At 58.5% G+C, this 57,671-nt stretch carries 50 protein-coding genes and 3 tRNA genes (1 of these 53 running past the window's edge); 9 read left to right on the forward strand and 44 right to left on the reverse strand.

Annotated features, from left to right (window positions below; translation table 11 throughout):
* The coding region (locus HMPREF1628_RS01620) for a phosphotransferase (protein WP_156956819.1) at nt 1-1,299 on the reverse strand (1,299 nt) is incomplete at its 3' end.
* Nucleotides 1,300-1,356: 57 nt separating this feature from the next.
* On the opposite strand from HMPREF1628_RS01620, the gene HMPREF1628_RS01625 reads away from it, so the two are divergent.
* Together HMPREF1628_RS01625 and HMPREF1628_RS08570 are read left to right on the forward strand one after the other, a co-directional pair.
* Nucleotides 1,357-2,421, forward strand: coding sequence for an adenosine deaminase (locus tag HMPREF1628_RS01625; RefSeq protein ID WP_034507087.1), 1,065 nt, complete (start codon nt 1,357-1,359; stop codon nt 2,419-2,421).
* 9 nt (nt 2,422-2,430) lie between these two features.
* Nucleotides 2,431-4,053 carry an alpha/beta fold hydrolase gene (locus tag HMPREF1628_RS08570; RefSeq protein ID WP_052038756.1) on the forward strand — a complete coding sequence of 541 codons (1,623 nt, stop codon included), beginning with the start codon at nt 2,431-2,433 and terminating at the stop codon, nt 4,051-4,053.
* A gap of 7 nt (nt 4,054-4,060) precedes the next feature.
* Here HMPREF1628_RS08570 and HMPREF1628_RS01635 read toward each other — a convergent pair whose 3' ends face one another.
* From HMPREF1628_RS01635 to HMPREF1628_RS01755, 25 genes are all read right to left on the reverse strand, one after another.
* Nucleotides 4,061-5,302, reverse strand: coding sequence for a UDP-N-acetylmuramate dehydrogenase (locus HMPREF1628_RS01635; protein ID WP_232219349.1), 1,242 nt, complete (start codon nt 5,300-5,302; stop codon nt 4,061-4,063).
* Between the two features lie 46 nt (nt 5,303-5,348).
* Nucleotides 5,349-6,542: an MFS transporter gene (locus HMPREF1628_RS01640; protein ID WP_052038757.1), complete on the reverse strand. Its 1,194-nt coding sequence runs from the start codon at nt 6,540-6,542 to the stop codon at nt 5,349-5,351.
* Nucleotides 6,543-6,647: 105 nt separating this feature from the next.
* Nucleotides 6,648-6,818, reverse strand: a complete 171-nt coding sequence (gene rpmG, locus HMPREF1628_RS01645) for a 50S ribosomal protein L33 (RefSeq protein ID WP_016444173.1) — start codon at nt 6,816-6,818, stop codon at nt 6,648-6,650.
* Between the two features lie 49 nt (nt 6,819-6,867).
* Nucleotides 6,868-6,941 (reverse strand) — tRNA-Met (locus HMPREF1628_RS01650).
* Between the two features lie 39 nt (nt 6,942-6,980).
* Nucleotides 6,981-7,053: transfer RNA gene (locus HMPREF1628_RS01655), tRNA-Thr, on the reverse strand.
* An 81-nt stretch (nt 7,054-7,134) separates the two neighbouring features.
* Nucleotides 7,135-7,216: transfer RNA gene (locus HMPREF1628_RS01660), tRNA-Tyr, on the reverse strand.
* 136 nt (nt 7,217-7,352) lie between these two features.
* Nucleotides 7,353-8,210: a zinc metalloprotease HtpX gene (gene htpX, locus HMPREF1628_RS01665; protein WP_034507092.1), complete on the reverse strand. Its 858-nt coding sequence runs from the start codon at nt 8,208-8,210 to the stop codon at nt 7,353-7,355.
* 148 nt (nt 8,211-8,358) lie between these two features.
* Nucleotides 8,359-9,789 carry an FAD-dependent oxidoreductase gene (locus HMPREF1628_RS01670; protein ID WP_034507094.1) on the reverse strand — a complete coding sequence of 477 codons (1,431 nt, stop codon included), beginning with the start codon at nt 9,787-9,789 and terminating at the stop codon, nt 8,359-8,361.
* 159 nt (nt 9,790-9,948) lie between these two features.
* A complete protein-coding gene (locus tag HMPREF1628_RS01675) occupies nt 9,949-10,956 on the reverse strand; it encodes a polyprenyl synthetase family protein (RefSeq protein ID WP_034507098.1) in 1,008 nt (335 codons plus the stop codon).
* The gene (gene nuoN, locus HMPREF1628_RS01680) at nt 10,953-12,509 is read right to left on the reverse strand and encodes an NADH-quinone oxidoreductase subunit NuoN (protein ID WP_034507100.1); all 1,557 of its coding nucleotides are present in this window, start codon (nt 12,507-12,509) and stop codon (nt 10,953-10,955) included. Before nuoN ends, HMPREF1628_RS01675 begins: the two co-directional genes overlap by 4 nt.
* Nucleotides 12,509-14,086: an NADH-quinone oxidoreductase subunit M gene (locus HMPREF1628_RS01685; protein ID WP_052038758.1), complete on the reverse strand. Its 1,578-nt coding sequence runs from the start codon at nt 14,084-14,086 to the stop codon at nt 12,509-12,511. Before HMPREF1628_RS01685 ends, nuoN begins: the two co-directional genes overlap by 1 nt.
* A gap of 15 nt (nt 14,087-14,101) precedes the next feature.
* Nucleotides 14,102-16,063: an NADH-quinone oxidoreductase subunit L gene (nuoL, locus tag HMPREF1628_RS01690; protein ID WP_034507316.1), complete on the reverse strand. Its 1,962-nt coding sequence runs from the start codon at nt 16,061-16,063 to the stop codon at nt 14,102-14,104.
* Between the two features lie 22 nt (nt 16,064-16,085).
* Nucleotides 16,086-16,385, reverse strand: coding sequence for an NADH-quinone oxidoreductase subunit NuoK (nuoK, locus tag HMPREF1628_RS01695; RefSeq protein ID WP_034507104.1), 300 nt, complete (start codon nt 16,383-16,385; stop codon nt 16,086-16,088).
* The gene (locus HMPREF1628_RS01700; protein WP_084703152.1) at nt 16,382-17,350 is read right to left on the reverse strand and encodes an NADH-quinone oxidoreductase subunit J; all 969 of its coding nucleotides are present in this window, start codon (nt 17,348-17,350) and stop codon (nt 16,382-16,384) included. Before HMPREF1628_RS01700 ends, nuoK begins: the two co-directional genes overlap by 4 nt.
* Nucleotides 17,347-18,039 carry an NADH-quinone oxidoreductase subunit NuoI gene (gene nuoI, locus HMPREF1628_RS01705; protein ID WP_034507107.1) on the reverse strand — a complete coding sequence of 231 codons (693 nt, stop codon included), beginning with the start codon at nt 18,037-18,039 and terminating at the stop codon, nt 17,347-17,349. Before nuoI ends, HMPREF1628_RS01700 begins: the two co-directional genes overlap by 4 nt.
* Nucleotides 18,032-19,360, reverse strand: a complete 1,329-nt coding sequence (gene nuoH, locus HMPREF1628_RS01710) for an NADH-quinone oxidoreductase subunit NuoH (RefSeq protein WP_034507110.1) — start codon at nt 19,358-19,360, stop codon at nt 18,032-18,034. The genes nuoI and nuoH overlap by 8 nt, the downstream gene beginning before the upstream one ends.
* On the reverse strand, nt 19,357-21,921 hold the full coding sequence (locus HMPREF1628_RS01715; RefSeq protein ID WP_034507112.1) for an NADH-quinone oxidoreductase subunit G: 2,565 nt from the start codon (nt 21,919-21,921) through the stop codon (nt 19,357-19,359). The genes nuoH and HMPREF1628_RS01715 overlap by 4 nt, the downstream gene beginning before the upstream one ends.
* A complete protein-coding gene (gene nuoF, locus HMPREF1628_RS01720; protein ID WP_034507115.1) occupies nt 21,918-23,252 on the reverse strand; it encodes an NADH-quinone oxidoreductase subunit NuoF in 1,335 nt (444 codons plus the stop codon). The genes HMPREF1628_RS01715 and nuoF overlap by 4 nt, the downstream gene beginning before the upstream one ends.
* The gene (nuoE, locus tag HMPREF1628_RS01725) at nt 23,252-23,944 is read right to left on the reverse strand and encodes an NADH-quinone oxidoreductase subunit NuoE (RefSeq protein WP_034507117.1); all 693 of its coding nucleotides are present in this window, start codon (nt 23,942-23,944) and stop codon (nt 23,252-23,254) included. The genes nuoF and nuoE overlap by 1 nt, the downstream gene beginning before the upstream one ends.
* Nucleotides 23,944-25,293 (reverse strand): NADH-quinone oxidoreductase subunit D, encoded by a 1,350-nt coding sequence (locus HMPREF1628_RS01730; RefSeq protein WP_034507120.1) that lies wholly within the window; start codon nt 25,291-25,293, stop codon nt 23,944-23,946. The genes nuoE and HMPREF1628_RS01730 overlap by 1 nt, the downstream gene beginning before the upstream one ends.
* Nucleotides 25,293-26,030, reverse strand: a complete 738-nt coding sequence (locus HMPREF1628_RS01735) for an NADH-quinone oxidoreductase subunit C (protein WP_034507122.1) — start codon at nt 26,028-26,030, stop codon at nt 25,293-25,295. The genes HMPREF1628_RS01730 and HMPREF1628_RS01735 overlap by 1 nt, the downstream gene beginning before the upstream one ends.
* Nucleotides 26,027-26,581 carry an NADH-quinone oxidoreductase subunit B gene (locus HMPREF1628_RS01740; protein ID WP_034507127.1) on the reverse strand — a complete coding sequence of 185 codons (555 nt, stop codon included), beginning with the start codon at nt 26,579-26,581 and terminating at the stop codon, nt 26,027-26,029. The genes HMPREF1628_RS01735 and HMPREF1628_RS01740 overlap by 4 nt, the downstream gene beginning before the upstream one ends.
* A 16-nt stretch (nt 26,582-26,597) precedes the next feature.
* Nucleotides 26,598-26,960: an NADH-quinone oxidoreductase subunit A gene (locus HMPREF1628_RS01745; protein ID WP_034507130.1), complete on the reverse strand. Its 363-nt coding sequence runs from the start codon at nt 26,958-26,960 to the stop codon at nt 26,598-26,600.
* Nucleotides 26,961-27,027: 67 nt separating this feature from the next.
* Complete coding sequence (locus HMPREF1628_RS01750) at nt 27,028-28,335, reverse strand: geranylgeranyl reductase family protein (protein WP_052038759.1); 1,308 nt, start codon at nt 28,333-28,335, stop codon at nt 27,028-27,030.
* Nucleotides 28,336-28,554: 219 nt separating this feature from the next.
* Complete coding sequence (locus HMPREF1628_RS01755; RefSeq protein WP_034507135.1) at nt 28,555-29,277, reverse strand: demethylmenaquinone methyltransferase; 723 nt, start codon at nt 29,275-29,277, stop codon at nt 28,555-28,557.
* A 162-nt stretch (nt 29,278-29,439) separates the two neighbouring features.
* Here HMPREF1628_RS01755 and HMPREF1628_RS08575 point away from each other — a divergent pair, with 162 nt between their 5' ends.
* Nucleotides 29,440-30,876 (forward strand): isochorismate synthase, encoded by a 1,437-nt coding sequence (locus HMPREF1628_RS08575; RefSeq protein ID WP_052038760.1) that lies wholly within the window; start codon nt 29,440-29,442, stop codon nt 30,874-30,876.
* A gap of 43 nt (nt 30,877-30,919) precedes the next feature.
* On the opposite strand, the gene HMPREF1628_RS01765 is transcribed toward HMPREF1628_RS08575, so the two are convergent.
* The 4 genes from HMPREF1628_RS01765 to HMPREF1628_RS01780 form a co-directional block, all read right to left on the reverse strand.
* Complete coding sequence (locus HMPREF1628_RS01765; protein WP_034507138.1) at nt 30,920-31,309, reverse strand: hypothetical protein; 390 nt, start codon at nt 31,307-31,309, stop codon at nt 30,920-30,922.
* A 100-nt stretch (nt 31,310-31,409) separates the two neighbouring features.
* Nucleotides 31,410-33,002 carry a S1C family serine protease gene (locus HMPREF1628_RS01770; protein ID WP_232219350.1) on the reverse strand — a complete coding sequence of 531 codons (1,593 nt, stop codon included), beginning with the start codon at nt 33,000-33,002 and terminating at the stop codon, nt 31,410-31,412.
* Between the two features lie 73 nt (nt 33,003-33,075).
* The gene (gene menD, locus HMPREF1628_RS01775; RefSeq protein ID WP_052038761.1) at nt 33,076-34,914 is read right to left on the reverse strand and encodes a 2-succinyl-5-enolpyruvyl-6-hydroxy-3-cyclohexene-1-carboxylic-acid synthase; all 1,839 of its coding nucleotides are present in this window, start codon (nt 34,912-34,914) and stop codon (nt 33,076-33,078) included.
* Between the two features lie 15 nt (nt 34,915-34,929).
* Nucleotides 34,930-35,991 (reverse strand): o-succinylbenzoate synthase, encoded by a 1,062-nt coding sequence (locus HMPREF1628_RS01780; protein ID WP_034507140.1) that lies wholly within the window; start codon nt 35,989-35,991, stop codon nt 34,930-34,932.
* 132 nt (nt 35,992-36,123) lie between these two features.
* On the opposite strand from HMPREF1628_RS01780, the gene HMPREF1628_RS01785 reads away from it, so the two are divergent.
* Nucleotides 36,124-36,468 carry a hypothetical protein gene (locus HMPREF1628_RS01785; RefSeq protein WP_034507142.1) on the forward strand — a complete coding sequence of 115 codons (345 nt, stop codon included), beginning with the start codon at nt 36,124-36,126 and terminating at the stop codon, nt 36,466-36,468.
* 91 nt (nt 36,469-36,559) lie between these two features.
* Here the strand turns inward: HMPREF1628_RS01785 and HMPREF1628_RS01790 are convergent, their stop codons facing one another.
* The 6 genes from HMPREF1628_RS01790 to HMPREF1628_RS01815 all read right to left on the reverse strand — a co-directional run bounded on the left by HMPREF1628_RS01790 (nt 36,560) and on the right by HMPREF1628_RS01815 (nt 43,651).
* Nucleotides 36,560-38,722 carry a beta-galactosidase gene (locus HMPREF1628_RS01790; RefSeq protein ID WP_034507144.1) on the reverse strand — a complete coding sequence of 721 codons (2,163 nt, stop codon included), beginning with the start codon at nt 38,720-38,722 and terminating at the stop codon, nt 36,560-36,562.
* Nucleotides 38,723-38,746: 24 nt separating this feature from the next.
* Nucleotides 38,747-39,745 (reverse strand): ornithine carbamoyltransferase, encoded by a 999-nt coding sequence (gene argF, locus HMPREF1628_RS01795; RefSeq protein WP_034507146.1) that lies wholly within the window; start codon nt 39,743-39,745, stop codon nt 38,747-38,749.
* Between the two features lie 111 nt (nt 39,746-39,856).
* A complete protein-coding gene (locus tag HMPREF1628_RS01800; RefSeq protein WP_034507148.1) occupies nt 39,857-40,615 on the reverse strand; it encodes an iron ABC transporter ATP-binding protein in 759 nt (252 codons plus the stop codon).
* Complete coding sequence (locus HMPREF1628_RS01805; protein WP_052038762.1) at nt 40,612-41,652, reverse strand: iron chelate uptake ABC transporter family permease subunit; 1,041 nt, start codon at nt 41,650-41,652, stop codon at nt 40,612-40,614. Before HMPREF1628_RS01805 ends, HMPREF1628_RS01800 begins: the two co-directional genes overlap by 4 nt.
* Nucleotides 41,649-42,659, reverse strand: coding sequence for an ABC transporter permease (locus HMPREF1628_RS01810; protein ID WP_198030380.1), 1,011 nt, complete (start codon nt 42,657-42,659; stop codon nt 41,649-41,651). The genes HMPREF1628_RS01805 and HMPREF1628_RS01810 overlap by 4 nt, the downstream gene beginning before the upstream one ends.
* Nucleotides 42,656-43,651, reverse strand: a complete 996-nt coding sequence (locus HMPREF1628_RS01815) for a siderophore ABC transporter substrate-binding protein (protein ID WP_034507152.1) — start codon at nt 43,649-43,651, stop codon at nt 42,656-42,658. The genes HMPREF1628_RS01810 and HMPREF1628_RS01815 overlap by 4 nt, the downstream gene beginning before the upstream one ends.
* 219 nt (nt 43,652-43,870) lie before the next feature.
* Here HMPREF1628_RS01815 and HMPREF1628_RS01820 point away from each other — a divergent pair, with 219 nt between their 5' ends.
* The 5 genes from HMPREF1628_RS01820 to HMPREF1628_RS01840 all read left to right on the forward strand — a co-directional run bounded on the left by HMPREF1628_RS01820 (nt 43,871) and on the right by HMPREF1628_RS01840 (nt 48,820).
* A complete protein-coding gene (locus HMPREF1628_RS01820; RefSeq protein ID WP_034507332.1) occupies nt 43,871-44,848 on the forward strand; it encodes a 1,4-dihydroxy-2-naphthoyl-CoA synthase in 978 nt (325 codons plus the stop codon).
* 38 nt (nt 44,849-44,886) lie between these two features.
* Entirely contained in the window at nt 44,887-46,269 is a 1,383-nt protein-coding gene (locus HMPREF1628_RS01825; RefSeq protein ID WP_052038763.1) for an AMP-binding protein, read from the forward strand.
* A 4-nt stretch (nt 46,270-46,273) separates the two neighbouring features.
* Nucleotides 46,274-47,155, forward strand: coding sequence for a 1,4-dihydroxy-2-naphthoate polyprenyltransferase (locus HMPREF1628_RS01830; RefSeq protein WP_034507336.1), 882 nt, complete (start codon nt 46,274-46,276; stop codon nt 47,153-47,155).
* A 62-nt stretch (nt 47,156-47,217) separates the two neighbouring features.
* On the forward strand, nt 47,218-47,802 hold the full coding sequence (locus HMPREF1628_RS08580; RefSeq protein ID WP_052038764.1) for a PLDc N-terminal domain-containing protein: 585 nt from the start codon (nt 47,218-47,220) through the stop codon (nt 47,800-47,802).
* A gap of 214 nt (nt 47,803-48,016) precedes the next feature.
* On the forward strand, nt 48,017-48,820 hold the full coding sequence (locus HMPREF1628_RS01840; protein WP_052038765.1) for an NYN domain-containing protein: 804 nt from the start codon (nt 48,017-48,019) through the stop codon (nt 48,818-48,820).
* A 115-nt stretch (nt 48,821-48,935) separates the two neighbouring features.
* On the opposite strand, the gene HMPREF1628_RS01845 is transcribed toward HMPREF1628_RS01840, so the two are convergent.
* From HMPREF1628_RS01845 to HMPREF1628_RS01880, 8 genes are all read right to left on the reverse strand, one after another.
* Nucleotides 48,936-49,637, reverse strand: coding sequence for an L-ribulose-5-phosphate 4-epimerase (locus HMPREF1628_RS01845; protein ID WP_034507154.1), 702 nt, complete (start codon nt 49,635-49,637; stop codon nt 48,936-48,938).
* A gap of 18 nt (nt 49,638-49,655) precedes the next feature.
* Nucleotides 49,656-51,332, reverse strand: coding sequence for a ribulokinase (locus tag HMPREF1628_RS01850; RefSeq protein WP_034507157.1), 1,677 nt, complete (start codon nt 51,330-51,332; stop codon nt 49,656-49,658).
* A 140-nt stretch (nt 51,333-51,472) separates the two neighbouring features.
* Nucleotides 51,473-52,843: a sn-glycerol-1-phosphate dehydrogenase gene (locus HMPREF1628_RS01855; RefSeq protein ID WP_034507159.1), complete on the reverse strand. Its 1,371-nt coding sequence runs from the start codon at nt 52,841-52,843 to the stop codon at nt 51,473-51,475.
* A gap of 15 nt (nt 52,844-52,858) precedes the next feature.
* On the reverse strand, nt 52,859-54,430 hold the full coding sequence (locus tag HMPREF1628_RS01860; protein ID WP_034507161.1) for an FGGY-family carbohydrate kinase: 1,572 nt from the start codon (nt 54,428-54,430) through the stop codon (nt 52,859-52,861).
* 150 nt (nt 54,431-54,580) lie between these two features.
* Complete coding sequence (locus HMPREF1628_RS01865) at nt 54,581-55,444, reverse strand: HAD-IIA family hydrolase (RefSeq protein WP_034507163.1); 864 nt, start codon at nt 55,442-55,444, stop codon at nt 54,581-54,583.
* 110 nt (nt 55,445-55,554) lie between these two features.
* The gene (locus HMPREF1628_RS01870) at nt 55,555-56,529 is read right to left on the reverse strand and encodes a hypothetical protein (protein ID WP_034507165.1); all 975 of its coding nucleotides are present in this window, start codon (nt 56,527-56,529) and stop codon (nt 55,555-55,557) included.
* A gap of 204 nt (nt 56,530-56,733) precedes the next feature.
* Entirely contained in the window at nt 56,734-57,189 is a 456-nt protein-coding gene (locus HMPREF1628_RS01875) for a ribose-5-phosphate isomerase (protein WP_034499725.1), read from the reverse strand.
* Between the two features lie 206 nt (nt 57,190-57,395).
* On the reverse strand, nt 57,396-57,671 hold the final stretch of the coding sequence (locus HMPREF1628_RS01880; RefSeq protein ID WP_156956821.1) for a DeoR/GlpR family DNA-binding transcription regulator. It continues 537 nt past the right edge of the window; the window shows 276 of its 813 coding nt (coding positions 538-813); the start codon falls outside the window, past its right edge; the stop codon is at nt 57,396-57,398.

Below are 57,671 nucleotides of genomic sequence, written 5' to 3' on the forward strand. Positions count from 1 at the left end.
TTGCGCTCTCTTGAAGCGTGCTCGTGCCTCGGCCTCGCCAAAACGTAGCGAGGCCGAAGCTGCAAGCGACAGCGTGACCGCCGCGCACCGGGCGTACAGGTCGGTAGCTGGAACCTCTCGCTGTGCGCTGATGCGCCACGCTTCAAGCACAGTTTCTGACTCGGGATAGGAGCGGCACCGTCTGCCGGGCAAGAACTGGTCTAAGCGAGCCCGCCACGGCTCGGTTGCAGACGCATACACCCACGAGCTTGGAGATAGGAAGGGCAACACCGACACGTGCGCCAACAGGCACGCATAATCGTCCGCGCGCGTTCCCGGCCCCAGCGAATCTAAATCCAACACCGTGGAAATGCGTCCGTCTGCAGTCAACAGGTTCGCCTCGAAAAAATCACCGTGCGCGGGCACCAACTGCGGGGTGGGAGTCAACATCGAATCGATTTGCTCCACTAAACGCGCGGCGGGTGCCTCCAAATCTGCTATTGACTGCCCAATCGCCTTCGCATGGTGGCGCCGCCTATCCGTCCACGACTTCTGGCGCGGCAAATCCGCCACCGCCGGTGGAAGCGCGTCCAAAACCTCTTTTATCTGACCGAACATGCGCGCCGCCTGCAACGGCTTTTGCGAAATCAGATTCGCAAGCGGCGCCCCCTGCCCGTGCGCCTGCACAATCACGCCCTCACTAGGAGTGCCGAGCACGGGTGCAAACGGAAAGTCAGAACCCTCCAAAGTAGAAATTGCCTGCAACAGGGGCTGTTCCAAACCCGGCCGCAACACCTTTGCCCACGCGCGCGGCTGGGCCCCATCGCTCACGCGCACCATCGCCCTGCGGGTCGGGCGGTAAACCACCCTCTTCAAATGTGGATCAGCGATGTCAGTAAACGCGCGCACCTTCGCCGGATCGCTCGCCCAAACCAGGCCCGGTAACTCCGGATCCCGCGGTAGCGTCCACACACTAACCTGCACCGGCGCGAGCTCTGGATCCGCGCCGAGGATTTTCGGGTCCACCCGCAACGACGCAGCAGATCCGTGGCGTACCCGCTCCGTTGAGGCCACCGTCCAAACCACCATCGCCTGCCCAGCACTTGCCAAATGCACCTCGAACACGATGGAGGCACCCGCATTGGGCCGCGCATGGGTTGAAACCACCTGCCACGAAGCGACTTCGTAATCGCTCAAATAACGCAAACCATGCAAGACCTGCCCAGGTGGCAACGGGGGCGCCGAACGCAAAGCCGCGCCAATCAACTCCCGCGCGCCCTCGCCGGCCATGAACTCCAGCAATCTCCGATGCGAAATCACAATCCAATCCCATCACACAGGTGGTTAATTAGCTGTGTTTCGTGGAAGACTTTAGGCATGAAAGACCTAGCTGCCCTTCCCAAAGCCCACCTGCACCTGCACTTCACCGGTGCGATGCGGCCCGCAACTATGGTTCAGCTAGCGCAGCAAATGCGGATCCGCCTGCCCCACCACCTCCTCGAAAACGACCCCATGCGCGTGCCCGCAAACGCACGCGGATGGTTCAGATTCCAACGCTCCTACGACTCCGCCAGAGCGCTCGTGCGCACCGAAGAAGTCATGCGCCGCATTGTCCGCGAGGCCGCCGAGGATGACGCCGCCGAGGGCTCGCGCCGCCTCGAAATTCAGGTGGACCCCACCTCCTATGCCCCGTGGGTTGGCGGCCTCACCCCCGCCCTCGAAATAGTCTTGGACGAAGCCAAAATCGCCAGCCGCGAGACCGGGGTGGACATCGGCGTAATCGTTGCGGCCTCACGCATCCGCCACCCCCTCGACGCGCGTATCCTTGCACGCCTCGCCGTCCAATACGCCGGCGACCAACCCGGCGAAGTGGTTGCCTTCGGCCTATCCAACGATGAAACCGCGGGAGACACCTCCCAGTTCTCCGCCGCTTTCCGCATCGCGCGTCGCGGCGGCCTAAAAGGCGTGCCCCACGCGGGCGAGCTACTCGGGCCCGCGCACGTGCGCGACGTAGTCACCCACCTTAAGCCCCAGCGGCTTGGCCACGGCGTGCGCGCCTACGAAGATCCTGAACTACTCGCCCGCCTCGTCGACGAAAACATTGCGTTCGAAGTGTGCCCCACCTCCAACGTATCGCTCGGGGTGTTCCAAAACCTTGACGAAGTGCCCCTGCGCACCATGTTTGACGCGGGCGCCACCATTGCCCTTGGGGCCGACGATCCGCTGCTATTTCGCTCTCGACTGCTAGACCAATACAAGTTCGCCCGAGCCGCGGGATTCTCTGATTTTGAACTGGCATCCCTCGCGCGTTCTTCAATCGAGGTATCCCTGGCCTCACCCACCAACAAGGCACACTGGAAGGGGGAGATCGACCAGTGGCTACACGGGCCAGACGACGCCGCTACGCCAGACGAATGCACGGGCGACGCGTTTCAACACTGAAGGGAAGCAATGAGCGACTACACCGTCACGAACTCCCTCGTTTCCATTGGCGACGGGATCCTCATGCGAGTACACCGCTTTCGGCGCGACTTCGTTGACGAGGGCGCTCCCACGTTCGTCCTCGTTCACGGCATCGGCGTCTCATCCGAATACTTCGTTCCGTTAGCACAGCTACTGGTTGAGCATGGCGATGTGATCACGCTTGACCTGCCCGGCTTCGGTGACACCACGCGCCCACCCCACCCACTGTCCATCGCCGGATTTGCCGCCGCCGCACACAAAATCATGCGCTTCGAAGACGTAAAAAATCCCGTCATGCTGGGCCACTCGATGGGCGCGCAAGTAGTTACCGAAATGGCGGCGCGTGATCCCGAGTGGATCAACCGCATCCTCCTCATCGGCCCGCCCGTCAACGCCCTAGAGCGCACATTCACCCAAGTGGGACTGCGCTTCATGCAGTCCTCTATCTTCGAACCCTTCGAAGTGAGCCGATTCGCGGTAGGCGCGTACCTGCGCTCCGGCCTCCCCTGGTTCATGGAAACCCTGCCGCAAATGGTTGCCTATCCCATCGGTCTGCGCCTGGCCGACGCCTGCGCTCGCACATACCTCATGCGCGGCCAGCACGACGCTGTGGCACCGCGCGCTTGGCTTGAAGACTTGCGCCTCGCCGCTGTCAGCAGCACCGGCGTGGACGCACTAATTTTTGAAGTCGAGGACGGCGCGCACTCCGTTATCGTTGCGCACGCCGACGAGGTGGCCCGCGCCCTCATCACCCTATCTCAAGAGCCGCCTGTAGAAAGCCTGACCAAAGGACAAACTGCGGCCGGGCAGGAGCAGGTCAAACAGCTTACCGAAGCCGCAGCCAGCCCCTCGCGCACGGTTGAAAAAGAAAGCGGAGTATGGGAGCAGCTGCGTGAACACTCGGTAGCCTCTCCGCCGCTGTGGGCAGCCGTGCCGATCGCCCTCACCGATTACGCTCGCTCCGGCGTGCAGGCGGTGCGCGCCGCCCTGATTCGCAGCCGACTTGCCGGGCAATCCGCCGAAGCTTTGCGACTAGAGGGAGCTCCAGTTTGCATCGGCATTCCCGGCATCATCGAAACCAGCGAGCACCTGCACGTTGCCGGTCACGCCCTGCGCGGCGCCGGATGGGACGTACACTTCGTGCCCGCCCTCGATCACCTAAACGGGCCCATTACCCTCTTTGCCCGTAGGTTAGAAAAATACCTCGTCGATGAAAACCTGCAGGACGTTGTGCTGTTCGCACACTCCAAGGGCGGGCTCATCGGCAAAACCGTCATGACCGGCCCGCAGGGCTGGCGCATCCGCGCCATGGTCACACTGGGCACGCCTTACGCGGGATCTCCCCTGGCTAACTACGCCCCCAAACTGCTACGGGTTGCTGACATGCGCACCGATGCTCTCAGCCTGCGAACGCAGTACGAAGACATTCGCGTGAATCCGCGCATAACCTCAATCCAAGCCCGATGGGACCAGCAAGTCCCCACCGGCTCGTGGCTACCTGGCGCGCGCGTAGTCACTGCCAACATCTACGGTCACAACAACCTGCTCACGGCACCCGAATCCGTGCGAGTGCTCGTAGCTGAATTGGAACGTCACAAGCCACGCGTGTAAGCGCTGTTTAAGCGTTGGCCGCGAGCGGCGGCAAATCCCAGCCCACGCAAACAGGTTCGGGAACCAGCTCGATCTGCCACTTCTTCCACACTCCATCGCGCACCGCCTCAGCAAGGCGCGCCACGTCCTGAAGGGAAGCCGACCCCGTATTCGAGATTGCTAGGACATGGTCCGAGGACAACGCCGCCCCCGAAGCTGGATCCAACTTAAACCCGCGGTCAAAACCCGAATGATTAATCAACCAGGCAGCCGAAACCTTGACCACGCCCTCCTCAACGCTGTCCGCATCAGGCACGCTACCTGCAGCCGCAACCTTGCGGACCGGGAACACCGGAGCCTCCTGCGGCAGTTGTTTAGCCGCGTCTTTCGAAATGATCGGATTTGTGAAGAAAGAGCCCGTGGACCACGTATTGCGATTCGCGTCATCAAGCACCATCGACTTGCCCCGACGTAGCTCCAACACCGCCTCACGCACATCCCGCTGATCCGCGCGATCACCAACCTGCACGCCAAGGGCCTGCGCCAACTGGCCATAGTCAATCGGCAAAGACAGCGAGGCGTGCGTGAACTGGAACTCCACCCACAACACAATCCAGCGGCCCGTTGGCCCCCACAAACGCCCCTGCGACAGCGACGAATCATACGTTGAACGCTTGAGCACCGACGTGCGGTAACCAAACTCTAAATCAGTTAACACTAGCGTCTTCCGGCGCTTCTCCAGCCGGTCATAAACACGGATCGCCGAGATCGTATCCGCAACCTCTTTGCCGTAAGCCCCCACATTCTGCACCGGCGATGCACCCACAGTTCCCGGAATGCCAGACAGAGCCTCCAAGCCCGACCAATCATTCTGCACCGCGGCGGCCACGAACTCATCCCACGCCATGCCCGCATCCACACGAACCACAGCGCCGCCACAGCCCGTGTCATGCACCAGCGTGTAGCCCGAGCGGCCATCGCGCACCACAACACCTGCAAACGGCTCATCCGCCACCAGCAGATTCGAACCGCCGCCCAGCATCAATACCAGCTTGCCTGCCTCATCTGCGGCACGCACCGCCTCAACAATCTCATCCTCACTACGCGCAACAACAAAGCTTTCCGCTTCACCGCCCACGCCCAGCGTGGTCCAATCAGCCAGGCGCTTCGAACCCTCGTCATACTGACGATTCGACTGCACCGGCGTCACCGGACTCGGATTCTCAGTCCGTGGGAAAAAGCTACACGTATCCATATCGACCTCTCTCACGCCCGTTCACTAGTCGATGGCGCAAGCAGAGCCAAACCGGCAGTGCCTACGCCTCCTCATCAATATAACGGGCCAAGTACAAAGACAACAGCACCGGAAGCGCAACAAAACCCAGCGCATTACGGTAGCCCACCCACTGTGCAATATGACCAATCACCGGCGGGCCAACCAAGAACGCGCCATAACCAATGGTGGCCAGCACCGAAATGCGGGCGGCCGTCATCTTCGGATCCGTTGAAAGCGCCGAGGCCGCCGTGGGGAACCCCAGCGAAGCACCGATAGCCCAGCCCGCAATACCCGCCACAGCCAGCCACGGCCACGGCGATAGTGCAAACAGGATCAATCCCACTACCGCAATCGCGAGGAACACCTGAAGCATCGGGCGCGGGCTCCACCGCCGTTGCATGCGCGGCGTTAAAAGCCTAGCTGCTGTCAACACCGCCAAGAAGAAGGCAAGCGCTGCAGTACCCATCGCGTGCGAAACATCGAAACCATCAACAACCGCCAGAGGAATCCAGTCGTTTGCCGCGCCCTCTGTCAAGCCCGTTCCGATAACCATCACGCCGATCAAAATCGTGCGCTTCTCACGCCACGCAGCCTTTGTGCGCTTCGCGTTTGACGCACCCGACTCGTCCGTTGATATTGCTGCCACAATCCACTGCGGCACATACATCAGCCCCGTTAAAAACATGAGGACGATGGTTGCAACAATTACGCCGAGCAGGTGGGCTTCTACTCCCACATGCAAGTACGTCATCAGCACACCCGATAATGCAGCAGTTACCGTACCAATCGAGTAGGCAGCGTGATACCACGGCATAACTCTCCTACGCGAGAGCGCCTCAACGTAACCGGCCAAAATATTCATGGTCGTATTTGCCACGGAAGTGCCGACATTTGCTACGAACAGAGAAATAGCGAGAAGCAAAATATTGCCTTGATCGAGAGTTACGATCACCGCCAACATTCCCACAGACCACAGTAAAAAGCCCGCCCACGCCGTCACTCGCGGGCCGAAACGACCCGCGATTGGTCCCGTAGATGGAAGTGCGAGAACCGAACCCAACGAGCCAATCAGGAGGACGTTGCCTAGCATTGCCGGATCCAACGAAAAAGCATCCCGAATAGACGGGATACGCGAAAGAAATGAAGCGAGGGTGAATCCAGAAAAAAAGAACGTTATCGCCGTCGCATACGACGCGCGCGTGTACACAACTGAATCCGGCCTAGGAATATCCACTGCATCCCCCTCTTCTAACCTGATAGTACAGGCCCGCAAAGCGCAAACACGAGTTTGCGCAAAACAAAAGAGCCCCCATAACACTGGGGGCTCTCAAACCCGAACTTAGCGAGTTTCGCGGTGCAGCTTAGATGAGCGGCAACGCGGGCAATACTTCATAAGCTCGAGACGATCCGGCGTGTTACGACGGTTCTTCTTCGTAATGTAGTTGCGCTCCTTGCACTCCGAGCAGGCCAGAGTAATCTTAGGGCGAACGTCAGAAGCCTTGCTAGCCATCCCTTTTCCTTTCAATCTGCTCGGCGTTTCCTCATTGAGGATGAGCCGGTAGCGGGGGCGGGGCTCGAACCCGCGACCTCACGATTATGAGTCGTGCGCTCTCACCAACTGAGCTACCCCGCCGCTTGGGGGTTTGTAAACACTGCCTGTGCCCACAAACAGAGCCCCGAAAGGGAATCGAACCCTTGACCTTCTCCTTACCATGGAGATGCTCTGCCGACTGAGCTATCGGGGCAACGCGTGCAACTTTACTCGAATATAAGCCGCGGGGGCAACCCGCAGAACCGAGTTAATCGTCACACAGCCTTTCGGCTTGTGGCGGAGGAGGGATTTGAACCCCCGAAGCATAACGCGGCTGATTTACAGTCAGCTCCCTTTGGCCGCTCGGGCACTCCGCCATCGTCTCAAACATTCACAGCTTGGCGACGCCAATGAAGACTATCAAACCTCAACTGCAAAACGCCAATTCATTCAGGCATAAAACCGCGGTTAGTGACGCATGTCCTACACGCGCGCCAACCGTGCCTCGAAAACCTAATATCCAGCCATCCGCTCAAGACGCTCAATGCGCTTTTCCATAGGCGGATGCGTGGAGAACAAACTGCGCATACCCGCTCCCCTAAACGGGTTAGCGATCATCATCGCAGCGGTAGTTTCACGCGACGGAGAAGGCTGTAGCGGCGACATTGTATTGCCCCGCTCTAACTTGCGAAGCGCTGAAGCAAGCGCCAACGGATCCCCCGATAACTCAGCACCATCATGGTCGGCGTCAAACTCGCGCGTCCTCGACACCCCCATCTGCAGCATCGTGGCTGCAAACGGAGCCAACAGAATCATCAATAAACCCGCTATCGGATTGCTGCCCTCGTTATTTCGACCGCCGCCGAAGAAAAACGCGAACTGAGCGATCGACGTTATTATTTGCGCCATGCCAGCAGCTATCGTTGACGTCAAAATATCGCGGTTATACACGTGGCTAAGCTCGTGCCCAAGCACCGCCCTAAGCTCCCTATCATCCAATATCTGCATAATGCCGCTAGTGCAACAAACCGCGGCGTTCTGCGGGTTTCGGCCCGTTGCAAACGCATTCGGAGTGCTCGTTGGTGCAATATATAAGCGAGGCTGCGGCTGACCTGCACGTGCAGAGAGCTCCTCTACCATCGCGTACAGCTGCGGGGCCTCCTGCGGCGTCACCGGCTGAGCCCCCATCGACCGTAGCGCCAGCTTGTCCGAATTCCAATACGTGTACAGGTTCATACCAAACCCAAGCACAATCGAAACGAACAACCAGGAACTATTGCCAGTGCCGCGAGAAATAACCCAGCCAATAAGCACCACCAGCGCCCACATAGCCGTCAATAAGCCAGCCGTTTTCAAACCGTTTTTACTCATACTCAACCTCAAAGATGCCAAATCCTAGGACTTACCCTAAATGTGAATACTTAAAGATTGCTAAAAAACCGCCGAATAACCCATTAAATAAGCCCGTGGAGTCGCGACTTTAATCACCACCCCACGGGCTTAAACTGGGTTGAAAACTTTATTCGCCCGGCCGACCAATCAGATCCGTGTCCCCAAGATCCTGCCCCAGCGAGATACGAATCATAGCCTCGCGCGAAACCACCTTCACGCGTTCACGGCCACCGCGGCCACCAACGACCTCGCCGAAGTCTGCACCAAGCCTTTGCTCATACTCATCCAGAAGCTCCCAACCGTGCCACTCGGTGTAACGCACACCGCGCTCCTTAAGTAGCTCAATCATCGCGTCATGCCCAACGGCTGCCGAAGTCGCATGGAGCTTACCCGCCTCGGCGTCCTCCACCAGCATCGCAATCGTCTCTTGTGCGTCCGATTTTGTTGAGCCAATCAGACCCACCGGACCGCGCTTCACCCAACCGGTAGTGTAAAGACCCGTGACAGACTCACCCGCCTCGTCAACCACGCGCCCAGAAACGTTAGGAATCACGCCGTACTTATCATCAAACGGCACGCCTTCAATCGGGCTGGAGAAGTAGCCAATCGCGCGGTAAACCGCCTGCACCGGCGTTTCCACGAACTCTCCCGTACCGCTTACCGAACCGTCACCATTAAGCTTCGTGCGCTCCGTACGGATTGCCGCTACGTTACCTTGCTCATCCGCCACAATCTCACTAGGCGAATGGAACATGTGGATGTGAATGCGACGGCTGGCCGTGTGCTCATCCTCCATCGCATAGTTCGTCAGCGTCTTCACAACCTGCTTCGTCTGATTAGACGCGCGGATGGCCTCCTGAGAGCCCTCGTCAAAATCGAAGTCTTCCTCGTAAACGATTACATCCACGTCTGGCTGCTTCCCCAGTTCGCGAAGCTCTAGCGGCGTGAACTTCATCTGCGCCGGGCCTCGCCTACCAAACACATGCACGTCCGTCACCGGATTCTTAGCCAGGCCCTCGTACACGTTCTGCGCGATCTCGGTGGTCAGCATGTCATCCGCGTGTTTCGCGAGGACGCGCGCCACATCCAACGCCACATTACCTGCGCCAATGACCGCAATCTCCTTGGCCTCCAGCGGCCATTCACGCGGGTAATCCGGATGCGAGTCATACCAGTACACAAAATCCGCCGCGCCATACACCTGCGGCAGATCCGCGCCCGGAATGTTAAACGGCTTATCGCGATCCGAACCCGTTGCGAAAATCACGGCATCATAGTGCTCGTTAAGATCTTCAACAGTGATGTCCTTGCCCACGTGCACATTACCGAGCAGGCGAATATCGCCGCGCTGCAAAATCTTGTACAGCGCCACAATGATCTGCTTAATGCGCGGGTGATCTGGCGCCACACCGTAACGAACAAGGCCGTAGGGTGCGGGAAGCTGCTCGAACAGATCAATTGCCACGTCCAAACCGGACTTAGACAAAATGTCGGCCGCGTATATACCCGCCGGGCCGGCTCCAATAACAGCAACATTTAGTGGACGCGTAGAGCTCACTTACTTCCCTCGATCCTACGGATTAATAATGCAACCTATAGTTTACGAAAATGCGGGGCCTTATTTCTACAGGACTTCTCTCACTCCTGCGCCGCCCTGCGCTATTGTACCGATCAAAAACGCCCCTTTTGAAAGGGGCGTTTTACAAGTTCAGCTTGATTAAGCCATGCGGTCAACCGCCGCGTTGGCAAACTGAACCAAAGCTTCCTTCACCGGCGAATCCGGGATGGGCTCGAGTGCCTCCAAAGCTAGATCGGCCCATTCGCGGGCTTTTGCCCTCGTCTCGTCCAACACCTCGTGATGCTTCAAACGCTCTACAACAGAGGCAAGGAGGTCATCATCAGTGAGGTCACCACCGTCGATGTCAGCCAAGAGTTTCTTGCCATCTTCATCCAGGAGACCGGCCTCCGCGCGCCTACGCAAAAGGAGCACCGGCATCGTGGCAACGCCCTCAACCAAATCAGTTCCGGCGCTCTTCCCCGTCAGTGCTTCATCAGAGGCAAAATCAATCACGTCGTCAGCAATCTGGAACGCCACGCCAACCCGCTCACCGAAGACGCACACCGCATCCACCAGCGCATCGTCCGCATCTGATAACCAACCGCCAAACACAGCGGATGCGGCGATCAAAGAACCGGTCTTATCTGCCAATACTTGAATGTAGAAGTCGACCGGATCCGCGTCTCCCGGACCAAACGTCTCGTGAAGCTGGCCCATGCAGAGGCGCTCAAAAGTCTGTGCGTGATACTCAATGATCCTCTGACCCAGCTTCGACACCAAAAGCGAAGCCCGCGAAAACAATACGTCTCCGGCCAAGATAGCTCGGTTGTTGCCCCACTGTAGTTGAGTTGCAGTCACGCCCCTACGCTGTGGTGCCGCGTCCATTACATCGTCATGGTAAAGCGTTGCCAGGTGGGTCAGCTCAACCGCGGTTGCAGCTGCCACGATCTGATCAGAAGCAGGCTGGCCTTCACTACCCAAATGCGCACAAATGAGAGTAAGTGCAGGGCGCAACCGCTTCCCACCAGCTTTAGCAAGGTGAGAGAGGAGCTCGTGGATAAGGTCATCCGACCCCTTCACCGAATCAGTGAGCAACTGCTCAACTCGGGAGAGGTCGGATGACACCTGCTCTTCTAGAGCTTCAAGCGAAAACTTCGAATCCGTCACGGTAGCAATACAACCACATTTGCCAACGCATCAAGAATCGGCTGCGGGAACACGCCCAGCAGGATCGTTGCCACAGCGGCGACAACAACTGCAATGAACGTGTAGCCTTCCGACTTCACAACCACGGTGTTTTCACTAGGTTCGGTGAAGAACATGAGAACCACCAGACGGAAGTAGTAGAACGCCGTGATTGCCGAAGCTACGAGAGCCAGGATTACAAGGCCGGTATAGCCAGCGGAGATACCATCTGCAAACACTACGAACTTGCCGATGAATCCGGACGTTAGCGGGATACCCGCAAACGAGAGTAGGAAGATCAGCATGGCGCCAGCCACGAACGGCGACTTGCGGCCAAGACCAGCCCAGCGGGAGATCTCGGTAGCCTCACCCGTAATGTTCGCGTTCTCATCAGCTTGACGCACCAGTGCAACCACGCCGAACGCACCAACCGTGGCGATGCCGTAACCCAGCAGGTAGAACAGGACCGAACCCGCGCTACGCGAGGTGGCCGCCAGAACTCCAATGAGAACGAAGCCGGCGTGAGCGATCGATGAGTACGCGAGTAGTCGTTTAATGTCGGTCTGAACCAGACCAACGAACGTACCGATCGCGATGGTGAGCGCTGCAACCGCTGCGAGGATCCAAATCAGATCCCATTCGAGGCGGACACCGATGGTCAGGTAAATACGAACCATCGTCGCAAAAGCCGCAACCTTAACGGCTGCCGCCATGAAACCAGTAATCGGCGTTGGAGCACCCTGGTAGACATCTGGCGTCCACGCGTGGAAAGGTGCGGCACCAACCTTAAACAGAAGGCCGACCATAACCATGAACACACCAACGATGAGCATCCAGTCCATGCCCGGGATCATCGGAACCTTGACCGAGATTTCGCTCAGGACCACCGAACCAGAGAAGCCGTACAGGAGCGCGCCACCCATCAGGACAAACGCGGATGCGAATGCGCCGAGAAGGAAGTACTTCAGCGCAGCCTCCTGTGACAGCTGGCGACGACGGCGAGCCGTTGCCACCAGAATGTACAGGGGTAGGGAGAGCACTTCGAGGGCAACAAACAGTGCGATCAGCGTGTTTGCCGCGGGGAACACCATCATGCCGCCAAGAGAGAACAGCACTAGTGGGAAGATTTCAGTACGCTGGTAGCCCTTCGCGATCGAGAGGTCTTCATCCGACGAACCGGGGCGATCCGAAGGCTGGGCAGCAAATGCTCCATCACCGAGCTCAGAACGATCCGCGATTACGAGGAGCGCTAGGAACGCTACAACCAAAAGCAACGCCTGGGTTGCGAGCGTTAGCGTATCTTCGATGTACTCCCCGTGTGCTAGAGGAGTCTGTGCGATCTCGGTCCAGCGCGCCACGATGGCGACGAACGAGACCACTACCGCAATGATCGAAAGCAGAACCTGCGTACCGCGGCGGGCCTTGTGCGGCACAAACGCTTCAACAAGGACGCCGATTACAGCGGCTCCGAGAACGATCAGAATTGGGGCAAATGAGACCCAGGCGATCTGCGGGGCTTGAGTTACAAGATCCATTAGTTGTTGCTCCCTTCCGTGCCATCGAGCAGAGTGGATGCTCCGGCGCTGTTAACGAGCTCAATGCGCGGCTGCAGGTGCTCAATAGCACCGTCAGCAACCGGGTTGAGCGCACTTACCAGAGGAGCAGACCAAATACCGAGAACAACCATTGCCACGATAAGCGGGGCGATTACGCCCTTCTCGCGCATGTTCATGTCGGTGAACTTCTCTGCATTTGTTGGCGGCCCCGTGAAGATCGCCTGGTATGGGATCAACAGGTAGAGAGCCGCTAGAACTACACCCAGCACCGCGAAGATGGCGGCCAGCGGGTTAATCTTCCACGTGCCAAGAAGCACCATGAACTCGGGCACGAAGCCTGACAAGCCCGGAAGCGCAACCGATGCGAGGCCGGCAACTAGCCAGGTGCCCGCAATGACCGGGGTTACGCGCTGCATGCCACGGTAGGCCGCGATCTCTCGCGTTCCTCCACGCTCGGTGAGGAAGCCGGAGATCAGGAACATCGCCGCGATCGAGACGCCGTGCGCAACCATGTAGAACATGGCGCCCACAAGAGCCACGTGCGAGCCGATGTAAATACCAAGGACCATGAAACCGAAGTGCGACACGGACGTGAACGAAACGAGTCGCATAAGGTCTTTTTGCCCAATGGCTGCCAGGCCGCCGTACAGAATCGAAATGACAGCGAGAACAATGATGACCGGAGCGGCCGCGCTCGAAGCATTCGGGAAGAGCGGCAGGGCCAGGGCGATCATTCCGTAGGTGCCGATCTTGTCGAGGACACCGACCAGCAGAACGGACGTGCCAGGCCGAGCAGCCGCAGCTGTATCGGGTAGCCACGTGTGAACTGGAACCATCGGGGCCTTAATCGCAAATGCGATAAAGAACGATATGAAGATCCACATCTCTACGTTCGACGCCATCGGCGTTCCGGAAAGATTTTCCATGAGGAACGCGTTTGGACCGTGATCGGAAACCACCCACAGGCCGATAACACCGGCAAGCATGATCAGGCCACCAAACAGCGAGTAGAGCAAGAACTTCAATGCTGCTGCGCGAGCGTTCTTGCCACCGAAACGGCCAATCATGAAGTACAGCGGAATCAGCATCGCCTCGAAAGCAATGTAGAACAGAACCACGTCGCGGGCCGCAAAGATCAGCACCATGAATCCCTCAAGAATGAGGATCAGAGCCATGTACATGCTGGACTGGCGAGCCCCGTCGCGCTTGCCCGCGTCCTCGCGCCAACCGGCGATGAGGACGATAGGTACGAGCGCAACCGCGAGTATGATCATCGCCATCGCGAGCTGGTTAACACCAAGACCCCAACTAACACCGATCGCTGGAATCCAGTTCTTTGTTTCAGCGAGCTGGTAAGCATTAGCAGCAGACCAGTCGAGGGCGGCCGCAGCCGCAACGCCAAGAGCCAGCTCGACGATCGACACCACGAGGGCGATGGGGCGACCGATAACGCGCAACGGCGCCACGGTTACCACCAAGATGCCCGCGATCATTGGTAGGGCGATCATAATGGACAGCCACGGGATTGAAGCTGCCGAGATAACTTGCATTTCCATCAGTTTCCTCCGCTCTTAAATCCGCGTTGCCAAAATGACGACTAGAGCTAGTAGAACGCCACCTGACACGTACGCCGCGTATGAGCGGACATAGCCGGTTTGTGCCTTCGATACGGCCCGTCCGGTGCCAGCCGCAAATTTTGCGAGGCCACGGACGATGCCGTCTACGAAGGAGTGATCTGCCGCGGTCACGCCACGCATGAGCGCCTGGCCGGGAACCATGAACAGACCTTCGTTGAGTTGATCCTGGTACAGGTCGTTGCGGGCCGCGTGAACGAGGGCTCCAGCTGCGGGCACAGCCTGTGAAACCTCGTCGCGTCCGTACTTCTTCCAGGCGTACAGCGCGCCGATAATCACGACGAGGAGTACGAGAACCTGAATTGCAATAACCGGTAGTACCGGCTCTGCGTGCACGGTCTCTCCAGTGACCGGCTCAAGCCAAGTAACGAACGTCGAGTTGATCGTGAGGAGACCGCCGAGGAACACTGCGCCAACCGCGAGAATAATCATCGGAACCGTCATTAACGGCGATGACTCGTGCGGCTGGATGGGTTCCCCCGCCATCGTCTTAGTCCAGCGGGCCTTGCCGTGGAACGTCATGAAGAACAGGCGAGACATGTAGAACGCGGTGATTCCTGCGCCAACGAGGGCAACCGTGCCGAAGACCCAGCCGGGCCAGGAAGCCTCAATGTTGCCGAAGTTACTGGCTGCGAAAGCTGCCTCGATAATCGGATCCTTTGACCAGAAGCCGGAGAACGGCGGTACGCCAAGGATTGCGAGCCAACCCATCATGAAGGTGATCCACGTGATATTCATTGCGCCCTTCAGGGCACCGAAGTTACGCATGTTCACCTGGTTGTCCATCGCATGCATCACCGAACCGGCGCCAAGGAACATGAGCGCCTTGAAGAAGCCGTGGGTGAACAGGTGGAAGATCGCAAACGCCCAACCGATTGGGCCCAGACCTGCACCGAGCATCATGTACCCGATTTGCGACATCGTGGATGCTGCAAGCACCTTCTTGATGTCATCCTTCGCGGTACCGACGATGGCTCCGAAGAGGAGGGTGATTGCACCCACGATTGCCACTACGGTTGCGGCGATCGGCGCTTGGACGTAGACGGCGCCGGAGCGCACGATCAGGTAGACGCCAGCGGTAACCATCGTTGCCGCGTGGATGAGGGCGGAGACCGGCGTGGGGCCGGCCATGGCGTCGCCCAACCAGGCTTGCAACGGGAACTGTGCGGACTTACCGGTTGCGGCAAGAAGCAGGAACAGGCCGATCAGAGTGGCCGCGCCCTGCGATGCGCCAGTTACCTCCGCCGATACCGTACGGAAGTCCACCGAGCTGAACTGGGCAAACATGACCATCATGGCCGCCAGCAGACCCATGTCGCCAACACGGTTCATGACGAATGCCTTCTTAGCCGCCGTGGCATATTCGGGAACGTAGTTCCAGAAGCCGATCAGCAGGTAGGAGGCCAGACCAACGCCTTCCCAACCGACGAACAGGATCGCGTAAGAGTTGCCGAGCACGAGGATCAGCATGGCCGCGATAAAGAAGTTCAGGTAGGCAAAGAACCTGCGGCGGTCCTTGTCATGTTCCATGTAGGCAATCGAGTACACATGGATGAGCGAGCCAACGAACGTGACCAGCATGACGAACGTCATTGACAGCGGGTCCATGAGGAGCCCGAAGTTTACCGTGAAGTCGCCAGCTGGGATCCACTCGAACAGGTTCATCTCCATCGAGCGTTCGGAGGGGGCCACGCCGAGCATCTGAATGATGATGGCCAGGCCGATACCGAACGAGGACCAGGATGCGAGGACGGCAAGCCAGTGGCCCCACCGATCAGACACGCGCCCCAGTAGGAGCAGAAGGATAGAAACCGCGAGTGGGATCGCGATCATCAACCAGCCCAGTGATGCTACGCCGGAGACCGCTGCGGCCTCGACGGGTGCCTGGGGAAGAAGCATGGAGTAATTCACCTTTCCTCCCTCAGTGCTTCAGTAGGTTGACCTCATCGACCGAGGTGGTGCGACGAGATCGGAAGATGGACACGATGATTGCGAGGCCAACCACGACCTCGGCGGCGGCAACGATCATGACGAAGAACGCCATCACCTGGCCGGTGAAATCACCGTAAATGCGGGCAAAAGTGATGAGGGTGAGGTTCGCGGAGTTCAGCATCAGCTCAACCCCCATCAGTGAGATCACTGCGGAGCGGCGAACCATTACCACTGCGGCGCCGATCGAGAAGAGGATCATTGCCAAGATGATGTAGTACGAGATGCTCACTGCTCATCCTCCTTAACTTCGGGCTCGCCGGCTTCGATTTCGGGGCGGGCCTCGTACTGGAGGAGACCGTCCGGGGCTTCCTCGCCGGCCATGCCCCACGTGCGGGCGCGGGCCACGCTCTGGGTGGCGGCGACGCCGTGGTACGGGTGCTCCGGCTGCTTGCCCAGGGCTTGCTCTCCGAGCGAACGCGCGAGTTCCGGATCGAGCGAACCGAGCGAGCGGTCAAGACCGCGCACGCGCACAACGCGCGGGATCGATTCTTCAACCGGCTTGTGGGTCTCACCAGAAATAGCACCGACGTCAAATGCGGTGGATCGAGCGAACACACCGGGCGCAGTGTACTGGCCGATGTGGCGGCCGGTTTCTGCGTAAGCGGACATCTTCGCGTCAACTACCTGCTTTTGCGTGCGCTTCGGGGAGAGGCGGTCGCCATGCGTTAGGAGGACCGCGCCAACGGCTGCGGTGATCAGTAGCGCACCGGCGAGTTCCATCGAGAACCAGTAGTTGGAGAACAGGGCGAGTGCCAGGTTCTCAATCGGAGCGTTCGAGTAGGGATCAACCCCAAACTCCTTGACCGCCGGGAGATTTGCCTTCCAAACCACTGCGGAGAGGACAAACGCCATGGCGCCGGCGCCAATCACGGCGAGGACAATGTTCCCTCGGCTTTGGTTCTGGTAGTTATCCGTTGCCTGCAGGCCGATCATCATGAGGACGAACAGGAACAGCATCATGATCGCGCCCGTGTAGACCACGACCTGAACAACACCCATGAAGGGCGCTCCCTGCGCGAAGTAGAGGACGGAGAGGCCAAGCATGACCAGCACCATCGACAACGCCGCGTAGGCCGCCTTCTTGAAGAAGAGGACACCCAGGGCGCCGAGAACCATGATTGCGGCGGTGATCCAGAAGAGGACTGTCTCACCGGTGCCGATCGTGGTTACTGCATCAATTGGGGTCGGGTTCACTTACTCTCGCCTCCTTCGGTTTCTAAGCTAGCGAGAGCCATTTCGTTCTTTTCTGCGGCCTTCGCAGCGGTCTCCAGCGTCGGATCGTCTGGGCGGTGTTCACGCACCCATTCAACCTGCGCCTTGGTTGGGCCGGTTACGGCGCCGCGGTAGTAGTCACCATCGGAGAGCCCCTCCACCATCGGGTGCGGAGCGGCAAGCATGCCTTCTTCCATCGGCGCGAGGATCTGATCCTTCTCGAAGATCAGGTCGCGGCGGTGGTAGTCGGCAAGTTCGAAATCATTACCCATCGTGAGGGCGCGCGTGGGGCACGCCTCGATGCACAATCCACAGAAAATGCAACGCAGGTAGTTGACCTGGTAGACGCGGCCGAAGCGCTCACCCGGAGCGTACTGGGCGTCGGGAGTGTTATTGGCGGCCTCAACAAGGATCGCGTCCGCTGGGCATGCCCATGCGCAAAGCTCGCAGCCAATGCACTTTTCGAGGCCGTCCGCGTAGCGGTTCAGCTGGTGGCGGCCGTGAAAGCGCGGCTGCACGAAGGGACCCTCAAACGGGTACTGCTCCGTAACTACCGGGCGGAACATCGATGAGATGGTTACGCCAAAACCTGCCACCGGGGCGAACAAGTTGCCCCAGAAGCCCTTCGGATCGTGCTCGTAGAGCATCTCTTCGTTCTTGTCTTTACTCATCGCGCACTTCCTTCTGATCAGTTGCGGCGGTGGCGGCCGGCACCAAACCCGCCCGTGGGGACGGGGGTAGCTGCTGGCCCGGTAGCGGCGGTACAGGGTAGCCGCCCGCGAACGGGTCGAACTCCTCGTCCGCCTTGACTTCAGGCTCGGGGCGATCAAACAGCCACAGGATGATCATGACAACGAGGAACACCGCTACGATTCCGCCCGTGATTGCGAGAAGCGAATCCGTTACCCACATGCGCACGCCCTGCAGCGTTGCGACAAGAACCAGCCAGACAAGGGAGGTTGGGATCAGGATCTTCCAGCCGAGCTTCATGAACTGGTCGTAGCGGAAACGCAGGAGCGTACCGCGGATCCAGACCATGCTGAAGAAGAAGAGCCACATCTTCAGGTTGAACCACAGGAAGCCCCACCAGCCGGAGTTGAAGTCGATAAATGGAACGTAAGACAGCCCAAACGGCGCATGCCAGCCGCCGAGGAACACCGTGGTTGCAACGGCGGACACGTTGAACATGTTGATGTATTCGGACAGGTAGTACCAGCCGAACTTCATCGACGAGTATTCGGTCATGTGACCGGCAACGAGTTCACCTTCTGCTTCCGGAAGGTCAAACGGGAGGCGGTTTACTTCGCCCACCATCGAGATGAAGTAGACGATGAACGCGGGCAAGAGGGCAAATGCCCACCAAACGCTGTGCTGTGCCGCAACGATTTCTGAGGTCGACATGGAGCCGACCACGAGGAACACGGACACAAGCGAGAGGCCCATCGCAAGTTCGTAGGAGATGACCTGCGCGGCAGCGCGGACCGAGCCGAGGAGCGGCAGGGTGGAACGCGTTGACCAACCGCCTAGGACCGTGCCGTAAAGACCGATCGACGCGATCGCGAGGATGTAGAGGATCGCGATTGGGGTGTCAGCCATCTGCAGAGGCGTGGAGCGGCCGAACATGTTCACGTTCGGGCCCATGGGGATGACCGCTAGCACCATGAATGCGGAGAACGCGGAAATAGCGGGAGCAACGAAGTAGATGAACTTCTCTGCCTTATCCGTCCAAATGTCCTCCTTGAACAGGAGCTTCACGGCGTCCGCGAATGCTTGGAACAAGCCGAGCGGGCCTGCAACATTCGGGCCGGGACGCGTTTGCATACGACCAAGACCACGTCGTTCAACCCAGAGCGCCATGATCACTGACATGATCAGGAATAGCACGATGAACAGGGCCTTAAGTAGGCTCAGCCACCAGGTCTCTTCGCTGAAGTCAGCCGGCGCGGTTGTCGGTGGAGCAAACGGCGTAAGAGTTAGCGCAAGAGTACTCACCGGTTCACCTCCGTATTGGCTGCGATGGATACAACGGAACCATTTTTGGCGCCGAGAGTTTCATGAACGTGTGAGCCTGCCGAGCATTCGGGCAGCCACACAACGTCCTCGGGTAGGTCAGTCACAGCAACCGGAAGGGTGATCGTGCCTCGTGACGTAGAAACGCTTACGAGATCGCCTTCGGCTACGCCGATTGTCTGCATGGTTGCAACGTTCATGCGGGCAACGGATCGGCGGGCAGTGCCGGCCAGCTCTGGAGCGAAGTCCTGCATCCGGCCTTCGTCGAGCATGAGCTTGTGAGTGGCGAGGACGGCATTGCCAGCGCCGGGCGCCTGCACGGGGGCGGGCGAAATCGCCGGGCTGTCGATGCGCGAGCCATCCCACTCCATGAGCTCGTTGATTTCGGCGTGCGTGTCCTTCAAGGTTTCAACGCCGAGGTTCACGCCCATGAGGCCTGCGAGGCGGTGTAGCACTTCGCGGTCGGTTAGCGCGCGGGTTGCAAGAGCCTGGCCGAAGGGGCGCAGGCGGCCTTCCCAGTTGATGAATGTGCCGTTCTTTTCGGTCACCGGAGCAACGGGGAAAACAACGTCTGCCATTTCGGTCAGATCCGTGCGGCGAACTTCCAAAGCAACCACGAATCCGGACTTTTCGATAGCGGATTTCAGGTTCTCCGGATCGGTTACGTCGCGCGAGTCAACGCCGCCGAGGATCATCGCCGAACGAGGATCGGTTGCGGCTTCGGCCAGAATGTCTACCGTGCACTTGGTGGGATCCGACGGAAGTTTGGCGCCCCATACGGCTTCCATGTCGATGCGAGCATCGGCATCCGCGGCGGAGCGGCCAAATGGAAGCAGGTTCGGGTTCAAGCCAACTTCAAGGCCACCTCGTTCGCCGGCGCGGCGCGGGATCCACGCGATGCGTGCACCCGTGCGGTCCGCGAGGCGGGCAACGGCGGTGTAAAGGCCGGGAATCTCCACAGCGCGTTCGCCAACAACGATCACACCATTCGCAAGTTCAGTTGCGAGGTCGCCGCTTACTGCGTCGAGCACCTCGGGTTCAGTGCCGGGAGCTGCTCGAAGCAGATCGGCATTCATCTTGCGAGTGGAAGGGGTGGTCATCGGAGCAACCACGGAAACCTTAACGGAGCCGGCCAGTGCGCCCTTGCGCAAACGCAAGAAAACGTTTCCGGCTTCATCTTCGGCCTCGAGGCCAACGATGAGAACGCGGCCCGCCTTCTCAAGTTCCTTGTAGGTCACGCCCAGGCCGGTGCCGGCAACGCGAGTACCGAGGAACTTCGTTTCCTCAAGCGAGGTGGCGCGTACGCGGCCATCAACCTGGTTGGTGTTCATGACGACACGCGCAAACTTAGACCACGCGTAGCCATCTTCAACCGTGAGGCGGCCACCTGGCAACAGTACCGTCTTGCCAGCTTCGCGGGCTTCCTTCAAGCCACGAGCCGCGCGGTCAAGCGCATCCGCCCAAGAGGTGGGAACAAGCTTGCCGTCCTCGCGAACCAGCGGAGCAGTCAGGCGATCCTCGCCGGTGCTCCAGGTGAATGCGAAGCGATCCTTGTCGGTGATCCACTCTTCATTGACGTCAGCGTCCTCACCCGCCAGAACGCGAACAACCTCGCCGCGGCGAATGTCGATACGCGTTGCGGCGCCAGAGGCGTCGTGCGCAGAGACGGACGGCGTCGATACGAGGTCGAACGGGCGTCCCCTAAAACGGTACGAGGTGGACGTGAGCGCACCCACCGGGCAGATCTGAATGGTGTTACCCGAGAAGTAGGAGGCGAATGGGCGTCCGGACGTGTCGGCTTCCGCGGCACCAACCGGGCCGGCGTTGAGGCCGGACTCGTAGCCGGGGTTGCCGAACGGGCCAGCAAATCCTTCGTCACTATTGATGTTCGAAGCATCGCTATGGAAGCCGAGAACGGCAGTGTCAAAGCGTCCAACCTGCTCCCCCATGAACTGGTGGTCCTCGGTTGGAGCGGTGCCGCCGCCGCGACCCTGCAGGTCAATGAAAGCATCGCCCGCAATCTGCTTCGAAAAACGCGTGCAACGCTGACACAGGATGCAACGCTCACGGTCAAGCGCGATCTGAGTGGAGAGCTTGATGGGCTTCACGAACGTGCGCTTGGCATCATCGAAACGCGAAACTTCACGGCCCTCAGACATCGCCTGATTCTGTAGCGGGCATTCGCCGCCCTTGTCACAGATCGGGCAGTCCAGCGGGTGGTTGATCAGGAGGAACTCCATCACACCCTTCTGGGCCTTCTCGGCTACCTCGGACGTGCGCTGCGTCTTTACCACCATGCCGGGCATGACCGTCATCGTGCACGAGGCCTGTGGCTTCGGGAACGGACGCACCTCACCGGTACGGTCCGGCGCCGCTACCTCAACCAGACACTGGCGGCACGCGCCAGCTGGAGCCAAAAGCGGATGATCACAAAAACGCGGAATGCGGATACCGACCTGCTCGGCAGCGCGGATGATAAGCGTACCCTTCGGGACGGACACCTCAGTGTCGTCGATAGTGAGAGTTACCAACTCCTCACTCATCGGGCACCTCCTTTAGCAAAGTGGGCGGACGCTTCATACGGGAATAGTTCGCGCGCAGGCGTTGTGAGGCCGGCTTCGAACTCTTCGCGGAAATGCGCGATACCAGACTGGACGGGAGCTGCCGAAGCATCACCGAGGGCGCAGAACGAGCGGCCCGCAATATTTCCGGAAATCTCCAAAAGCTTGTCCACGTCACCGGGAAGTCCCCTACCCTCTTCGAGGCGCAGCAGGATCTGTTTCATCCAGTAGGTGCCCTCGCGGCACGGCGTGCACTTACCGCACGATTCGTGCTGGTAGAACTCAGTCCAACGAGTGACGACGCGAACCACTGAAGTGGTTTCGTCAAACACTTGGAGGGCGCGGGTTGCAAGCATTGAGCCCGCCGCTCCCACCGACTCGTAGTCGAGCGGAACGTCCAGTTCCTTCTCGGTAAAGATCGGCGTGGAGGAACCACCGGGCGTCCAGAACTTCAGCTTGTGACCGTCGCGAATACCGCCGGCCATCTCGATCAGCTCACGCATCGTGATACCGAGGGGAGCTTCGAACTGGCCCGGATTATTCACATGACCAGACACGGAGAAGAGGCCGTGGCCGGCCGACTTCTCGGTACCCATCGTGTTGAACCAACCGTCCTCGTGCTGGAAAATACCAGCCACGGACGAGATCGACTCAACGTTATTCACAACGGTGGGGCGGGCGTAAAGGCCCTCAACCGCGGGGAACGGAGGCTTTAGGCGCGGGTGACCGCGGCGGCCCTCGAGGGAATCAAGGAGCGCGGTTTCCTCACCACAAATGTAAGCGCCCGCACCGGCGTGCACCGTGATGCGGAGGTTGAAATCCCCTGCGGGTCCGCGTCCCTGGCCGATAATGCCGGCCTCTTCGGCCTCACGCACCGCGGCGAGAAGGCGACGGTAAACGTGGGCGACCTCGCCACGCAGGTAGATAAACGCGTGCTCACAGCGAATCGCTCGAGACGTGATTGCCATGCCCTCAATCAAAACGTGCGGGTTGGCCATCAGTAGCGGAATATCCTTACAGGTTCCCGGCTCGGACTCATCCGCATTCACAACGAGGTAGCGGGGGCCGCCATCGTCAGGAGGCAGGAACGACCACTTAAGCCCCGTGGGGAAGCCAGCACCACCACGGCCGCGAAGACCAGCCGTCTTCACCGCATTCGTAATGTCAGCCGGATCCATCGTTAGGGCGCGCTCAAGGCCCTTGTAGCCACCGCGCGAGCGGTACGACTCAAGCGTCCATGAACGTTCCTCGTCCCAACCGCGCGAAACGATCGGCGTGAGGATGCCCGGCTTGGAGAACGTTACTTCACTCATCAGTTGCCCTCCTCAACCTGCGGGGCCGTGCCGGTAGCTTCAGGAGCCACCCAGCCCTTCTCTTTCGCGATCTCCAGACCGCGTAGCGACGCCGGTCCAGCAGACGGGCCCTCATCCACGAGGCCATCTTCAAAACCGGCTAGAAGCCTAGAGATTTCCTTGAACGTGGGCACCTGCTCCGGACCTCGCGTGGACTTGATCGGGCGCCCGGCCTCAATATCATCCACGAGGGCGATCGTTGATTCCGGCGTCTGGTTGTCGAAAAACTCCCAGTTGACCATCACTACGGGCGCGTAGTCACAAGCCGCGTTGCACTCAAGGCGCTCCAGCGTGATCTTGCCATCCGCCGTGGTTTCGTCGTGGCCCACCCCGAGATGACCGGAAACGGCCTCCCAGATCTGGTCCCCGCCCATCACAGCGCACAGGGCGTTCGTGCAAACCCCCACGTTGTATTCACCGTTGGGGTGGCGCTTGTACTGCGTGTAGAACGTGGCAACAGCGGAAACCTCCGGGCGAGTAATCCCCAGAGTCTGTGCACAAAAAGTCACGCCATCAGCAGAAATGTAGCCGTCCACCGACTGCACCAAGTGCAGCATGGGCAAAAGTGCCGAACGCTCGTGGCCCTTCGGGTAGCGCGCCATAATCGCAGCGGCATCAGCACGCAGGCGCTCCAAAACTTCGTCGCTGTACATCAGCGATCAACACCTCCCAGTACCGGGTCAATCGAAGCGAGAGACACGACGACGTCAGCAAGCTGACCGCCCTCAGTCATCATCGCAAACGACTGCAAGTTAGAGAACGACGGGTCGCGGAAGTGCGCGCGGTACGGGCGCGTACCGCCGTCCGAAACAACGTGAGCGCCAATAACGCCCTTAGCGTGTTCCACCATTCCATACGCCTGGCCGGCCGGAACCTTGAAGCCCTCGGTTACAAGCTTGAAGTGGTGAATGAGAGACTCCATGGACTCACCCATGATCTCGCGAATGTGCGCCAGCGAGTTACCCTGACCATCCGAACCAATCGACATTTGTGCCGGCCACTTGATTGCCGGATCCTGCACCATAACTGGGTCACCCTCGCACTCATCAAGCTTGTCGAGAACCTGGTTAATGATTCGCAGCGACTGGTAGCACTCGTCGAAACGCACCTGCACGCGGTTGTACGCGTCAGACTTGTCTCGAACCGGAACGTCAAACTCAAGCTGGTCGTAACCGAAGTACGGCTGTGTCTTACGCAAATCGAGCGGGAGGCCAGCAGCACGCAAGCACGGACCGGTCATGCCAAGCGCCATCATCGAAGCGAGCGACATGTAGCCCACATCAATGTGACGAAGCTTGAAGATCGGGTTTTCCTGCGTGAGGTCCTGCAACTCCCCAATGTCATTGCGCAAGTTAGGAAGGAGCTCGCGAATGTAATCCGTGGTGCCCGACGGCAGATCCTGAGCCACACCGCCCGGACGCATAAACGCGTGGTTCATGCGCAGACCCGTGATGCGCTCAAAAATACGGAGCACGTTCTCACGGCCTCTAAAGGCGATCGTCATCATCGTGGTTGCGCCCAGCTCGTTACCACCGGAGCCGATTGCGACCAGGTGCGAGCCAATACGGTTCAGCTCCATCAGCAGAATGCGGATCCAGTTAGCGCGCTGCGGAACCTCGTCGGTAATACCGAGTAGCTTCTCCACGGCCTGCACGTAAACAGCCTCGTTAAACAGCGGAGCCACGTAGTCCATACGCGTACAGAACGTTACGCCCTGCGTCCACGTGCGGTACTCCATGTTTTTCTCAATGCCCGTGTGCAAGTAGCCCGTGTTCAGACGGGACTCGCGCACAGTCTCACCATCGATCTCGAGGATCACGCGTAGCACGCCGTGCGTGGACGGGTGAATCGGACCGAGGTTAACAACGATGCGCTCGTTAGAAAGACGCTCGATCTCTGAAAGAACATCTTCCCAGTCGCCGCCGCTTGCTAGAACCTCAGGAATATCGTCGATATCGAGTCCACCGGGCGTTGCGTAAAATACCGGTTTTTCGTTATTCATTAGTTGTACGACCTCCGAGTGTCTGGCGGCGGAACTGTAGCTCCCTTGTATTCGACCGGAATACCACCCAGCGGATAGTCCTTGCGCTGGGGGTGGCCTACCCAGTCATCGGGTAGAGCGGTACGAGTAAGGCCGGGGTGACCGGTGAATACGATGCCGAACAAATCCCACGTTTCGCGCTCATGCCAGTCATTACCCGGGTAGATCGAAACGACGGACGGGATCTTCGGATCCGAATCCGGAGCGGTTACCTCCAGGCGGAGCATGCGGTTGTGCGTCACCGAGAGGAGGTGGTAGACAGCGTGCAGTTCGCGGCCCACCGCGTGCGGGTAGTGCACGCCGGAAACGCCCAGGCAGAGTTCAAAGCGCAGATCCTGATCATCACGCAACCAACGGCAAATCTGCAGAATGTGCTCGCGAGGCACAAAGATCGTAAGCTCATCGCGGTCTACAACCACGCGCTCGATGACATCTTTGACCTCAATGCCGGCATCCTTGATGAGTTCTTCAAGAATATCCACAACAGAGTCAAACCAACCGCCGTAAGGGCGAGCCGATTCACCGGGAAGATCAACCGTGCGCGTGAGACCACCAAAACCGGTGGTATCGCCAGAACCGCGAACGCCCCACTGGCCGTGACGGACGTCAACGACCTCGGGAGCCGCTCCGCCGCGAGTTGGGCTGGCCTGCTCGGCTACCTCGCCGAACTTCTTCGAGGATGGGGAGTTGTCGCTCATGCAAGCAGTCCCTTCATCAGATGAGTTGGGGTAGCTGCAAGAGCAGCTTCTTCCGCCTTACGCGCAACCTCAATGCGGTGAGCACCAACCGGCTCCTTACCGATCTGCTCACGCAGCACCATGATCGCGTTGATCAAAGCCTCTGGACGCGGCGGGCATCCCGGCAAATAAACATCAACCGGAACAACGTGGTCACAGCCCTGCACAACCGCGTAGTTGTTGAACATGCCGCCCGTGGAGGCGCACGCGCCCATCGAAATAACCCACTTAGGTTCTGGCATCGAGTCATAAACGCGGCGAACGATCGGAGCCATCTTGTGCGACAAACGGCCGGACACGATCATGAGGTCAGCGTGGCGCGGCGATGCGCGGAACACTTCCAAACCAAAACGAGCCATGTCGAAACGCGGCGTGCCCGCAGCCATCATCTCAATGGAGCAGCATGCCAGACCCATTGTTACAGGCCACTGAGAGTGCTTACGGGCAAGATCTAGAACCGCCTCAATGGAGGCTAGGCCAACGCCTGCGGGAAGACTATCTTCGATACCCATTTACTACTCCCTCCTATCAGTCCCAATCCAGGCCGCCGCGGCGCCACTCATAAATAAATGGAACCGTGATCAGCGCGATGAACGTAAACATGACAACGAGGCCGAACAGGCCCAACTTCCCGAAGGTCACAGCCCACGGGTAAAGGAAGACAACCTCGATGTCGAAAATAATGAACGTCATAGCCACCAGGTAGTACTTCACGGGGAAACGGCCGACATCAGCGTCGTGATGGATCGGGTCCACACCGCACTCGTAGTTACTGGACTTGACCTTGTTCTTGTTAACGGGTCCCAGGATCGCGGAGGCTCCCAGGCCACCGAGTGCGACCAAGACTGCCATCGCGGCCATGATCAATATCGGGATATACGGATTGCTCACTATGCCTCCAACCTGGCGGTTAACAGATCATTCTTTGTAGATTTTGCTGGGGATACCAAACTCTTAATCATACCTTTGGAACCACCTTCGCAAGAGCCGTTATCAGCTTGTCATCCCACTCTCCGCCCGAACGCTCAAAGCCGTCCGAAAGGAGTTTGTGAACGAGTTTCATGAGCCTGGGACGCGGCAGACCATACTTTGTGCAGGCGTGCATGATCTTCGGGTTCTCGATCAGCTTCACAAACACGCGGCCCAGCTGGTAATAGCCGCCCCAGTCTGCGGTCAACGCTTCCGTGTACGTTTCCATTGCGCGATCAAAACCCGCATCAGAAGTGCGGCTTAGCGCAGAAACAATAGATTCCGCGGCGTAGCGCCCCGCCCTCATAGCGGGGGCAATACCCTCACCATCGAAAGCAGAAACCATGCCGCCCGCGTCACCAACGATTACGAGGCCGTCGCGGTAGTGGGGCTTGCGGTTGAACGACATCGGCAAAGCGGCAGAGCGAAGCTGACCGATCTGATTCTCTTCGGTCATCTCCCACTCTTCGGGCAGGTTCGCGATCCAGGTCTTGAAGATCTCGCGATACGGCAACTTGGTTGCCTTTGACGTAGAAGAAACGGAGCCGAGCCCAACGTTAACAACGCCGTCGCCCAGCGGGAACAGCCAGCCGTAGCCGGGCAGAAGATCAGATTCACCGCGCTTGCCGCTCCACAGCTCCAGGTGCGAATCCATCCACTCTGCATCGCCATTTGGCGACTTAAAGTATGCGCGAGCTGCCACACCCAGCGGGCGGTTCTCTAGCTTTTCAATACCGAGGGACGTGGCGAGGCGGGCGGCTACACCGCCGGCTTCAACAACGACCTTCGCGCGAAACTCGATTTCCCGAGCATCTTTACCCTTGCCGACCTTCGCGGTTACGCCGCACACGCGGCCGGTAGGAGTTTGCAGAGCGCCCGTAACGTTGAAGCCTTCGTACAAGCGGACTCCCGCAGACTCGGCGCGGCGCGCTAAATCCTCATCCAACTGCATGCGGGCACGCGCCATACCAAAGTTAGGAGCCGACTTCGTTTCTGGCCACGGCAAATAAATAGAGTGGCCGCCGCCAATTACATTGAGACCCTTGTTGCGCTGCCACCCCGCGGTGTCAACGCCCATGAGTTGAACCTCAGCAACCGCGGCTGGCGTCAAGCCATCACCACAAATCTTGTCGCGCGGGAACGTAGATTTTTCTAAAAGAGCAACGTCAAGCCCCGCCCGCGCCAAGTAATAAGACGTTGCAGAACCTGCAGGGCCTGCGCCCACAACGACGACATCAGCACTGAAGTCGGACGCGTCAGCCAGCTCCACGTGTTCCTCCCGCTCGTTGCTACTCATATAACTTTTACCAAATTTGCATTCCTCTAGAGGCGAAATGCCCATATGTCCCTACCCTATCCACCGGGTGGGGTAGGTCCACAAAAGATACAGAAAAAAGGCGATTTGGCACGGGAAACGAACGCCCGGCCGCCGCAAACACAATCGTATTTGATCACAACCGTGTTACTTATTTTATTGATCACAGTGAGGCTATCGCGAAAATCGCGCATCAGCACTTCAGGGTTTGATAGCGCGGTGCAACGCGAGGATACCGCCCGTGTAGTTGCGGTACTGCACCCGCCCCCAACCGGCCTGGGCAATCATTTTGCCCAGTGTCTCCTGGTCATACCACTCGCGAATCGACTCAATCAGGTAGTCATAGGCCTCATCGTCTGAAGACAGTAGCTTCGCCACTCGCGTCAAAATTTCTTCCAAATAAAACCCGTAAACGGCGTTAAACACCGGCCAAGTTGGACGCGAAAACTCGCAGATCAAAAGACGCCCGCCCGGCTTGGTCACGCGCGCCATTTCCTGCAACGCCTTCTCGGTGTTTTGCACGTTGCGCAGGCCAAACGAAATAGTTACCGCGTCAAACGAGGCATCCTCAAACGGCAAATCCGTTGCGTCCCCCTGCACAAACTCTAGTTCCGGGTGACGCTGGCGCCCGACCTCGATCATACCCTCCGACAGGTCACACGCGATCACATGCGCACCGGTTTCCGCGAGCGCCGCCGTGGAACCACCCGTTCCAGCAGCCAGATCAAGGACTCGTTCGCCCGGCTTCAGGTTGAGGGCACGCACCACTCCCCTGCGCCAAATATGCACCTGACCGAACGTCAACGCCTCGTTAGTTAGGTCGTATCGACTGGCCACTTTGTTGAACATGCCCGCGACCTCGTGGGGACGCTTCTCTAGCGATGCACGATTTACGTCTGAAGCTTTAAGGTCACGTTTTGCCATGAGATCTATCTTGTCATGGTTCTACGCCAGAGGTGAACTTCAACCAGCTGCCGCGAAATAAGATCCTTCTTCGAGGGGGCATACTGCCTAGGATTTCAAGCAAAGTCGATCGTTAGGATGCCTGGCGCAACGAAAATACGGGGCCAGGTAGTATGGGATACCGTGACAGTATTGAACTCCGCACGACGATTTTGCCTTCGCGATCCGCATGCGCGCCCAAAACTGCGCGTTTCGATCAGCGAGGTTGGTGGCCCCTCCACATTCTCTGAGCTTCTGCACCGCGTTGACGGCGCACGTAATCTCTCGGTTTGGAGCGGGCCTGCACTAGCTACTGACGCTCAGCCAATCATCGTTGGAGACGGTATAGCACTTGCCATCATTGCGACAGAGGAAGGCAGCTACGGCCTCGCGCATCCCACTTTCAAAATGCTTTCACGCGCGCTACTGCCCAACCCGCGGCCAGAGAATCCCGGGATAGTTCAAAACCAGCCGCACATGCAGGTCGCGGGCCGAGACTGGCTGGCGCTAATCGCTGAAGCAAGCGTGGAAGGCGGCCAGGAGTTCTTCGCCCGGACGGGGATGCACGCTCCGCTAGGGCTAATGTCATTTGGCTTTGCTCCCGGAACGCCGGGGGCGCTGGTACTGCCGCGCATTGCATGGGTGGCATTGGGCGATGCCACGTGGAAGATCGAGACGGTTATTGAGGCAGACGGCGAAGACCTCCACGCAATCGAGGACGGCGCTGGTCAGCGCAACACCGAGAGCGAGAACCTTGATGGAGCGCCCAACTGGTATTTAGATCCGGGCACCATGTCACGCTCCGCATGGAAGCACGCGGTTGCCATGGTCGTGGACGAACTGCGCGACGGCCGGGCACAAAAAGCTGTTATGGCTCGCGATATTACGGCTCGATCTGACCATCCGATTAACCTAGTTGCAGTTTTACAAGAGCTCGCTACGGCCTACCCCACCACCTGGACGTTTAGCGTTGCCGGCCTCACCGGCGCATCGCCGGAAATGCTCGCGTTCGTGCGCGGCGGGCAGTTGAAGTCCCGCGTACTTGCCGGCACTTGTCCTCCGGGGGAAGGCGCCACCCTGTGGGAATCAGCTAAAGACCGTGAAGAGCACGCTCTTGCCGTTCAATCGGTGGTGGACTCCCTGGCCGGGCTCAGCCGCGACCTCAACGCTCCCCGCCAGCCGTTCCTCTTGGACCTTCCTAACGTCACTCATCTTGCTACCGACGTGACCGCCGACCTCACCGCGATTGCGGTGGGCCACGCGCCCGTTTGCGAAGCGGTTCGAGCCCTGCATCCCACGGCCGCGGTTTGTGGCACCCCCACACAGGACGCTTTCGAGCTTTTGTCCAAGCATGAACTGACCGACCGCGGACGCTACTCCGGGCCCGTTGGCTGGATCGACGGGGCGGGTGAGGGAGCGTGCGCGATCGCTCTGCGCTGCGGCCAGGTTCTTCCCGACGAGCACTCGATCCGCGTATTTGCCGGCGGAGGCATCATGCCCGAATCCATTCCCGAGGTGGAACTAGCCGAAACTGGGGCAAAAATGCTACCCGTACTGCAGGCAATCGGCCTCGAAAACTAATCTTCGAGGCCGATTGGTGAAAGCTTAAAGCTTGCGCATTCGCCTAGCGCGGCGAATAGTCTGGGAGCACCACGTAGATCGCAGGGAACAAAATCACCGTGAAACCAATGGTCAACGCCAGGGGAGAGAAAACGTTCAACGCGAATGCGGTGAAAACGCCGCACACTACCGCCGCTATCGCCGCCACAAGATAAATGCCGCCCGATTTGTAATACTCCGCAGCCAGCACATTTGCCATCACCGAAGCGACACAAACCAACCCGGCCCACACGAGAGCTCCACCGATCAAAAGTAGCCAATCCCCCGCCCCGGCTTCGCCGCGCATGTAACGCGCTTGAAAGGGAACCTGTTCAAACCAAACGAGGAAAGGCAGGGCAAGGCCAGCTAGCATCACCAACACAATCGGAATGGTGTACTGACTATTTCGCTTCACGGGATCCTCCTAGACCGAGCGTTGCAAACCCAATGCTACACGCGCTCTGAGCCACCCGGGCAGCTCCAAATCCGTGGTGAATGCGAGCTGGCCGAGTTAGCTACTTAGCTTTGAGGGCCACTTGGACCTCGGTGATCTCACCGCCGCGAGCGATCCCCAACGTCACTGTGTCACCCGAGTTGTACCTGCGCACAAATCCCGTAAGTGCAGCGGAGGACACCACGTCGTTGCCATCTATTGACACGATCACGTCACCAACCCGCAGGTTCGCATCTGCGGCCGCTCCTCCTGGCAGTACCGACTCCACCTTCGCACCCAGACGGGTTTCCTCACCCACCTGGATCGCCGCAGTAGAGATGCTCACGCCAAGTTGAGCGTGCACCGCCTCGCCCTTCTCAATCAACTGCGTCACCACGTTCTTCACCAGGTTCACCGGGATCGCGAATCCGAGGCCGATAGAGCCAGCCGAGCCCTCTTTACCCATCGACGCGATTGAGGAGTTAATGCCAATCACACGGCCCTGCGCGTCAAACAACGGACCGCCCGAGTTACCGGGGTTAATCGAGGCATCCACCTGGATAGCGTTTGTTACCACGGTTTCTGACTGCGGCGACTGCTGCAGGAAGTACGGGAACTGGTAGTTGAACTGCTCGCTTTGATCGTTTGGCACAGCCGTCTTCACCGCCACCGGGCGATCCAGCGCCGAAACGATACCGGTGGTCACCGTGTCCGTGAGCCCCAGCGGCGAGCCGATCGCCATCACGGCCTCGCCCACCTTTAGCTGGCTGGAATCACCAAAGTTACCGGCAACCAAATCAGCGGGCGGATTCTTCATACGGATAACAGCCAGGTCCGTAGTTGGGTCGATACCCACAATCTCCGCCTCGTAAAGTCGGCTTCCGCTGGCGCGAACCGTGATTTTTGCCTGCTCGTTATTAACTGCGGCAGAAACCACGTGATAGTTCGTGACAATGTTGCCGTTACTATCCCAAACAACACCCGAACCGGTGTCACCACCATCCCCCGTGCTGACTTGAATGGACACTGTGGCGGGACGAACCGCGTTAGCTACCGCCTGCCAGTCAGTGCCCTCTCCGGAAACCTGAACGGTTGGAGTCTTTTCACCTGACGGCTGCTGAATCTGCTGGCTACTGGCCGCGGGCGCGTATGCTCCCGAAAACTTAAGCGTAGCGATCGTGCCACCAACCGCGAGGAACGCGGCAAGCAACATCGCGACTATGAGGGCGCCCCAACCTGGCCCCTTATTAGCCGGTTTACGCGGCGCTGTCTGCACCTGAGAGGCATAGCCAAACGGCTGGCCATACGACTGCTCGGGTTGCGCCTGTTGAAAGCCCTGTTGCTCGTAATTCGCCTGACCGTAAGCAGCCCGGTCGTATGCTCCCTGCTGCCCGCTAGCTTGCTGGCCATATTGTTGCTGGCCATACGCCTGCTGCGGGTAGGCGCCTTGCTGCGGATAGTTTTGCGCGGCAACGGGCGCAGAGTAGGCCTGAGGTTGTACTTGCTCTTCTACCTCTTCTTGCTCACGTGGATCCTGCTGGTCTGCGCTCTGCGAATCTGCTGTTCGGTAAACGTAGCGCGGCTGGTCCGGGGTTTTGATGGGCTCACCCTGCGGGGTTTCAGGGGTAACGGAATCTGGTTCGCCCTCGTAATCCCTGGGACGCTCATTCTCCATCGTGGCTCCTAAAAAATATCTGTACTTTTTTCAAAACAATGTACATGGTGGCCGGCTGTTCTGAGCGATTTCTTCAGTGCACCTGGGTTTTTTCTGGAAAAAGTGATTGCACGCCCGCGCGCACTCCGCTGTGGTCTGCCACCACGTGAATGATCCGCCCGCGCGGCCGGTCTGCGAGCGCCCTCGTTAATGTTTCAAAAGCATCTGCTTCAACCGCGTTCTTGCCGTTTCCCTCCGCACCGTTTCGGGTGGAGGTGGTGAAGTCCGCGCGGACGTACTCCCAGCCGGTAGCAACGGCAAGCGCCTCAAAGTCGAGACTATGCGCAACCGCAAAAAACCTTTCATAGACGGCGCATGGAGCTAGGCCGTGTTCGAGCGATTGGAAGATGCGTCCTCCCTGATCGTCTATCACCACCACGTCTACGTTCGGCACTGCCTGCCCCGCGGGGAGCAGGAGCGAACCAATGTCATGCATAAACGTGAGGTCCCCAACCAATGCGCGCACGGGGCAATCAAGGCCGAGCGCAATGCCTTTTGCCGTTGCGATAGTGCCGTCGATTCCCGCCTGGCCGCGCGCGGCAAATACCCCTTTTGCCCCGTTCCCCACGGGCGAATCCGCCGCCAGATCAATGTATCTAATCGAATTTGAAGCGCCGAGGACCAGGGCGTGACCGCCACCTTCCGGCTCGGCCGCGCGCGAGGCGTTTGCGTACGCGTCCCACACCGCGCGGGCGGCAATAGCGCCGTGCGGTATTGGGTGGTGGGCGCCTGAGTTGACATCCGTCGCGCGCGGATTGTCGCCCTGGCTATTTCCTTCATGGAGGGAGGAAGCAGCAAGCTGACTGAGTTCGCGCGCCCGGATCCACTGGCCAACGTTTTGAGCATGCTCGGCCCAGCTTCTTGTCCACGCACCCTGTGGCATCTTCTGCTTGACAGGGGCAAGTTGTTCCACCACGAGGTCGGCGTTACCCGCAACATCGGGATATTCGCGCGCGCTCGAAGCTACAACCACCCGGGCAGGGCCAGCTAACAGGCGCGAAACCGGGCGAGACAAGCTGGGATGGCCAAGCACCACGACCTGCTCAATTTCACCAGCAAACCGAGTCAGCATCTGCTGCTGGAATCCGCAAAAGGTAGCAGCTCCAAATGCGCCGGAGGAGGGCTCGGCCAAAAGTGGAACCCCAGCCGCCTGAGCCAGCTGCGCCGCACCCTCGGCTTTGTCTCCCGCAACAATGACCGTGCGCAAATCTTGCACGGCATCCTCCCACGCGGTCACAACCGGCTGACGCCGCGCAAGCCGGGCGGGGATCCCCGCGTCTAAATCCGCTACCGCAGGCGCCCCCTCCGGGGTCAAAGGATCGCGGAATCCGATATTGATATGCACCGGACCACCCGCCTCGCGCGCGCCCACGGCCTGCCCCACCAGGCGGCGAACGCGCGCAACAAAGGCCTTCGCAGCGCGGTCCTCGGACACCGCGCGAGCATCCGGACTAATCCCCACTTCCGCCGGCACATCCAGCTGCGCCACCACGTGGTTGCCAAACAGCCCAGATTGATCCGTGGTCTGCGACGCGCCCACGCCCCTCATCTCAAAGGGCCGATCCGCCGAAATCACAATGAGCGGCGCGCCCGTGTGGAACGCCTCAATCACCGCTGGTAGCAGGTGTGCGGGGGCGGTGCCGGAAGTTGTCACCACCGCAACTGGAGCCTTCGAAGCCTGCGCTAAACCCAGCGCATAGAACCCTGCGCTACGCTCATCGAACGCGGGGTGCGCGCGCACCAGCCCACTGCCCTCCGCACTAGCAATCGCATACGCAAGCGGAGCGCTACGCGAACCGGCAGCAACCACAAAATCGCGCACGTACGGAGCCAGCGCCGCAACCAACCAGCGTGCATCAACAGAAGCAGGCATAACCCTCCCCCGCCACTACAGGCAGTGAACCATTTCTTCAAGCCTAGCGAGCCACCGCGTCAGATGCTCCGCCTCGTCACGCCTATGCGGCAAGAACGATACGGCGGCCTCGTCAATCTCGATTTCTTGAGGAACAATAACCCCATCTACCGGTCGAAGCGGAGTCTTGGTGACGTCCGCCGTGAACATTTGCGAGGTAGCGAGGCCACAGGCAAACGGTAGCTCGTCCAACGCCGCCGCGCACTCCACGCCGCGGACTAGACCCACCGACGAATCCAAGGCGGAGGAGACAACCGCGGGCAAGCCCGCCCTCTCAACCACATCGATCAGGCGCTTTGCTCCGCCCAGTGGCTGCACCTTTACGATCACTAAGTCCGCAGCGCCCGCGCGTGCCACCGCCAGAGGATCCGAAGCACGACGCACCGACTCATCCGCCGCGATCCGCACGTCCACCTGCTGGCGAACGCGCGCAAGTTCCTCCACCGTTGCGCACGGTTGCTCCACATACTCCAGGTCCGCACCGCCCCCACTCTGGCACGCCCGGTTCAGTTCACGAATGGCCTCCAGCGCTTGAGGCACGTCCCACGCCGCATTTGCATCCACGCGGATCTGTCCCGCCGGGCCGAGGGCGTCGCGCACCGCCTCGATACGCGCGCAATCCTCGCTAATAGTGGAGTTTGGATCCGCCACTTTTACCTTTACCGTGCGAGCCCCACCCGAATTCTTCACGATGTCGAACGCCACCTGCGGCTCCACCACCGGCACGGTTGCGTTAACCGGCACGGCCTCACGCTTACGCGGCAACGGTTCACTTTGCGCGGCCTCAAGCCCCGCACGCAACCACTGGGCGGATTCGCGCGCGTCATAATCCCAAAATGGTGAAACTTCCGCCCAACCGCCCGGCCCGCGCAAAATCAGGCCGTCACGCACTGTGATACGCCGAAACCTGTTCTTTAGTGGCAACCGAAAATAGAGCAGCCGATCAATTCCTTCAAACACGTTCACAACCGAGGCAGGAAGCGCCTCAATCGCGACCTCGAGAAGCCGGGTAGAATCAGTGGGGAGCGCATCATTCACAACCCCATTTTGCCAAACTTGCGCGTATTTCGTGGCGCCGCCGACCCCCGCTCATGTTCCCCTCAACACTCGATGCGCGGCAACTACAGATCAGCGCGGGTCCACGCCGGCTCGTGTGGGTAAGCTTGGAGCATGACGATCATCGCATTCGTATTGGGCCTGGCTGCCCTAATCGCAACCGTGTGGCTACGCAAAGACACGCCCTCGTCGCGGGCGTGGGAAACCGAAGATGGCATCGTGGATGAACGATTCGCCTTCGTGTTCCTCCCCAGTTTCACCGTCTTACTGTTCGGCCTGGGAGTGATCGGACTGTCCGGCCTGTTCAACGAGTTGACCGGAGGCGTGTGGGTACTGTTTATCCTCGGTTGTCTACTGTCCGCCGTCGGAGCGGTTGGCACCGTGGTCGGCCTGTTCTCAAATAAGTACCCGCTGTGGCTATTGCCGAAGTGGAGGCTAGAAAGCCCGCGCCGCAAGTAGGCCATCAAGTTCGCCGAGTCCACCTGCTTCAGCAGAACTACCAGCCCCGCCCCTACCCGCGTGCGAGAAAGGGGCGGGGCTGGTGCTTTGCTTAGCGGTTCAGGATCGCCATTGCGGAGCGGGGCGCGAGGACGGCATGGCCTGTCGCATCCGCCTGCGAAATCAGGTCAAACCCGGTAACGCCAGATAGTTGCACAGCCTTGTCAGAGTGGTTCATGTAGAACGTCACCGGTCCGCGTGCGACTCTCTCTACACCATCAGGTAGCTCCATGCCGCTCATATCCAAGCGCGAGAACGCACCGAGCACGCGCATGAGGGCTGCTCGGCCGGTAGCATCCAGATCCGTTGCAACGTACCACGCGCTACCCTTGTCGATTCGCCTGCGCGTGATTGCCGGCCATCCTCCAAGATCTGACTCGTAACCAAACTGCGCCATCACCTCGACCTCGTCGTTTAGCCACATCGGATCAGTGAAGTCGCTGGCTTCCTTTGTTGCCATCACATACTCGCCCCACGTGCCCCCGCGCGGGGTTGGTTGCGGTGTACCAATCTGATCCAGCGCCCGCTTCAATTCTTCGGCGCGAACCTCCAAGTTGTGGAAGCCCTGCTTCGAGGGGACGTGCACCGCCCTCGTAATCCGGTCAACGCGCGGGTCCACTTCGTCCAGGTTTGGAATATTCCACCGCTGCGCATTTGGCGATGCTACGGCGTGCTGCGTAACGCGAACGCCTAGCAGATTTGTTAGCGCTCCCAAGTAGCCGCCCAAAATCGCGCGGCCGGATTCATCAACTACGCCCGAGGGAGCCGCAACCAAGACGTGTGCGCCGCGGCGCGCTTCAGCCTGGAGACGTTCAGCGAAGTTCGGGTAGTCAATGAACAGTTCAGGAACTACCATCAGATCGTAGCCGGCCAAGTCATCTTCAATACCAACCACGTCAGCAGCAATGTTCATCTCCCATAGGGTGCGATGCCACGCCCTGACCCCGTGCATGGCTGGCGGCAGGCTATCGGGGCCGATCACAGCGGCTCGTGCCTGCATACTGTCCCAATCCGCCACAATGCAAACCTTGGCCTGCACGCGCTGCCCCAGCACCGGGGTCAGGCGACGTAAGTACTCCCCAAGTTGCACAACCTCAGCCCAAGACTGCGCGTTCTTACCCGCGTGCGCCACCATCGCAGAGTGCATCATTTCAGCTCCGCCCGGGCTTTGCCGCCACTGAAAGTGCAAGATGCCGTCCGCACCGTGCGCCACGCGGGAAAGCGACCAGAGGGCAAGCTGGCCGGGCCTCTTCGGACTGTTTTCAGGGCGCCACTGCACCGCTCCGGGGGTTTGTTCCATCAGAAGGAACGGTTGGCCTCCGCGGTATCCGCGCATGAGGGCAGAAGTGAACGCAACCTCGTGAGCGCTACCGGCTAGCGCAGGATCCGGGTAGGAATCGTCGGAAACCAGATCTAGATGCTTAGCCCACTCGCGCCCGTTAGTGAAGGGGAACTCGCCCATAAAGTTCGTAGTTACCGGAATAGAGGGGTTGACCTCCCTCACCTGCTTCACTTCAGCTATACACAGGCCGCGCAACTGACTATCAACAAACCGTGCATGATCCAGCACCTGCGACGAGTTGTGCTGTGCGGGCATCTTGCGCGGCAGGTAGACGTCGGTGAAGTCGCTGTAGGTTTGCGCCCAAAATCTCGTGTTCCACGCGTGATTCAGCGCGTCAATAGAACCGTATTTCTCACGCAGCCACGCCTGAAACTCCCCCTCGCAGGCATCGCAGTAACAGCCGTGCACGTGGCAACCATACTCGTTGTTGATGTGCCACATGACGAGAGCTGGGTGGTTAGAAAACTCCTTCGCGAGTGCTGCCGCGAGCGCCACCGACTTTTCCTTGTACACGGCGCTGGAGGGGCAGTACTGCTGGCGCGAGCCAAAAGAGAGGCGCACTCCGGCCTCATCTACGGGTAGGGATTCGGGGTGCTGACGAGCCATCCACACGGGAGGCGAGGCCGTACCGGTGGCCAAATCAACGTAGATGCCAGCGGCTGCGCACTGGTCCATGATTTCGCGGAGCCACGTGAAGTTGTACTCGCCAGGACGCGGCTCTAGTTTGGCCCATGAAAAAACGCCGAGCGTTACCAGGTTCACCCCGGCTTCATGCATCAGCTCGATGTCTTCGCGAATGGTTTCAGCGGGCCACTGCTCGGGGTTCCAGTCGCCTCCGTAGCAAAGTTCGTTTGTAGGCAAAATCGGGTTCATTGCGCAGTCCTTCTGCTTTGAGGTTTATTCGCGTCCGAGGGAAGCGACCATAACGGCTTTGATGGTGTGCATGCGGTTTTCGGCCTGATCAAACACGATGGAGCGTTCCGACTCGAATACTTCGTCGCTCACTTCGCACCCGTTCAGGCCGTAACGCTCAAGTATCATCTTGCCAACTTGAGTGTTGATGTCGTGAATCGCGGGCAGGCAGTGCATGAATTTCGCGTCTGTACCGGCCCGATCCATGAGGGCCGCGTCCACGCGGTAGAGAGTGAGTAGGCGAACACGCTCGTCCCATGCTTCCTCGGGCTCCCCCATTGATACCCACATGTCGGTGTGCACAAAGTTTGCGCCCGCGACGGCCTCGACGTCGTCGGTTACTGTAACTGTTCCCGCGGTTGCAGCCGCTAAATCTTGAGCCTGCTTGACCAGCTCAGCGGGCGGCTGCAGTGCGGATGGCGCGATGATGCGCACATCCATGCCCAACATTGCTCCAAGAACGAGGAGCGATCGGCCCATGTTGTAGCGCGCATCGCCCACGTAAGCGAATGCTGTTTCGGCTAACGGCGCGCTGGAATGTTCACGCATGGTGAGGGCGTCGGCAAGCATCTGCGTGGGGTGCCAAAGGTCTGTAAGACCGTTGAAGACGGGTACACCTGCCCACCGGTGTAGTTGTTCCACAGTGTCATGACTGTCACCGCGAAACATAACTGCGTCGAACATGCGGCCAAGCACGCGCGCGGTGTCTGCTACGGATTCTTTGTAACCAACGTGAGATGACGCCGGATCTAGGTACGTGGTGTTTGCGCCTTGGTCAAACGCTGCGACTTCAAAGGCAGACCGGGTACGAGTAGACATTTTTTGGAATACGAGGGCGATTTGCAATCCCTGCAGATATTGGGTTTCACGCCCCTGAGCCTTCGCGTTCTTCAGCTGCCCGGCAAGGTCAAGCAGGTAGGTCCATTCGCTAGAGCTGAAGTCGAGTTCACGCAAAAAACTGCGTCCACGTAGAGGAAAATCCATGCGTCCAGTCTATTAATCGCATCCGGCGTATGCAGGCGTGTCCACGCTTTCTTCGTTGCCGAGGTGGCCGCTCCCCTTCCGCCTTAAAACACCTGCGGGGCTTCGAGGCAGCTAAGCGAGAGGCACGGCTACTGGGCGCCCGTTCACGTGTACAACTTCAACATCGACCTCGAAGATGTCTTCCAAAACTTCAGGGCGCACAACTTCATCCGGAGTACCGTCCGCTACTACCTCACCATCTTTCAAAGCAATGAGGCGATCGGCGTAGGCGCTGGCCGTGTTGATGTCGTGAATGACAACCACGGTGGACATGTTCTGGTTTTTTGTGGCGCGTACGAGGTGTCGCATCATGTCACGCGAATGACGCATGTCGAGGGCGGAGAGCGGCTCGTCGAGCAGTAGGTATTTGGCGTCTTGCGCGAGGGTCATGGCGATGAATGCACGCTGGCGTTGACCGCCAGAAAGCTCATCCAAAAAGCGGTCGGCGAGGCAAAGCATGTCCACTGACTTCAGGGCTTCCGCTGCTTTTTCTTGATCCTTTGAGCCGATGCGTCCCCGTCCATGCGGGTGGCGTCCCAGCATAACAAGTTCGGCAACTGTGAGCCGTACCGAAAGATGGTTCTCCTGCCTCAAAATCGCAATCTTCTTGGCAAGTTCTTCGCTTTTCCAATCTTTCACGTCAATGTCGTCTACCAGGACGTGGCCATCCACGAGCGGGATGAGGCGCCCAATGCCGGAAAGGAGGGTGGATTTGCCTGCCCCGTTCGGCCCGATGAGGGCGGTGAGCCCGCTATCAGCCAGGTTAAAGCTCACGTTCTTCACTACGGGATCAACCCCGTAGGACATGGTCACGTTACGTAGTTCAATCATTTTGATCCCCTAACTAGCATGACCAGCAGTAGTGCGCCGCCGACCAGTTCAATCACAACGGGCAAAATGGTGCCTCCTGAAAGAACATGCTCCAAGATAGCTTGTCCGCCTACGAGGACGATGATGCCAATCGCACTTGCGCCGGGTACGAGGTGACGGATTGACGTAGATCCGAGGGCATGAACGGCAATATTTGCTACCAGAAGGCCAAAAAACATGAGTGGGCCCACCAGAGCTGTGGCGGCTGAAACTAGCAGTGCGGAGGTTGCCAGCACAGTTTTAACTTCGCGACTGTAGTTAAGGCCCAGGCACGTGGCCATGTCTGGCCCTAGCGCCAACACGTCCCAATCACGCGACCGTTTGATGGCGTAAGCCAAACCAATCACGGTTACTAATGCAGTGATACCGAGTGCGCTTGCGTTAATGGCGGCAAATGAAGCCGTGGAGAGGTCTTGCACGGTCAAGAACTCGTTGGGGTCCATGATGATCGACATCATCGTGGTGATAGAACGCAAAAGCGCGCCAACAACAATGCCAACGAGGACCAGCAGGTGCGCTGACGCCCGACCTTTGCGTATTATTGCAAGGAACATGGTGACGGACACCAGGGTCATAAGGGAGGCTTGCAGGGCAAACATGAGGGCGGGTGGAATCAGGTTTGTTACGCGCGCGCTAAGGAAGAACACCAGGCTGGTTGCCACCAGGGCAAACATGGCGTCGAATCCCATGACGGAGGGAGAGAGGATGCGGTTGCGCGTGACCGTTTGAAACAGCACGGTGGCGGCAGAGAGAGCAACGGCCACCACCACTAGACCAGCAAGGCGTTTGATGCGCAGCGCCGCAATGATTTGCCACGCGTCAAGCGCCCCATACAGCAGGAAGAACAGCATCGCGATCACGGCTAGACCTACCGCGATGAGCACGCGCAGCCGTACGTCTTTAGCTCGTTTTGCCATGACCGCTGCGATGTGGGGAGCACTTCCAACGGCCGATTCGGATCGAGTCGGGCGCACGAGGGGCAGGGCGATGGTGGTCATAACTTCACCGTTTTCAGCAAGATAACGAGGAATATGGCGCCGCCAAACACACCCATTACGACGCCAACGGGAATTTCGGCTGGCGCGATCAGGGTGCGTCCAAGAATGTCAGCGATGAGAACAAAACCGGCACCGCCCATGGCGACGAAGGGCAATGACCGACGCAGGTAGTCCCCCATGATGAGTGACACGATGTTGGGGACAACTAGACCGAGGAAGGGAAGCGACCCTGCTACCACGATGGTTGTGCCGGCCACGATGGCGACTATGGTTAGGCCGACACGAGTGACGCGGGCGTGGTTAAGGCCAAGGTTTGTGGAAAAGTTTTCGCCCAGCCCCACCACTGTGAAGCGGTCTGCAAACAGGTATGCGAGAGCGCACGCCCCGGCCACGATCCACAGCAGTTCGTAACGGCCGGAAATAGTGCCCGAAAAGTCACCGGTTAGCCATGCCTGCAGGGTGCCCTGCAGTTGAAATTCCCAGGCGAGGAAGGTGGCTCCGGCTCCGATGACGCCGGATAAGACAATGCCGAGCAGTGGCACGATGATTGGGTCTTTGCGTGGGATGGAGCGGATCAGGGCGAGGAGCACCAGGGTGGCGCCGAGGGCAAAAATCACGGCGAATCCCATTTTCACCAGGATCGAGGCTGCCGGGAACAGGAGGGTCACAACCAGCACGCCAAGGCCGGCGGATTCGGTGACACCGGTAGTGGAGGGCTCAACGTAGCGATTTTGCACCAGCATCTGCATGACCAGGCCGGCAACTGCCATAGAGGCGCCTGCAAGCACGATGGCGAGGGTTCGGGGAATACGCGACACGGTTAGAACTTGAGCTTCCGCGCTACTTAACTGGCCGCTTATCAGATTTGCAATGGATAGGTCTGCGGTACCAACCGTTACGGATACGGCCATTAGCACCGCGAGCAAGGCGGCGCCGCCAGCCAGCCCCAGAGCGTATCGGGACTGGTTGGCGGCTACCGGCTTAGCGGTTAGAGCGGGAGCGCTCATTTGGTGGCGGCCGCTACTTCTTCTAGCTCAGCCATGAAGTTGGATGCGCCCGTCATGACCACGTACCAGCGCTCTGGCGAAAGGTAAACGATGTGACCGTTCTTAGCCGCGGGAGTTTCATTTACGAGGTCGTTGTCCAGAACTTGCTGCGCAGTGGTTCCAGCCTCGGTGTTTCCAATGGCCGCGTCGCGGTCAATCACGAAAATGTAGTCGGGAGCAAGCTCACGCACAGTTTCAAACGAGATCTTCTGACCCTTGTGGCCTTCTTCAGCTTCGCCTTCAGTTACGGGCTTGAAACCGAACACATCATAGATTGGCGCCCACCTGGACTGCGGCCCGTGCATCGAAACTTCACCGCCGTTGGTCATCAAGACCATTGCCGTGCCACGCTCAGATTTCTCGGCTTCAGCCTTGTATTCAGCGATCTTGGTAAGGAGTTCATCCTTGAGTTCCGCGCCGCGCTCGGCCTTACCAACAGCGGTCGCGAGCATTTCTACGGATTCAGCAGCGCGCTGGGAGTACCCATCCTTGTCCCACGGGACGGAGGCGTCGATGGTGGTGAAGTTCTTGGAGAGCTCGTCGTAGAACTTCGCGGACCTCGCGCCCACAACTACAAGGTCGGGGTTAAGTTTCGCAATGGCCTCTACGTCGGGTTCCTTCAGTGTTCCCAAATTTTCGAGGGTGGAATAGTCGATGCCCTGGTCATCCTTCAGCCAGGTGGGGACGGACTTGACGGGCACGCCAGTCACGAGGTCTCCCGCGCCCAGCGCGTCGATGGTATCGAGCGCGGCCATGTCGAGCACAACGATGGATTTGGGCTGAGACTCGATGGTGGTCTCACCTGCATTGTGAGTGACGGTTGCCGGGAATGCGCCGGCTGCTTCAGTTGCGGTCTCCGTGGTTTCGGGCGCGGAAGACGCGCCCCCAGCCCCGCATGCGGCGAGGGCAAGGGAAGCAACAACGGCAACGGCGCCGAGCGATAGTTTACGCATTAGATTTCACTTTCCTTCTTAACGTAGGTAAGGCTAACCTAACCACATCCCCGAACCTTTTTCAACATTACGTCACGCCTACATTACGTAAATACTAAAAGCCTTAGCAACCCGAGTTTTCCCCGACTTTTTGCGGGCTTCAACCGTCACCGAACCTTGTTTGCGCGGGTCAGGTAGCCTCGAAAGCTAAAAATCGCGCGAACAACTACGATGTACAACATGAGCGCTTTACCCAATGTTTCGGACACTTTTGCCCCTTCCCGCTGGCGTGAGGTGGAAGGTTTCGAGCTTACTGACATGACCTACCATCGCGGCATTTCGCGCGGCGAGGAAGACGGGGCTCTGGCCGGGGAAGACCTGCCCGTGGTACGCATCGCGTTTGATCGCCCGCACCTGCGCAACGCGTTTCGCCCCCACACCGTCGATGAGCTTTACTCTTGCTTAGATCATGCGCGTATGAGCCCGGACGTTGCGGCCGTAATCCTCACGGGGAATGGCCCGTCTGCAAAGGATGGCGGCTACGCGTTTTGTTCGGGCGGAGACCAGCGCATCCGCGGCGCTGCCGGGTACCAGTACGAAAAGACCGATATTTCTAATGAAGCTGAGGTTTCGAAGCGCCGCCAGAACATGGACAACGCGCGGGCCGGACGCCTTCACATTCTAGAGGTGCAGCGCCTGATCCGCACGATGCCCAAGGTTGTGATTGCCGCTGTCCCAGGTTGGGCAGCAGGCGGCGGCCATTCACTCAACGTGGTGTGCGACCTGTCGGTAGCGTCCATCGAACACGCGCGTTTTATGCAAACGGATGCGAATGTGGGCTCGTTTGACGCCGGCTACGGATCCGCCCTGTTGGCACGTCAAGCTGGGGACAAACGAGCGCGAGAGATCTTCTTCTTGGCTCGCGAATACAGCGCGAAAGACGCGGAGCGTTGGGGCATTGTGAACGAGGCCGTGCCGCACGCGGACCTGGAAGCCACCGCGCTCGAATATGCGCGGATTATTGCAACAAAGTCTCCCCAGGCCATCCGCATGTTGAAGTTCGCATTCAACCTCGCCGATGACGGCTTGGCTGGCCAGCAGGTGTTTGCCGGGGAAGCAACGCGCCTGGCGTACATGACCGAAGAGGCGCAAGAGGGGCGCGACGCTTTCCTAGAGCGGCGCAGCCCCGACTGGTCAAGCTACCCGTACTATTTTTAACCATTTTCTTCTGCCCACTCCCCCAGCAGACTGGCACCTTGCCCGTTTGCACGCCCGGCATTGGCCAGGCTCCCTCGTACGTGAATGGATTTGTAATGACGTCGATGAACGCTGCTGATTCCGTAACCCAACTGATGATTGTTCCGGGAGGAACCACGCCCGGCGCGGTAACCATAACCTATTCGGCGGTACACAAGCTGTGGGAGCTGTACGAACGGTTTGAAAAGACGGGTGTGCAGCGTCAGCAGCGCATAATTTTGGCACCGCGAGAGGCCAGCGAGGCAATGCCTGCACGCGCGGCTCAAACCAACGCCGCGCTACAAAAGCGCATCAAGCAGTTGCCGGGCAGCGTGGACGTGATCTTAGAGACCTCCGGCTCCACCACAGGAAATCCGCGGCTTGTGGGGCTCTCGTTCGGCGCACTGGTAGCGTCTGCCCGGGCCACGCACGAGACTTTGGACGGGCCAGGCCGCTGGATTGTGGCGCTCCCCGTGCATCACGTTGCGGGACTGCAAACGCTGATTCGCACCTGCGTTGCCGAGGCCTCGCCAATCATCGCGGACATGTCAGCAGGATTTGATGAGGAGGCCCTGAAAGTCGCGTGCCGAACGGCGGCTGACGATAGTGCTCACCGCGCCTACCTATCCTTGGTCCCCAAACAGTTGCATGACGCCCTCGAGGCTGGGGGCGAACTCGTGGAGCAGCTCGCGCGTCTAGATGCGGTGCTGGTAGGAGGAGCGGGCACCTCCTCGAATCTGCTGGATCGCGCCCGTGCGGCCGGTATTAACGTGGTCACCACGTACGGCATGAGCGAAACCGGGGGCGGCTGCGTCTACAACGGCACTCCCCTGCCGGGCGTACAGATCCGCACGGTTGATGGTCGAATCCAGATTGCCGGCCCCGTCCTCATGGATGGATATGTGGATGGTTTTGACCGTCCATTCGATGTGGAGGACGGGCAGCGCTGGCTACGCACCTCTGACGCGGGCGAATGGGATGGCAACAGTCTGCAGGTGCTGGGCCGGGCTGATGACGTGATTGTTTCTGGCGCGGTGAACGTGGCGCCCACGCGCGTTGCGGACGTAATTGCGGCAGCAGAGGACGTTTCCGACGTTGCGGTTGTCGCCCTGCCTGACGAGAAGTGGGGACAGGTAGTGGCTGCCGCTATCGCCTCGCCTTGCATTAGGGCGAAGATTGACGAGGCCGGTGCGGATCTGTCCGCCCACGAAAATGAGGTGTACGCGAAGTTCGCCAAGCAAATCCGAGACCTGGTTGGCGAGCAGTTAGGGCGCGATCATGCCCCGCGAGTCATCGCGGTTGTGGACGAGCTTGCCGTTACGCCGCTAGGCAAAGTTGATAGGCACGCGGTGGGCGCAATGGTTGCAAATTTGGTTGCGTCTGAAGCCGCGTGGGTACGCTGAGCACATGGCGACTTTCAACGACTGGCTCGAAGGCGCGCGCCTTCGCACCCTCCCCGCAGCAATCGCGCCCGTGCTTATCGGCATTGGGGCGGCCCATTTCCTAGGCGGATTTTCTGCCGCCCGCTCGATCCTTGCCCTGGCAGTAGCGCTTGCGCTACAGGTTGGGGTGAACTTTTCGAACGACTACTCCGACGGGGTGCGCGGAACAGATGCGGTGCGTTCGGGCCCTCCTCGCCTAACCGGCGGGGGCAAGACAAGCCCAAAGGTTGTGCTCGCTGCGGCGCTGGGATGCTTCGCGTTAGCGGGGGTACTTGGCCTCGTTCTGCTTTACATTTCGAGCCAGTGGTGGTTGCTAGTTCCTGGCATTGCGGCGGTTGCCGCAGCCTGGTTTTACACGGGAGGGCGCACCCCTTACGGCTACATGGGCGTGGGCCTGTCTGAGCTGTTCGTCTTCGTGTTTTTTGGCCTCATGGCCACTGTTGCAACCACTTGGGTGCAGATTCAGGTGGCGCCCTGGTGGCTGTGGTGTGCTGCGGCGGGTACGGGCATGCTCTCGGTTGCCCTGCTGTTTGTAAACAACATTCGCGATATTCCAACCGATTCAAAGACAGGAAAGAGGACTCTGCCGGTTCGCTTGGGAGATCGCCTCTCACGATTCGTGTACGCGTGGCTGCTGGGCATTGGCGTGGTTATGACGGGGCTTGGCCTGGTACAAACCCGGTTCGTTCTGGCCTATTTGCTGGTGTTTGCCGCGCCCGTGCTCCTGATTTCACGCAGGGTCCTGGCTGGGGCGAAGGGCCGTGAGCTACTGCCGATCCTACGCAACACGGGCTTTTTAACTCTGTTCACCGGTCTGGCTGTGTGCATTGGCCTAGTCGTGTCCTAAGCCCGGCGAGCATATTCGCGGCCAGTGCATACAATGGTTAAAGACCTATTGAGGAGTGGGAAATGGCTAGGGTTGTGATCGCTATCCTGTCGCTGGCAGTGACGATTTTTGCTGTTGCTGACATTGCGCGCACCCCTAAAGATGAGATTCCCGCTCGAATCCCTAAACCGCTGTGGCTTTTGCTGGCGATTTTGCTGACGCCCGTGGGCGGTTTGGCCTGGATTATCGTGTCTCGCGTAACCCAAGCAGAGGCACGTGGTGGGCAGGTGAATCGCGGTTTTTGGTACTCGCAAGACTCGGCAATAAAACTGCCGAAACGCACCTACACGAACCAGGATCCGTACATGTACGGCGCGCCTGATGATGACCCGAATTTGGCCTGGCACTTGGAAAAACAGATGCGTCAAAAGAGGTCGGAGAATCTCATGCGCGAATTCGAGCGGCAGATGGACGAGGCCGAACGAGCAGAAGACGTGCAGAGTTCGGACCCCGATGCGCAAGGCCTAGATTTCGAAGCAGAGGATCTGACCAACCTGGGCGGCGAAGGCGACCCAAGCCACTCAACACCTACTGACTCCTCGGACGCGGATGCCACCAAAGACCAGCAGGGGCCAGAAGAAGATGAGGATGAGGGCGAGAACCTGTAGCTCTCCAAAAAGTAGAACCAAGGATCGTTCATTTCCTGGCCCGTCTCGCTGGTTTTCCACAGCCAAAATCTATATGTCCAATATCCATATATATTGAGAAACACGTTGAATTGCACTAACAACTAAACTAAATTTACGTTTAGTTGCTCTGGCCGTTGACGCTCCACTTATACGGATGTCGCCGATGACCAGAGCTTTTATGCAAAGGAGCACCATGTCCTCTGCGTCGCTAAGAAGGCACCAACGCACAGAGCGAAGTACCTACATAGTCCGTAAGCCGATTGTTACGGCCATCCTAGTTGATGGTGGTTTCTACCGAAAGCGCGCGTATGCCTTATTTGGTGATAAGAATCCGCAAGAGCGGGCCGACGAGTTGCTGGAGTATCGTCGTAGGCACATAAGGAAGTCACGTTCGAACCTGTACAGAATCTTCTACTACGATTGCCCTCCTTCTACCAAAGTCCTTTACCACCCGCTATTGCGTAGTGAAATCAATCTGGCTAAGAGCGACCAGTACAGATGGTCAAACGCCTTCTTCTCCGAGCTACTAAAGAAACGCAAAGTCGCCTTGCGACGAGGGGAAGAACTCGAGTCGCAACGCGGGTATACGCTTAAACCCGAGCCAACGAAGAAGCTATTGGCAGGCCGCATTATGGTTGACGAGTTGCATGAGCAGGATTTCTTTCTAGATATCAAACAGAAAGGCGTCGATATGCGCCTTGGTCTTGATATCTCGACGCTTGCGGAACGCGGCCTTGTCAATCAAATAGTTATGATTGCCGGTGACTCTGACTTTGTACCGGCCGCTAAACACGCGCGTCGTTCAGGGATAGATTTTATTCTTGACCCAATGTGGTCACCAATCACTGATTCTTTAAGTGAGCATGTAGATGGCATCCGAGAATGTGTTCTAGCGCCCCCAGAAAACTTGCAGGACCCGCTACATCTGAACAGCATCAGTGTTTCAGCCCGAAATTGTTCTTCAGAAGCACAGGATGATCCCGATGATGAGCTCTGAGTTTGTGGCCTTCCTCGGCACACGCGGCCAGGTATAAGACTCGCAACTTCTCAGCAAAATAGGACCGTGGGGGCCATTCCTTTTGGAATGACCCCCACGGTTTTATATTCGGCTTCTAATGCTGGCCGTACACGTTTTGATACCTGTCATACAAGGAATCAATGTGGCGCTGCTCGATTGGAATCACGTCGCCAAGCTGTTTAGCGATGTGAACCGTGCGGGCAACCTCCTCAACCATCACAGCAGCCTTAACCGCAGCCTTCGCGTCCTTACCGATCGTGAAAGGACCATGGTTTTGCATCAGCACGGCCTTCGACCTGTGCCCGCGCAGAGTCTCCACAATTCCGCGACCAATCGAATCATCACCGATGATTGCAAACGGACCAACCGGAATCGGGCCTCCAAACTCATCGCCCATCATGGTGAGCACGCATGGGATCTCCTCACCGCGCGCCGCCCAAGCCGTCGCATACGTCGAATGCGTGTGCACCACGCCTCCAACCTCGTCCATGTGCTTGTAAACGTAAGCATGCGCGGCCGTATCCGAAGATGGTGAGAGGTTATCGGGCGTCCCATCCGCAATCTTCTTACCGTCCAGGTCACAAACCACCATGTTGTCGGCAGTCAGCTCGTCATAAGACACCCCGGAAGGCTTGATCACAAATAGGTCGGTGCCAGGCACGCGCTCCGACACGTTTCCCGCCGTCCACACAACCAACTCCCAGCGGGGTAGCTCAGCGTGCAGGCGCGCAACATTCTCACGAGTACGCTGAACGGCCTCTTGAACCTCTGCAGGCAGCTTCGATAGTTCAATCATCTAGTTGATCACTCCCATCTACTTCGCGCGACGCTCGTGAGCTTCACGCCGGATTCGCTTCAAATCGTGCATCACTTCATTTTCACGACCGAAGAGGTCATGCAGGTACCTGTAGTGCTTGTACAGCTCGTCGTACTGCTTAGACCTGGTCTCATCCGGCGTGTAGGCAGCCTTCTTCCGCTTGCCCATTGCCGCGGCGGCCTCCGAAACCGTGTCGTACAAGCCCGCTGCAACAGCACCGAAAATAGCGGAGCCCAGAGCCGGAGCCTGCGAGGACAGCGCCGTAGAAACAGGGAGCCTAGTGATGTCAGAGAACATCTGCATGAGGAACGGGTTCTTAATCAAACCACCAGCAGCGATGAACTCATTGATCTCAACGCCATGCTCCTCGAAGTTCTCAATAATCACACGGGCACCAAACGCCGTGGCCTCCATGATCGCGCGATACTGATCTTCTGGCTTCGTAGCCAGCGTCTGGCCAACAATCATGCCAGACAGGTTCGCATCGACCAGGATGGAGCGGTTACCGTTGTGCCAGTCGAGCGCAACCAGGCCGTGCTCGCCAACCTCCTGCTTCGACGCCTTCTCTGTGAGGAGCTCATGGAGCGAAATGCCGCGGCTCTCCGCCTCTTCCTCGTAGGCCTTCGGCACACAGTTTTCAACAAACCAGGCGTAAATATCGCCAACAGCGGTCTGGCCGCCCTCGTAGCCCCACATACCATCGATAATGCCGCCATCAACGATGCCGAACACACCCGGCACCGGCTGGAAGTCCTTACCCGAAACGACGTAGCACGAAGAGGTGCCCATAATCGCCGTCAACTGGCCCGCCTCGGTTGCCTGTACTGCGGGAGCGGTAACGTGGGCGTCAATGTTGCCCGAAGCCACCGTTACGTTGCCGGAAAGGCCCGTGATGCGCTGGCCGCGCTCGTTCAGCGTACCTACCTTGCCGCCAAGTGGCAGAACTTCAGCGGCCATCTTCTGCGAGAACACTTCCCCAAAGTCAGGGTTTAGTGTCTTGAGGAAATCTTCGTCCGGGTACTTGCCATCCTGGTACATGCGCTTGTATCCCGAGTCGCCAGCCGCGTATGTCAGGTGACCGGTGAGGATCCAGGTGAGCCAATCCAGAGCGTTCACAATATGATCCGCTGCGTTGTATACCTCCGGAGCCTTCTCCAAAGTCTCCAAGGCCTTCGGCAGCAACATTTCTGAGGACAGCTCGCCGCCGTAACGCGCCAGCCAGTCCACGTTCCGCTCACGCGCCAGCGCAACAATGCGGTCCGCCTGCTCCTGCGCGCCGTGGTGCTTCCACAGCTTCACGTAGGCGTGCGGGTTGTTCCTAAACTCTTCCTTCTCACAAAGCGGCGTGCCGTCCTTATCAGTCACGATCACGGTTGCCGAAGTTACGTCAAGGCCGATACCGACAACGTCTTCCTTGTTAATCTTCGCGTCCTCAATCGCACCCGGAATGACGGTTGAGAGGACTTCCAGGTAGTCCCGAGGGTCCTGGAGTGCAAAATCTGGCGGCAGCTGCTGGTTGTCGCCCGCAGTCAGCGTGTGGTCCATAACCGCGTGCGTGTATTCCAACACTGCTGATCCGAGCTCGTCGCCGTTGCTCGCGTCAACAACTACTGCGCGACCAGACAAAGTGCCCAGGTCGATGCCGATTACATATTTGGGTGACTCAGTGGTCATAGGTTCCTCCTTGAACTACTTGGCCTGTGGTCCAATCAAAGCTTGTATTTTCTAACGACTCGCCAATACCTGGGAGCCGGGTTTGCCCGCACGCCCGAAAATGGAGGGCGCGCGGGCAAACATTAGGCGTGTACTTGAGGTTATGCCTCGGGGTGGCGGTGCTTGCCCCAGTAGCCATCCGCAGCGAACAGGCGCTCGATGACCTCATCCAGCATGCCTGTGTCCGCGAGGACATCAAGCACGGTGTAGCGAGGACGAATCTGCTGCGCCTTGGTGTGCGTCAGGCGGAAGCGATCCCAATCGATCTCGATCATCTCGGGGTGGTAAGGGGCCTTAGCATCCTTCAGCATGCGTGCAGCCTCTTCCGGCGAGACCAGCTGGTCCTTCACGCGCTCCTTGATCTTTGGCCAAGCAGCCTTGATCTTCGTCAGGCGCTCGCGTAGCTCGTCACCTTCCAAGTGCTTGCCAAGGGTGTGCTTCACAGCCTCGTCAACGATGCGCTCGGACTGGATTTCGCGAACCTTTGCCTCAACTTCAGCCTTGGTGGGCTGCTTTGCTACAACCTCTTCAATGTCCAGATTTTCGAGGTCCAGCTTGAGCGTCTCTTCCCAGATCGCGCACGACGCGACGGTGCCAACACCCACCTTGAAGCCGTGCGATAGCGGGGGCTCCCAGTCGAGGCCGTGGCCCTCCATCTCCCAAACGTGGGAGAACTGGTGGCCTGCACCCGAAGCGGGGCGAGAAGACTGCGCAGCCTGCATTGCCAGGCCAGACATGATGTTACCTTCGCCCAGCTTCGCGATCGCATCCACATCACCGGAGGCAATAGCCTTTGGATCCGCGAGTGTGTCACGTAGCGGGCCCTGCACGAGGCTCCACACGTAGTCGTCAATCGCTTCGATACCGAGCTCGTCAGCAAGCATCCAGTCTGCGCCCGCCGGGATCTTTTCAATCAGGTCACCATAGCCGGTAGCCGTGAGGCGCTGCGGCGCGTTTGCCATAACCTCGAGGTCCGCAACTAGTGCGGCCGGGGCCGGGCAGTTACGCGTGATCTTGAAGCCGTCACGCGAAATGGAGGCGCCGAACGAGGCGAAGCCGTCCACGGAAGCTGCAGTACATACGTTCATGTACTCGCGGCCCAACTCGCCCGAGGCGAGCTTGGCGATGTCGTTTAGCGTACCCGACGCGATGGAGCAAACCACGGTCTCATCACCCAGCGGACGGATAACTTCGCGTAGCTTCGATACGTTGTCGTAGTCGCCGTAGAGGGTTGGCGTGCCCGGGAAAATGTACGGATCGGCAGCGAACTCAACACCCGCGTCCTTAAGCGACTTCACTACCGCGTCACCGCACGCACCATAGGTGTTGCCATCCGCTACGACGAGTACCTTCTTGCCAGGGAAAACCCGGGCGAAAAGCTCGCCGGTGCGGCTCACCGCATCGTGGTCAAAAAGGATTTCGCGAGTCTCAGTGGCTGTCTTTAGAGCAGTTTCGATCAATTTGCTTGTCATAACTTACTTCTTTCCTTAGTTGCTTGCTGCCACGTGGTCAACAGTCTTGTGGGTGAGCTCCTGCATCTGCGGGTACGCATCCATGTACTGCTGGAGGTAGAACTTGTATTCTTCGTGAGTTGCCATATTCGGTTCGATGCGGTCCTTCTCGTGAACCATGTTGCGAACCGCGTCCTCGATCGACTTGTACTGGCCAGAACCAACCGCTGCGAGGATGCACGATCCGAGCACTACCGCGTCTCCAACCTCGGGAAGAACTACCGGCAGGCCGGTAACATCCGCGTGCATCTGCATCCAGTCACGCGACTTCGTTGCGCCGCCTGCAGCCACCAACTCGGTTGGCTGCAAGCCCGCGTCGCTCATTGCCTTCAAAGTGTGTGCCGTGCCGTAGCAGACGGCCTCCTTGATGGCGTGGTACAGGTGCTCTGGGGTGTGGTGTAGCGACAAGCCCCAGATGATGCCGCGTGCCTTCGAGTCGGTGTACGGCGTGCGGTTGCCCTGGAAGTACTCGTTGACGATGAGGCCATCCGAGCCTGGTGGAATGTGAGCCGAGGCCTTATCCAGGTACTGGTACGGGTTAAGTCCAACGCGCTCAGTTGCCATTACAACGTCACGAGCGAAGCCGTCCTTGAACCACTTAAGTACCGAACCGGATGAGACGAGGCCACCTTCAACCGTGTACTGGCCCTTAATAACACCGTCCGTGTAAGAACCGAAGAAGCCCTTGCCGTGAATCGGCTTGTCCGACTGGCCGTTGATGACCTGCGACGAACCGGTGGTGACCGCAATACGACCCGGAGCAACAACGCCCATACCAATCTGGCCTGCCCACGCGTCCGCACAGCCCTGCGCCACCGGAATGCCGGGCACTAGCGACATGTGGCTTGCAGCCGCCGGGGTTAGCGTACCGATCGGCGTACCGAGGTCCAGCACGGCCTCGGGAAGCTTGTCGAATACGTCACCACAGCCGATGTGCTCGTAAAAATCTACCGGCCAGCCGCCGTAATCGCGGTTGTAGTAGCCGCGCATTGCCGCCGAGTTGATATTAATGGTCCACTCGCCCGTCAGCTTGTAGGTCAGCCAGTCCGGGGCATCCAGCAGACGGTAGGCAGAATCGTAAAGCTCGCGCTCGTTCTCACGTAGCCACGCGGCCTTGAACGGGAACCACTCTGCAGTTGCACCCAGCGTGCCACCACCATTGTAGAGGCGGGCCCAGTGATCGATGGTTGATGCTCGTGCAGCCTGCTTAGTTGCGCGCACGTCCATCCACATGATTGCGCGCGAAAGCTCCTGGCCGTTCGCATCCATGGGTACAACCGTCATGGTCGTGGCGTCGTAGGAAATACCTGCAATCTTGCGAGCCGGAACACCCGTGTTGTTGAGTACCTGAGAGACGGACGCGCCGAGTGCCTCCCACCAGTCGGCCGGAGACTGCTCTGCCCAACCCGGATGCGGGTGGTAGGTACGGTAAGGCGTTGCCGCAAAACCAATCGGCTCACCCTTAAGATCAAAGATTGCAGCGCGGCACGATTCCGTACCAAAGTCGATACCGAGTAGGTATGGACCTTCAAAACCCGGATTAACCATTGGATTTCCTTTCAGCGTCATTGCTATAAATGGCGAAAATTTTTATTTCGTTTCCCCGTAGCGGTCCGGTGAATGACCGCCACGGGGCAGACTCGTAGGGGATGAAATCGCGCGGCGTTTTCAACCCCCTACAGGTCATGGGGTTACGTTTTAGGCGTCGTCTTCCGTCCAGCCATTTTCTTCCCAAATGTCAGCGGGAATAAGGCGGTCGAGTCGATCGATCACGTAGGTGGGGCGATCCTTCTCATCGAGTTCCCGGGCCTCTTCGATCGTGGAATCACCCGTGAGAGGCATCGCCGAGTACATGCCGGTACGAACAGCCATCTGAATGTCAGTGTGAAGGCGGTCGCCAACCATCATGCAGTTAGTGGGATCCACATCGAGGCCCGCGATGGCCTCCTCCAGCATGACCGCGTTAGGTTTGCCGGCGATCATCTGCACTTTCGTGCCCGTGCATGCCTCAATGGCAGCGATGATAGAAGCACAGTCTGGTTCTCCTCGTCCTCCGGGGAACGGGCAGTAGCGGTCCGGGTTCGTGGCAACCAGAATCGCACGCTTGTGGAACCAGATTGCGTCAAACGCGATCTGCAACTTCCGGTAGTCAAAAGTGCGGTCATAGGAGGCAACGACAATGTCGATTTCCTCCGGATTATCACTCATCTTGATACCTGCATCTTTGAAGGCATCAATCAAAGGCTGTTCCGCAATGGGGAATACAATCGCGTCCGGACGGTGATCTTTAAGCCACCGCGTCATGGTCACAACGGTGTTCGCGATGTCTGAAATATCGGTAGGAAGCCCAAGCATGCTGAGTTTTTCTACATACTGGCTCGGGTCTTTAGTCGGGTTGTTAGAGAGGTAGCGAACCGGAATGTTGCGCCTGCGCAGCTCTTCAATGGTTCGTTTCACACCCGGAAGAAGGTGATCACCAAGATAGATGGTGCCGTCCATATCGAATACGTAGGCATCGTAGAGTTTGGACGGAAAGCTCAAGGAAGTTTTTGTGTCAGTCATTTTCCCAACTTGTGCTTTGCAGTTGTTTTCGAAACGGCTTGTAAAAGGAAAGGAGTGCCGGGAGTATGAGCTACTGCCCGGCACTCCTTAACTGTTAGTTAGAGACCGTCTTAGGCTACGAGCGCACCCAGAACGAGCACGATCGTGGTGGACGGCCAGATTGCGAATGCCGGCGGGTCAATGTGGGTGTCGCCGTGCGCGTAGCAGAGACGGTTACCAAGCTCTGCAATCGCAGCCGACATCACGCCGAACACTGCACCAAGGATGAGCGCAAGAACGCCCGACTGAGTGGCTTCGAAGAAGGTAACGCCTGCCAGACCACCAATAATGGTGATGTGGTGCGAAACCGGGATCGTTACGCCGAATACGAGCAGGAAGATCGTAATAGCGGAGATTGCGAACGGTAGCGTCTTCGCGTTCGCCATGAGGATCGCAGCGGTATCCGGATCAAGCATTGCACCAGCGTGGTAGTAAACCATAGTTGCAACGCCTGCACCGAATAGGCCACCAAGAGCACCAATGGTGATCCACTGGCTCGGCTTCTCTTGCCAAGCAATCCAACGCCTGTCGCCTTCAAGCTTGCTCACCCAGCCGAACATACCGGTCTTGGAGAACAGTACGCGAGCAATCAAGCCCTGGAGCACAACGGTGAGAGCAACGGTATCGGTGTGCGAACCGAACCACGGGATCATCGCAATGAGGTTGTTGATTACGTAGCCGAGCATACCGAAGAGTGCGCCGACCAAAAGAACATCGGGCTCACCGAGTCCCGCGAGTGCCGTATTAATATCGCGGCCCTTCCCGGTATCTTGCAAACGGCCCTTCTTAGCCGCGTACGCTGCTGCCGAAGCAGCACCAGCAAATACGATGTGTGGGCCAAATACCGGGCCGAAAGCCAGGTAGCTAAAGCCCACGTCGGAGCCCGTTGCCATCGCGATACCGAAGCCCACGAGAATCAGGATGCCCGTGAAACCGAACGCAAAGTTACCACCGATAGCGGCGCCAAAGAAGCCACCACCGGCCGCAGCGATAAGCCAGAACAAATCCATGTTTCCAAGGAATGTCAATGCTGCATCTGGAGTCATTTATCCACCTTTTGTTAATGGATGGTCTAACCATCTGTAATGGGAATATTTCGAAAACACGCAACGTTGCGCGCACGAAAATGCTGACAGATAAACACTACCCAAGTGAATGCGGTTTTGCTCAACAGTTCACCGTTGTGCACAATTTCCCAGCCGCATGACGCGGCTCCTCACTTTTTCCCGAGCAGTGCTGAGATTTAGAAGTTAGCAACCGTCGTAAGACTCGAGCGCCTCAACCTTTTGTGCGGAAGGAGAGCTCGTATCAAACTCGTAGCCCAACCACTCCTTTGCGAGGCGCCGTGCCAACTCAATACCGATAACACGCTGACCGAAGGTTAGAACCTGAGCATTGTTAGACAGGATCAAACGCTCAACTGAGAACGAGTCATGAGCCACCGAAGCGCGAATGCCTGGCACCTTGTTGGCAGCCATTGCCACACCCATACCGGTACCACAAACGAACAGGCCACGATCAGCCTTGCCTTCCGCGATCATGCGAGCGGCCTTGACCGCAACATGCGGGTAGTCGATATCTTCACCGGCGTGAATACCAGCGTCAATCACCTCGTCTACGCGCTCGTCAGATTCGAGGTCTTTCTTGAGAATTTCCTTGTAATCAAGACCCGCAGAATCCGCGGCAACAACTATACGAAAACCCATAAATGTCTCCCTCCTTGGAGCATGTGGCGTGCATCGTCGGCATCAATGTATCACAAAACTTGTCACTTTTAACAAATCTTGTTTTAGAAATAACATCAACGCCTTGAAGTCAGTATACAAATATGACCCCGGTCACGGGGTCATATCGCAGTATTTGAAACTAGGGTTTCATATTTTGTTACATTCCGGCCTCGTAGCTTATTGCGTCACGGCTTCGCTACGATTACCCTCGCTCCCGAATCCTGAAGCATTTGTACATCTTCCTCACTGGTCTGCGAGTCAACGACAATCACGTCAACATCGGCAAGCTTGCCAAAGGAATACATAGCGCGGCGCTTGAACTTAGTGTGATCCAAAAGCAGAATCGTCAGCTCAGACGACTCCATCATTTTTGCCTTCACCGCTGCAACGTCTGCGTACGGGTGGTAGACCGTCCCGTTCCTAATACCCGAAGCCGAGATCAAGCAAATATCGGCGTGCAC

The organism is Actinomyces sp. S4-C9 (genome assembly GCF_000758775.1).
GTDB classification, from domain to species: Bacteria; Actinomycetota; Actinomycetes; order Actinomycetales; family Actinomycetaceae; genus Gleimia; species Gleimia europaea.

Excerpts from the sequence above, each read along its gene's own strand:
- HMPREF1628_RS01625 (WP_034507087.1), top strand. The coding sequence starts at position 1,357 with ATGAAAGACCTAGCTGCCCTTCCCAAAGCCCACCTGCACCTGCACTTC.
- HMPREF1628_RS08570 (WP_052038756.1), top strand. The coding sequence starts at position 2,431 with ATGAGCGACTACACCGTCACGAACTCCCTCGTTTCCATTGGCGACGGG.
- rpmG (WP_016444173.1), bottom strand. The coding sequence starts at position 6,818 with ATGGCTAGCAAGGCTTCTGACGTTCGCCCTAAGATTACTCTGGCCTGC.
- htpX (WP_034507092.1), bottom strand. The coding sequence starts at position 8,210 with ATGAGTAAAAACGGTTTGAAAACGGCTGGCTTATTGACGGCTATGTGG.
- nuoN (WP_034507100.1), bottom strand. The coding sequence starts at position 12,509 with ATGGATCTTGTAACTCAAGCCCCGCAGATCGCCTGGGTCTCATTTGCC.
- HMPREF1628_RS01685 (WP_052038758.1), bottom strand. The coding sequence starts at position 14,086 with ATGGAAATGCAAGTTATCTCGGCAGCTTCAATCCCGTGGCTGTCCATT.
- nuoL (WP_034507316.1), bottom strand. The coding sequence starts at position 16,063 with ATGCTTCTTCCCCAGGCACCCGTCGAGGCCGCAGCGGTCTCCGGCGTA.
- nuoI (WP_034507107.1), bottom strand. The coding sequence starts at position 18,039 with ATGAGTAAAGACAAGAACGAAGAGATGCTCTACGAGCACGATCCGAAG.
- HMPREF1628_RS01715 (WP_034507112.1), bottom strand. The coding sequence starts at position 21,921 with ATGAGTGAGGAGTTGGTAACTCTCACTATCGACGACACTGAGGTGTCC.
- nuoF (WP_034507115.1), bottom strand. The coding sequence starts at position 23,252 with ATGAGTGAAGTAACGTTCTCCAAGCCGGGCATCCTCACGCCGATCGTT.
- nuoE (WP_034507117.1), bottom strand. The coding sequence starts at position 23,944 with ATGTACAGCGACGAAGTTTTGGAGCGCCTGCGTGCTGATGCCGCTGCG.
- HMPREF1628_RS01730 (WP_034507120.1), bottom strand. The coding sequence starts at position 25,293 with ATGAATAACGAAAAACCGGTATTTTACGCAACGCCCGGTGGACTCGAT.
- HMPREF1628_RS01735 (WP_034507122.1), bottom strand. The coding sequence starts at position 26,030 with ATGAGCGACAACTCCCCATCCTCGAAGAAGTTCGGCGAGGTAGCCGAG.
- HMPREF1628_RS01740 (WP_034507127.1), bottom strand. The coding sequence starts at position 26,581 with ATGGGTATCGAAGATAGTCTTCCCGCAGGCGTTGGCCTAGCCTCCATT.
- HMPREF1628_RS01750 (WP_052038759.1), bottom strand. The coding sequence starts at position 28,335 with ATGAGTAGCAACGAGCGGGAGGAACACGTGGAGCTGGCTGACGCGTCC.
- HMPREF1628_RS01755 (WP_034507135.1), bottom strand. The coding sequence starts at position 29,277 with ATGGCAAAACGTGACCTTAAAGCTTCAGACGTAAATCGTGCATCGCTA.
- HMPREF1628_RS01770 (WP_232219350.1), bottom strand. The coding sequence starts at position 33,002 with ATGGAGAATGAGCGTCCCAGGGATTACGAGGGCGAACCAGATTCCGTT.
- menD (WP_052038761.1), bottom strand. The coding sequence starts at position 34,914 with ATGCCTGCTTCTGTTGATGCACGCTGGTTGGTTGCGGCGCTGGCTCCG.
- HMPREF1628_RS01785 (WP_034507142.1), top strand. The coding sequence starts at position 36,124 with ATGACGATCATCGCATTCGTATTGGGCCTGGCTGCCCTAATCGCAACC.
- HMPREF1628_RS01790 (WP_034507144.1), bottom strand. The coding sequence starts at position 38,722 with ATGAACCCGATTTTGCCTACAAACGAACTTTGCTACGGAGGCGACTGG.
- argF (WP_034507146.1), bottom strand. The coding sequence starts at position 39,745 with ATGGATTTTCCTCTACGTGGACGCAGTTTTTTGCGTGAACTCGACTTC.
- HMPREF1628_RS01800 (WP_034507148.1), bottom strand. The coding sequence starts at position 40,615 with ATGATTGAACTACGTAACGTGACCATGTCCTACGGGGTTGATCCCGTA.
- HMPREF1628_RS01805 (WP_052038762.1), bottom strand. The coding sequence starts at position 41,652 with ATGACCACCATCGCCCTGCCCCTCGTGCGCCCGACTCGATCCGAATCG.
- HMPREF1628_RS01810 (WP_198030380.1), bottom strand. The coding sequence starts at position 42,659 with ATGAGCGCTCCCGCTCTAACCGCTAAGCCGGTAGCCGCCAACCAGTCC.
- HMPREF1628_RS01815 (WP_034507152.1), bottom strand. The coding sequence starts at position 43,651 with ATGCGTAAACTATCGCTCGGCGCCGTTGCCGTTGTTGCTTCCCTTGCC.
- HMPREF1628_RS01820 (WP_034507332.1), top strand. The coding sequence starts at position 43,871 with ATGAGCGCTTTACCCAATGTTTCGGACACTTTTGCCCCTTCCCGCTGG.
- HMPREF1628_RS01830 (WP_034507336.1), top strand. The coding sequence starts at position 46,274 with ATGGCGACTTTCAACGACTGGCTCGAAGGCGCGCGCCTTCGCACCCTC.
- HMPREF1628_RS08580 (WP_052038764.1), top strand. The coding sequence starts at position 47,218 with ATGGCTAGGGTTGTGATCGCTATCCTGTCGCTGGCAGTGACGATTTTT.
- HMPREF1628_RS01840 (WP_052038765.1), top strand. The coding sequence starts at position 48,017 with ATGTCCTCTGCGTCGCTAAGAAGGCACCAACGCACAGAGCGAAGTACC.
- HMPREF1628_RS01845 (WP_034507154.1), bottom strand. The coding sequence starts at position 49,637 with ATGATTGAACTATCGAAGCTGCCTGCAGAGGTTCAAGAGGCCGTTCAG.
- HMPREF1628_RS01850 (WP_034507157.1), bottom strand. The coding sequence starts at position 51,332 with ATGACCACTGAGTCACCCAAATATGTAATCGGCATCGACCTGGGCACT.
- HMPREF1628_RS01855 (WP_034507159.1), bottom strand. The coding sequence starts at position 52,843 with ATGACAAGCAAATTGATCGAAACTGCTCTAAAGACAGCCACTGAGACT.
- HMPREF1628_RS01860 (WP_034507161.1), bottom strand. The coding sequence starts at position 54,430 with ATGGTTAATCCGGGTTTTGAAGGTCCATACCTACTCGGTATCGACTTT.
- HMPREF1628_RS01865 (WP_034507163.1), bottom strand. The coding sequence starts at position 55,444 with ATGACTGACACAAAAACTTCCTTGAGCTTTCCGTCCAAACTCTACGAT.
- HMPREF1628_RS01870 (WP_034507165.1), bottom strand. The coding sequence starts at position 56,529 with ATGACTCCAGATGCAGCATTGACATTCCTTGGAAACATGGATTTGTTC.
- HMPREF1628_RS01875 (WP_034499725.1), bottom strand. The coding sequence starts at position 57,189 with ATGGGTTTTCGTATAGTTGTTGCCGCGGATTCTGCGGGTCTTGATTAC.